Annotated in this window: 53 protein-coding genes (2 of these 53 running past the window's edge); 43 read left to right on the forward strand and 10 right to left on the reverse strand. The window is 43.8% G+C overall.

The genetic code is table 11. The features are described from left to right. Nucleotides 1-470: the 5' portion of a hypothetical protein gene (locus tag V6668_RS09465; protein ID WP_076252384.1), read on the reverse strand. 103 nt of this gene lie to the left of the window's left edge; only the first 470 of its 573 coding nucleotides appear in the window; it begins with the start codon at nucleotides 468-470; its stop codon lies off the left edge, out of view. Nucleotides 471-739: 269 nt separating this feature from the next. On the opposite strand from V6668_RS09465, the gene V6668_RS09470 reads away from it, so the two are divergent. The 15 genes from V6668_RS09470 to V6668_RS09540 all read left to right on the forward strand — a co-directional run bounded on the left by V6668_RS09470 (nucleotide 740) and on the right by V6668_RS09540 (nucleotide 18,916). After that, on the forward strand, nucleotides 740-3,451 hold the full coding sequence (locus tag V6668_RS09470) for a hypothetical protein (RefSeq protein ID WP_338708246.1): 2,712 nt from the start codon (nucleotides 740-742) through the stop codon (nucleotides 3,449-3,451). Between the two features lie 5 nt (nucleotides 3,452-3,456). Then, the gene (locus V6668_RS09475) at nucleotides 3,457-4,215 is read left to right on the forward strand and encodes a hypothetical protein (RefSeq protein WP_338708247.1); all 759 of its coding nucleotides are present in this window, start codon (nucleotides 3,457-3,459) and stop codon (nucleotides 4,213-4,215) included. A gap of 146 nt (nucleotides 4,216-4,361) precedes the next feature. After that, nucleotides 4,362-5,123 (forward strand): hypothetical protein, encoded by a 762-nt coding sequence (locus tag V6668_RS09480; RefSeq protein WP_338708248.1) that lies wholly within the window; start codon nucleotides 4,362-4,364, stop codon nucleotides 5,121-5,123. 18 nt (nucleotides 5,124-5,141) lie between these two features. Further along, nucleotides 5,142-5,684 carry a hypothetical protein gene (locus V6668_RS09485; RefSeq protein WP_338708249.1) on the forward strand — a complete coding sequence of 181 codons (543 nt, stop codon included), beginning with the start codon at nucleotides 5,142-5,144 and terminating at the stop codon, nucleotides 5,682-5,684. Nucleotides 5,685-5,749: 65 nt separating this feature from the next. Continuing rightward, entirely contained in the window at nucleotides 5,750-6,370 is a 621-nt protein-coding gene (locus V6668_RS09490; RefSeq protein WP_101313314.1) for a hypothetical protein, read from the forward strand. Nucleotides 6,371-6,403: 33 nt separating this feature from the next. Next, nucleotides 6,404-6,976, forward strand: coding sequence for a hypothetical protein (locus tag V6668_RS09495; protein ID WP_338708251.1), 573 nt, complete (start codon nucleotides 6,404-6,406; stop codon nucleotides 6,974-6,976). 4 nt (nucleotides 6,977-6,980) lie between these two features. Beyond that, nucleotides 6,981-7,667, forward strand: a complete 687-nt coding sequence (locus V6668_RS09500; RefSeq protein ID WP_338708252.1) for a hypothetical protein — start codon at nucleotides 6,981-6,983, stop codon at nucleotides 7,665-7,667. A 3-nt stretch (nucleotides 7,668-7,670) separates the two neighbouring features. Further along, nucleotides 7,671-9,842: a hypothetical protein gene (locus V6668_RS09505; RefSeq protein WP_338708253.1), complete on the forward strand. Its 2,172-nt coding sequence runs from the start codon at nucleotides 7,671-7,673 to the stop codon at nucleotides 9,840-9,842. Nucleotides 9,843-9,907: 65 nt separating this feature from the next. After that, nucleotides 9,908-11,080, forward strand: a complete 1,173-nt coding sequence (locus V6668_RS09510) for a hypothetical protein (RefSeq protein ID WP_338708254.1) — start codon at nucleotides 9,908-9,910, stop codon at nucleotides 11,078-11,080. Nucleotides 11,081-11,139: 59 nt separating this feature from the next. Then, nucleotides 11,140-12,573, forward strand: coding sequence for a hypothetical protein (locus V6668_RS09515; protein WP_338708255.1), 1,434 nt, complete (start codon nucleotides 11,140-11,142; stop codon nucleotides 12,571-12,573). A gap of 57 nt (nucleotides 12,574-12,630) precedes the next feature. Beyond that, nucleotides 12,631-13,896, forward strand: coding sequence for an SPRY domain-containing protein (locus tag V6668_RS09520; RefSeq protein WP_338708256.1), 1,266 nt, complete (start codon nucleotides 12,631-12,633; stop codon nucleotides 13,894-13,896). A 48-nt stretch (nucleotides 13,897-13,944) separates the two neighbouring features. Further along, nucleotides 13,945-16,023, forward strand: coding sequence for a hypothetical protein (locus tag V6668_RS09525; protein WP_338708257.1), 2,079 nt, complete (start codon nucleotides 13,945-13,947; stop codon nucleotides 16,021-16,023). A 23-nt stretch (nucleotides 16,024-16,046) separates the two neighbouring features. Next, nucleotides 16,047-17,993, forward strand: a complete 1,947-nt coding sequence (locus V6668_RS09530) for a DUF7594 domain-containing protein (protein ID WP_338708259.1) — start codon at nucleotides 16,047-16,049, stop codon at nucleotides 17,991-17,993. Nucleotides 17,994-18,128: 135 nt separating this feature from the next. Then, nucleotides 18,129-18,398 (forward strand): hypothetical protein, encoded by a 270-nt coding sequence (locus V6668_RS09535; protein ID WP_338708260.1) that lies wholly within the window; start codon nucleotides 18,129-18,131, stop codon nucleotides 18,396-18,398. Between the two features lie 215 nt (nucleotides 18,399-18,613). Continuing rightward, on the forward strand, nucleotides 18,614-18,916 hold the full coding sequence (locus V6668_RS09540; RefSeq protein WP_017689545.1) for a YunC family protein: 303 nt from the start codon (nucleotides 18,614-18,616) through the stop codon (nucleotides 18,914-18,916). A 106-nt stretch (nucleotides 18,917-19,022) separates the two neighbouring features. On the opposite strand, the gene mtnA is transcribed toward V6668_RS09540, so the two are convergent. Both mtnA and mtnK read right to left on the reverse strand, forming a co-directional pair. Beyond that, on the reverse strand, nucleotides 19,023-20,096 hold the full coding sequence (mtnA, locus tag V6668_RS09545; protein WP_338708264.1) for an S-methyl-5-thioribose-1-phosphate isomerase: 1,074 nt from the start codon (nucleotides 20,094-20,096) through the stop codon (nucleotides 19,023-19,025). A gap of 23 nt (nucleotides 20,097-20,119) precedes the next feature. Further along, nucleotides 20,120-21,337, reverse strand: a complete 1,218-nt coding sequence (gene mtnK, locus V6668_RS09550) for an S-methyl-5-thioribose kinase (protein ID WP_338708920.1) — start codon at nucleotides 21,335-21,337, stop codon at nucleotides 20,120-20,122. A 296-nt stretch (nucleotides 21,338-21,633) separates the two neighbouring features. Here mtnK and V6668_RS09555 point away from each other — a divergent pair, with 296 nt between their 5' ends. The 11 genes from V6668_RS09555 to V6668_RS09605 all read left to right on the forward strand — a co-directional run bounded on the left by V6668_RS09555 (nucleotide 21,634) and on the right by V6668_RS09605 (nucleotide 31,209). Next, nucleotides 21,634-22,095 (forward strand): Dps family protein, encoded by a 462-nt coding sequence (locus tag V6668_RS09555; RefSeq protein ID WP_017689542.1) that lies wholly within the window; start codon nucleotides 21,634-21,636, stop codon nucleotides 22,093-22,095. 124 nt (nucleotides 22,096-22,219) lie between these two features. Further along, a complete protein-coding gene (locus V6668_RS09560) occupies nucleotides 22,220-22,795 on the forward strand; it encodes a DUF1802 family protein (protein WP_338708266.1) in 576 nt (191 codons plus the stop codon). Between the two features lie 378 nt (nucleotides 22,796-23,173). Beyond that, complete coding sequence (gene sufC / locus V6668_RS09565; protein ID WP_036609931.1) at nucleotides 23,174-23,956, forward strand: Fe-S cluster assembly ATPase SufC; 783 nt, start codon at nucleotides 23,174-23,176, stop codon at nucleotides 23,954-23,956. 25 nt (nucleotides 23,957-23,981) lie between these two features. Next, entirely contained in the window at nucleotides 23,982-25,286 is a 1,305-nt protein-coding gene (gene sufD / locus V6668_RS09570; RefSeq protein ID WP_237176150.1) for a Fe-S cluster assembly protein SufD, read from the forward strand. Then, a complete protein-coding gene (locus V6668_RS09575; protein WP_017689538.1) occupies nucleotides 25,283-26,503 on the forward strand; it encodes a cysteine desulfurase in 1,221 nt (406 codons plus the stop codon). The genes sufD and V6668_RS09575 overlap by 4 nt, the downstream gene beginning before the upstream one ends. After that, nucleotides 26,493-26,924, forward strand: coding sequence for a Fe-S cluster assembly sulfur transfer protein SufU (gene sufU / locus V6668_RS09580; protein ID WP_017689537.1), 432 nt, complete (start codon nucleotides 26,493-26,495; stop codon nucleotides 26,922-26,924). The genes V6668_RS09575 and sufU overlap by 11 nt, the downstream gene beginning before the upstream one ends. Nucleotides 26,925-26,944: 20 nt before the next feature. Beyond that, nucleotides 26,945-28,342: a Fe-S cluster assembly protein SufB gene (gene sufB / locus V6668_RS09585; RefSeq protein ID WP_036669904.1), complete on the forward strand. Its 1,398-nt coding sequence runs from the start codon at nucleotides 26,945-26,947 to the stop codon at nucleotides 28,340-28,342. 297 nt (nucleotides 28,343-28,639) lie between these two features. Continuing rightward, nucleotides 28,640-29,458: a hypothetical protein gene (locus V6668_RS09590; protein ID WP_338708269.1), complete on the forward strand. Its 819-nt coding sequence runs from the start codon at nucleotides 28,640-28,642 to the stop codon at nucleotides 29,456-29,458. After that, nucleotides 29,449-29,991 (forward strand): jacalin-like lectin, encoded by a 543-nt coding sequence (locus tag V6668_RS09595; protein ID WP_338708270.1) that lies wholly within the window; start codon nucleotides 29,449-29,451, stop codon nucleotides 29,989-29,991. The genes V6668_RS09590 and V6668_RS09595 overlap by 10 nt, the downstream gene beginning before the upstream one ends. A gap of 207 nt (nucleotides 29,992-30,198) precedes the next feature. Next, entirely contained in the window at nucleotides 30,199-30,918 is a 720-nt protein-coding gene (locus V6668_RS09600) for a M23 family metallopeptidase (RefSeq protein WP_338708271.1), read from the forward strand. A 150-nt stretch (nucleotides 30,919-31,068) separates the two neighbouring features. After that, the gene (locus V6668_RS09605) at nucleotides 31,069-31,209 is read left to right on the forward strand and encodes a hypothetical protein (RefSeq protein WP_017689533.1); all 141 of its coding nucleotides are present in this window, start codon (nucleotides 31,069-31,071) and stop codon (nucleotides 31,207-31,209) included. Nucleotides 31,210-31,341: 132 nt separating this feature from the next. Here the strand turns inward: V6668_RS09605 and V6668_RS09610 are convergent, their stop codons facing one another. Together V6668_RS09610 and V6668_RS09615 are read right to left on the reverse strand one after the other, a co-directional pair. Continuing rightward, nucleotides 31,342-32,391, reverse strand: coding sequence for an HD-GYP domain-containing protein (locus V6668_RS09610; protein ID WP_036609925.1), 1,050 nt, complete (start codon nucleotides 32,389-32,391; stop codon nucleotides 31,342-31,344). Between the two features lie 124 nt (nucleotides 32,392-32,515). Beyond that, complete coding sequence (locus V6668_RS09615) at nucleotides 32,516-33,262, reverse strand: molybdenum cofactor biosynthesis protein (protein WP_036609923.1); 747 nt, start codon at nucleotides 33,260-33,262, stop codon at nucleotides 32,516-32,518. Nucleotides 33,263-33,382: 120 nt separating this feature from the next. On the opposite strand from V6668_RS09615, the gene V6668_RS09620 reads away from it, so the two are divergent. The 8 genes from V6668_RS09620 (at nucleotide 33,383) to V6668_RS09655 (ending at nucleotide 40,715) form a co-directional block, all read left to right on the forward strand. Continuing rightward, nucleotides 33,383-34,813, forward strand: coding sequence for a bifunctional metallophosphatase/5'-nucleotidase (locus tag V6668_RS09620; protein WP_338708273.1), 1,431 nt, complete (start codon nucleotides 33,383-33,385; stop codon nucleotides 34,811-34,813). 73 nt (nucleotides 34,814-34,886) lie between these two features. Next, nucleotides 34,887-36,008 carry an HD-GYP domain-containing protein gene (locus V6668_RS09625; RefSeq protein WP_338708275.1) on the forward strand — a complete coding sequence of 374 codons (1,122 nt, stop codon included), beginning with the start codon at nucleotides 34,887-34,889 and terminating at the stop codon, nucleotides 36,006-36,008. Between the two features lie 219 nt (nucleotides 36,009-36,227). Further along, nucleotides 36,228-37,364, forward strand: coding sequence for a radical SAM/CxCxxxxC motif protein YfkAB (yfkAB, locus tag V6668_RS09630; protein WP_155985059.1), 1,137 nt, complete (start codon nucleotides 36,228-36,230; stop codon nucleotides 37,362-37,364). A gap of 46 nt (nucleotides 37,365-37,410) precedes the next feature. Continuing rightward, nucleotides 37,411-38,763, forward strand: coding sequence for a hemolysin family protein (locus V6668_RS09635; protein ID WP_338708276.1), 1,353 nt, complete (start codon nucleotides 37,411-37,413; stop codon nucleotides 38,761-38,763). Nucleotides 38,764-39,040: 277 nt separating this feature from the next. Then, the gene (locus V6668_RS09640; RefSeq protein WP_338708277.1) at nucleotides 39,041-39,280 is read left to right on the forward strand and encodes a spore coat associated protein CotJA; all 240 of its coding nucleotides are present in this window, start codon (nucleotides 39,041-39,043) and stop codon (nucleotides 39,278-39,280) included. After that, complete coding sequence (locus V6668_RS09645; protein WP_036609910.1) at nucleotides 39,270-39,545, forward strand: spore coat protein CotJB; 276 nt, start codon at nucleotides 39,270-39,272, stop codon at nucleotides 39,543-39,545. Before V6668_RS09640 ends, V6668_RS09645 begins: the two co-directional genes overlap by 11 nt. Before the next feature lie 98 nt (nucleotides 39,546-39,643). Beyond that, nucleotides 39,644-40,213: a manganese catalase family protein gene (locus tag V6668_RS09650; RefSeq protein WP_101313332.1), complete on the forward strand. Its 570-nt coding sequence runs from the start codon at nucleotides 39,644-39,646 to the stop codon at nucleotides 40,211-40,213. A gap of 193 nt (nucleotides 40,214-40,406) precedes the next feature. Then, nucleotides 40,407-40,715, forward strand: coding sequence for a hypothetical protein (locus V6668_RS09655; RefSeq protein ID WP_076327012.1), 309 nt, complete (start codon nucleotides 40,407-40,409; stop codon nucleotides 40,713-40,715). Nucleotides 40,716-40,978: 263 nt separating this feature from the next. Here V6668_RS09655 and V6668_RS09660 read toward each other — a convergent pair whose 3' ends face one another. From V6668_RS09660 to V6668_RS09675, 4 genes are all read right to left on the reverse strand, one after another. After that, nucleotides 40,979-41,971, reverse strand: coding sequence for a 3-oxoacyl-[acyl-carrier-protein] synthase III C-terminal domain-containing protein (locus tag V6668_RS09660; RefSeq protein ID WP_076252338.1), 993 nt, complete (start codon nucleotides 41,969-41,971; stop codon nucleotides 40,979-40,981). Nucleotides 41,972-42,025: 54 nt separating this feature from the next. Beyond that, nucleotides 42,026-42,376, reverse strand: a complete 351-nt coding sequence (locus V6668_RS09665; RefSeq protein WP_338708278.1) for a hypothetical protein — start codon at nucleotides 42,374-42,376, stop codon at nucleotides 42,026-42,028. A gap of 187 nt (nucleotides 42,377-42,563) precedes the next feature. After that, a complete protein-coding gene (locus V6668_RS09670) occupies nucleotides 42,564-42,932 on the reverse strand; it encodes a carboxymuconolactone decarboxylase family protein (RefSeq protein WP_017689521.1) in 369 nt (122 codons plus the stop codon). Nucleotides 42,933-42,944: 12 nt separating this feature from the next. Then, nucleotides 42,945-44,576, reverse strand: coding sequence for a thiamine pyrophosphate-binding protein (locus V6668_RS09675; RefSeq protein ID WP_338708279.1), 1,632 nt, complete (start codon nucleotides 44,574-44,576; stop codon nucleotides 42,945-42,947). A 411-nt stretch (nucleotides 44,577-44,987) separates the two neighbouring features. On the opposite strand from V6668_RS09675, the gene V6668_RS09680 reads away from it, so the two are divergent. Next, a complete protein-coding gene (locus tag V6668_RS09680; protein ID WP_338708280.1) occupies nucleotides 44,988-45,959 on the forward strand; it encodes a Gfo/Idh/MocA family oxidoreductase in 972 nt (323 codons plus the stop codon). 179 nt (nucleotides 45,960-46,138) lie between these two features. On the opposite strand, the gene V6668_RS09685 is transcribed toward V6668_RS09680, so the two are convergent. Next, nucleotides 46,139-47,857 (reverse strand): methyl-accepting chemotaxis protein, encoded by a 1,719-nt coding sequence (locus V6668_RS09685; RefSeq protein ID WP_338708281.1) that lies wholly within the window; start codon nucleotides 47,855-47,857, stop codon nucleotides 46,139-46,141. Between the two features lie 294 nt (nucleotides 47,858-48,151). On the opposite strand from V6668_RS09685, the gene V6668_RS09690 reads away from it, so the two are divergent. The 8 genes from V6668_RS09690 to V6668_RS09725 form a co-directional block, all read left to right on the forward strand. Further along, entirely contained in the window at nucleotides 48,152-48,838 is a 687-nt protein-coding gene (locus tag V6668_RS09690) for an HAD family hydrolase (protein WP_076252725.1), read from the forward strand. A gap of 205 nt (nucleotides 48,839-49,043) precedes the next feature. Further along, on the forward strand, nucleotides 49,044-49,934 hold the full coding sequence (locus V6668_RS09695; RefSeq protein ID WP_017689516.1) for a carbohydrate ABC transporter permease: 891 nt from the start codon (nucleotides 49,044-49,046) through the stop codon (nucleotides 49,932-49,934). 22 nt (nucleotides 49,935-49,956) lie between these two features. Further along, nucleotides 49,957-50,826: a carbohydrate ABC transporter permease gene (locus V6668_RS09700; protein ID WP_338708921.1), complete on the forward strand. Its 870-nt coding sequence runs from the start codon at nucleotides 49,957-49,959 to the stop codon at nucleotides 50,824-50,826. A gap of 104 nt (nucleotides 50,827-50,930) precedes the next feature. Next, nucleotides 50,931-52,682, forward strand: coding sequence for a sensor histidine kinase (locus tag V6668_RS09705; protein ID WP_338708282.1), 1,752 nt, complete (start codon nucleotides 50,931-50,933; stop codon nucleotides 52,680-52,682). A gap of 11 nt (nucleotides 52,683-52,693) precedes the next feature. Beyond that, nucleotides 52,694-54,298, forward strand: coding sequence for a helix-turn-helix domain-containing protein (locus V6668_RS09710; RefSeq protein ID WP_338708283.1), 1,605 nt, complete (start codon nucleotides 52,694-52,696; stop codon nucleotides 54,296-54,298). A 133-nt stretch (nucleotides 54,299-54,431) separates the two neighbouring features. Continuing rightward, complete coding sequence (locus tag V6668_RS09715; RefSeq protein ID WP_338708284.1) at nucleotides 54,432-55,829, forward strand: sugar ABC transporter substrate-binding protein; 1,398 nt, start codon at nucleotides 54,432-54,434, stop codon at nucleotides 55,827-55,829. Nucleotides 55,830-55,897: 68 nt separating this feature from the next. Continuing rightward, nucleotides 55,898-56,233 (forward strand): cupin domain-containing protein, encoded by a 336-nt coding sequence (locus V6668_RS09720; RefSeq protein WP_036669940.1) that lies wholly within the window; start codon nucleotides 55,898-55,900, stop codon nucleotides 56,231-56,233. Further along, nucleotides 56,230-57,671, forward strand: the 5' portion of a protein-coding gene (locus tag V6668_RS09725) for an alginate lyase family protein (protein WP_338708285.1). The gene runs 481 nt beyond the window's last position; only the first 1,442 of its 1,923 coding nucleotides appear in the window; it begins with the start codon at nucleotides 56,230-56,232; its stop codon lies beyond the right edge, outside the window. Before V6668_RS09720 ends, V6668_RS09725 begins: the two co-directional genes overlap by 4 nt.

Here is a 57,671-nt window from a genome sequence, read left to right on the forward strand (position 1 = left end):
CGGCAAGGAATGCTCTGATGTTTACCGTTCTTGTTATTGACAACAATACGGGTGAGTTTATTCTCTTTAATGAGTGTGTCAATCCACGCATCAAACGAGTTTCCATCGGATACATTGGATGTTTGGGTGGCAGGCTTTATCTCGCTAACCGGTTGTTCTTGTAGATTCTGTGTTTTGACTGGAGCAGGTGAGGCAGGTGTCTGAGCTGCAGTGGACGCCTTCTGTGCTGCGTTGGCTTTTTTGCGTTCGTTGTGAAGTGTGACGAAAGAGTCCTTCTTGGACTGGAGTGTCGCTTCAATAATTTTGCCTAGCTCTATGCCGGATTGAATCCGAAAGTCCGCAATTTGTTCTTCATTGTTTATGAACTCCAACAGGGACTGCAGTGCCAATGCATTTGAGCGGCTCTTAATAAGTATATCGACATTAAATAAAAAGCCGATGTCCTCTTGATTGGATAAGGTTTCTTTCATTCATCCCAGCCCCGTTAAAAATTATGTCAGCTCAAAAAAACGCTTCAATTCACTATATCATTAAAAAGGAAATTATCATAGTGCTAGAGACGCAGAAATATGCCGATTCGAGATGAATCTAGTCCCGGAGTGCCCCTTAAATTCTCTCCAGAATAGAACAAATATTCTTCTTTTTTCATCCCCTGATCGTCCTGTTTGCCTGCGCCAGTCGTGCGGGTCTCCTCTATAATTTATTTAATCAGGACAGGAAGCAACAGGGGGAATCGGGAATGGGCAATGCATATCAGGATCGATTGAGATACGTTTATAAAATTACATCTTCCAGAATTAGAAAAGCGGATTATGATCTGCATCTTACTTATCAAGAAGCGACAGTAAATGGAGAAGTAGCATCTATTGGGAGTCATCAGGTGTTTCGTTTTATAGATCGTATTCGAGGCTACAAGGATAGAGAGGCAGATCTGGCTAGAATCAAGTTGGAAATGCAGCAGTTAAAAACCTTGAAAACCAATGCTGAACATAAAAGAACAATGAAGAAATTGCATGAAGAACTGAAAAATCTGAAGTTTGCCGATGATTACCTGCTGGTAGTCATTGAAAATAATAAAGACTATGATCGGCTGAATTCATCGAAAGCTTTCTCCATCAACGGCAAGAAATACAAGCGGTTATTGGCTACGACAGGTGGAGCCAAAAGTTCGACGGTCATTTATGTGAGTGAGGATATTCATCCGCTGTTAGAGAAAAGATTGAACAACGGCAGAGATCCCAATAAAGAGCTGGTTCCTGCCAAACTGGAGGCGTATAAGGCCTTGGCTTGCAGTACAAGCACGCCTGTGTCACATCCCGAGCGGGTATTGGTTGTTCATGATTGTATAACTGAATTTGGCGCAGACATAATTCAGATTGATGATACCGAGACAGAATACCCTCGCATAGAGAGTAGGAAAAATGAGCCTATTCAGATGAACATGAGTGATGGGTTCGGTCTTATCTCTCCTGCACTTAGTGAACGATGGGCAATCGAGCTGGGACATAAATATATCCCGAGTGGATTTTGTATTCGCAATAGCTTCTGTAAAGGTATGGTCTTTACATTTGATTATCACGAATTTGCTGATCGAGTTGCAGGTAATTATATGGTGGACGATGCCTGGGGTAATCCTGTGGATATTCGAGAGATAGACCTGATCATCACAACGTCTATGCTCAAACTATGGAGCTCATACAACAGTATCGACGATTACCTGTTATGTTGCGGTTATTATGGCTACACGTTTAGCGTAACGAAGGTTACACCTGAAGAGCTCGAGGACGAGCGTCATTTAAACTACCAGTTTATTCAGTCGCTCCAATTGGATGATAATGAGATTGGTGAACTTATTCGGCCTACGGTAGACTCGATTAAAAATGTGCTAGGTGAAGACTATCGCAAGGCACTGTTATTTCTCAAAGGAATTCACATCCATGAGAACGATTATAGAAATAGTCCAGATGATTATATTAAAGGGCTGATGGTAGACCCGCGACTTATAGATGATCCTTTTGTGCGCAACAAAATTCATACCTTATTACGTAAGCGAATGAATGAAGCCAAGATCGGAGTTCTAAGAGTGAAAGGCAATTTCAGCATTATATCTGGCGATCCCTATACATTGTGTCAGAGCATTTTTGGCTTGCCTTTAACAGGATTGCTGAGCTCGGGTGAGTTCTACTCCAGCTATTGGAATGAACGCCATGTGGACCGCGTAGCTTGCTTCAGAGCTCCGATGACTTGTCATAACAATATTAAGGTGCTTCGTTTTCAAAATACAGATGAGATGCAGCATTGGTATCGCTATATGAACACGGTCACGATCTTAAATTCATGGGATACGACGACACATTCCTTAAATGGTGCAGATATGGATAGTGATCAGGTCTTAACTACAGACAACCACACAATTCTTGGGGCAATTCAGGAGCTTGATGCGATTGTATGTGTACAGAAAACCTCAGCCCATAAAATTCCGGATGAGAAGGATCTGATTCAGGCTAACAAAGACAGCTTTGGTGATCTGATCGGTTTTACAACGAACAAAATCACGTCGATGTTTGATGTATTAGCCAATTATGAGGAGCATAGTGCAGGATATCAGGAAATGATGTACCGAATTCAATGTGGTCAGCATTATCAACAAAATGCCATTGATCAGGCTAAAGGTATTGAATGTAAAAAAATGCCGAAGCACTGGTATGATATTCGCGCTACGGTAACCGACGAGTCTGCCTTGAAAATGGTAGCACACAAGAAACCTTATTTTTTCATATACAATGACCCGGAACAGAAAAAAGAATATACCACCTATGTAGAAAAAACGAGTCAGAAGTGCTTGCAGTTATTTGGCATGACTGTGGATGAGTTGTATTCGAATAAGGAGCTATCTCCGGATCAGGAACAGTTCCTGGCACAGTATGAACAGAGAATGCCTGTATCCACAGCACCATCTGTGATGAACCGGTTATGTCATCAAGTGGAAGACGAGTTCAACAAGTTAAAGTTAAAACAGACCGCAAGTTCGTTTGATCATACGATATTGATGAGTACCAAAAAATACTCACAAGCTCGTTATAAAGAGATTCAACGTTTATATCAGATGCATAACGAAGAGCTACGTAGCTATATGACTAACTTGCGCAAGAGTAAGGTGAAAAAGGAAGAAAGATCTGCCCGATGGCAGTTGTTTGTTTCACGCTTTAAGGAGCAGGCGCTGGAGATCTGTAATAACGAAGAAGATCTGTGCAATATGATTGTGGACATGTGTTATCGAAATGCGGAGAAATCAAAGCAATTTGTATGGGATGTGTCAGGAGATCAGATTATTCGCAATCTATTGGTTAGCAATGATCACATCATTCATTATCCGGTTAGAGACCGGGACGGCGATATTGAGTACGCGGGAAAAACCTTTAAAATGACCCAAATGCATGTGAAGGAGTAGCGCCCTTGAAAATCATTCTGAATGAACGTCATCATGCCGAGCAAGCAATTGCACATGGGAAAATGGATAAGAAGCCAACCAAAACGTTGATTTGTTTAGCTAAATACGGGCTTCAACAAGGGAAGAACGCCGAAGATGCATATGCGTTGTTAAATCAGTTTATGACCAAGTATTATCCAGACTACAATGCTGTCCAGTGGGATACATTTCTCAATCGTATCATTAAGCAGTCTCAGAAGTATATCAAGATAAGGGAGGAGGCAAGCAAGAGCACGCTAATCGAGATTGATCATGTACTTGTAACGCACGAAGAACTTCAAAAGATCAAACAACTTAAAAGTAAACGACTCGAGAAATTGGCCTTTGTTTTACTGGTCTACAGCAAGATTAATAATCGAATCAATGAAAATGATACGTACTGGATTAATAATGAATGGAAAGAAATCTACGGTGATAGTCAAATGGCCGTAAGCAAAAAAGATCAGGGGTTATTGGTGCACAAACTTATTCAGTTAGGGTATCTCAAAGAAAGTCAACGTGTCGATTCGACTAACGTACAGGTTTTGTTCGCTGCGGAGCATGGTGAGGTTGCCTTCCAGTTAGTTCGCTTCGATGACTTTGTGTTGGAGTATTCTCGCTGGAAAGGAGAAAACATCAAAAATTGTACCGTATGCGGAAAACGAATGCTGGCAAAATCGAATCGAATGAAATACTGCAAGGAGTGCAAAAAAGCTGGCATTAGTCTCATTAGAAAACCTCTCTAAAGCCAGACACAGCAATGCTGTGCATGGTTGTTCAAGAATTTCTTTAATGATAAGCCAGGGACAGGTTTCCTAGTTAAGGGGGAGGTATCAACTTGGAAGCCGTCTTATAAAGAAAATACGCTACATAACGCTTAGGTAGGTGAATTATGTCAAATGGGATAACTTTAGCACATGTAGAGTCTTTAATTAGAGAAGCGGTGAAACATAGCGGTCCGGGGCAGCCAGGAGATCCTGGCGAAACTGAACTCGCTATCAAGCGGGCACTGGAGGCTGCTGGCGAAGCCTTACAGGCTGCCGGAAAAGCAAAAGAGGCTTATCAGACGACTCGACTTGTGTACCAGAGTCCGGTTGCTGATTTTGAGGAGTTAAGTATGCAATACCCTTCTCCTGAAATAGGCTGGACGGTGCAGACGTATAAGGATGGTAAAAGATATCGTTTTGATGGACAGACATGGGTAGAGATTGATGTATTTGGTCAAAACCTTCAGGTGGTTAATTCCGATATGGATGGGCTCATGAGTACAGCTGAACACCTGAAATTAAATGAGATTCCGTTGGAAGTACAGGATCGGGTTATAGTCTTTTGCAAAGAATCACGGGTGTACCCGGAAGTACTGGGGATTTTAGCCCCCTTTCCATTCGATGGCGAGATTTTACATGTAAAGGGCTACTGTGGAGTTTCTGGAGATACCGCGACTGAAATAAGAATTGAACGATCCAAGGATCTCATTCACTGGCAGGATGTGATGGGGAGTCCACTGAAATTTGAAGCATTTCAACATCAAGATGATGGTGAGGCTACATTTGAGGTGAGAAAAGTGGAGGCTGGAGATATCTTCAGAATCAACATCATCGAAGCCGGTTCAAACACTCAACATCTTACGATTCAATTAACGATCAGAACATAAAAAAGGAGATGGATTATAATGACACAACCAATTATTACATGGATGGACGCAACACATAGTAAGGAGATTGTAGCACCGTTTGATTATGGTGTTATTGATGCAGATACCAAAAGTGAAATTCGTATTTTTAATGTGTGGAACAACAAAGGTGGTGCGACGGATGTGTCAAAAATGGAGGATTGCACTTTTACAACGCGGGATATGGACGGGGGCACTGGTGATACGGAGGCTCATGATGTAGAAGTGGTGAAGAATAACTGGTTCCACGTTCAGGTTGATTCCTTGGGGGAGACAGACCTGGAAGAAGAAAGTTCACGTATTGGTAAGGATTTTTCCAAACCCATCGGAACAACAGGCAAGACAACCAAAGATCATACGGGAACCGCTTATGCAACACCATTTGCACCGGGACCGAAAGAAATCCTGGGCGTTAGTAACAATGGAAATCCTCAAGATGCGGCTGGTAACTATGTAACGCTATCCATTCAATGTGTAGTACCGCTGAACGCGAAAAGTGGCAAGCAACAGTTCAAGAAACGTATCTCTTATCGTTACGTGTAAAAAAAGAAACAGTTATGGGACAGGCTATTGCAGCCTGTCCTTTTTATTAAAAGGGGGGAAGTTCTGTGATTCTAGGTAATACACAATTTACGCGCTCACCTGTATCTCAAGCTTATGTATGGATTGCTGATTACTATGATGGTACTTATTTAAGCGAATTCGATTTGCAGACACAACAATCAAACAGTTTTTATAAAATTAACAAGGAAAAGTTGGTCTCTTTTGGATTGATTGGGCAAGGATCTCACGTGTATCACAACGTTGCCAACGGTGTATTTCATATTAATGCGGATCGGTACTCTATATCATACGTATGTGAAGAACAAGAATACCCGCTAACGGGTAGGACCTTTCTATACAGTGACATCATTCAATTTAAGAATGTTTCTTCAGATGTGAATATGAGTGGACATTCAGGTAATGGGAGTTCGGGGGCTTTCCATAATACGATTGAATGTTTTAACTTCGGTTACAAAAAAATGATGAATTTGAACGATGTGCAGATTAACTTTCAATGTGTGTGTTCCCTGCCGTTGAAAGAAACTGCGTTTCTCCAAATTAAAATTACCTCAGATCAGGACCTGCCTGGGCAATTAGTTATTCGTAAAAATGGCTTTGTCATAGATCAAATCGTAGCCCCTCTGAAGGCAAATCATGCAGGGATCATAAACTGGGACATTCGTTGAGTTGGATTTTGAGATGAGATAGGTGGTGAGAGTATGGCGATTCAAGAAATAGCACTGGATATAGATCTATCTATAGGTGTTTTCAAAGATACGATATATCAGGCCCAGAAGTTGAAATTAAGAGAGTTGAGCCAGGATGCGGACGGGAATTCAATCTATCCAGCTAATGGGTCTTGGGAGTCCACTCCCATTCGGATTCAGGATAAGATTGCTTCATTTAAAGGTGTGGCTGCAAAGGTAGATGTAGTAGGGGGAGCATCATACAAGATCTATTGGAGTACATCTGAGGATGGCTTTGAGTGGGGGGCGTATGAGGAAATTTTAGCAGATGTGACTGCTACTAAAGCTCCTGCAAAGTATATGAAGGTGAAAATTGAGATTGTTGCTGAGAAAGAATATTCGAATTTCTACATAGACGAATTTAATCAGAAGGGGAAATACAGTAATCCCTTTATTGAAAGTGAATCTGGTTCACTAGGCTTAAAGAAAATATATCAATTGAACATGGAACGAGCATCGGACACTCCAGCAGGGATAGTGCTACGTCAGAAGGTTGAAAATACGAAATTTCAAAAAGTAGATGGAATCAGAGTGAGTAAGGGGTGATTTTATGGCAGTTCCAGCGACTATAGGCGTATTGAGATCAAATATAAGTGATATGGAGATTGGCGACTATATTGTATGGAGATATGATTCTTCTGGAGAGCAATTTATAGATGGCACTCTAGGAATAAACGAAATACCTGTAAATGGGTTGGTTGGTACTACAAGTTTAAACAACTACTACTGGTACGCTATTAAAGTAGACAAAGGTCTTTTAATCTCTGATCGCATTAGACATCATACTGTCACTTGGGATTCAATGAATGCAAATAAGATTATTGAAGGTTTGCCTAAAACCTTTGGTGGTGTCTCAGGAATTGTCCGTAGTATATCTGGTGGAGTAGGATATGCAGACAAAGATGGCAAACTGAGTATGAAGGACTTAGGATTGGGGGCATTTCCAAGTAATAATGAATATGACAAATATATTATGAAGTCCAACTTGGGTGGCAAGGCTAGACCCAATGTTGATAATGTTTGGCATCACCATAACATGTTTTGTTGGGCAAAGGAAACACCTGTTCTCGGCTCATGGACTACGAATAAAGGAACAGTCTTATCTGCACCCTCTTCAAGCAGAATAGTACGAGGATATGAACAGCGCGACGATAATAGAGGTGTTGCTTTTACAGGAAGTGCTTCGTCGCAGAATTATATTGGGTTTCGCCCAGTATTTGAATATAAGGAGGTGTAATGAATGGCAGTATTAGGAGATCAATTAGTTGCACCCGAATCAGGGTGGAGACGCTATGATGATACACATGTTGGCTTAAAGTATACAGGAACTTGGACCACCCCATCCCCATCCAATACAGTTTATTATGGTGGCAGTATAAGAGTAACTAGCCGAGCTGTCGACAATAACTATGTTAAATTTTCTTTTTTCGGAACAAAGCTTAGGATTATCTCTGACTTTTACTCAGATAGGCATTCTGATAACTCTATCACGATAGATGGTGTAACAGAGATGTATAGTGCGTTTCGTACAGTAGGTTCCCCTAGCCTTCAGCAATCCATAGTGTATGAAAAGACTGGATTACCTCTTGCATTTCACACGGTTACTATTGCAACAGGTCATAATCGTATAAATTTCACTTTAGATGCTATAGATATTGATGAAACGGGGTATCTGTATGGACACACTCTAACCTCCCCTGAAACAGGATGGAAGAGGTATGACGATACACACGATGCTTTTGTATATCATGGAGATAATTGGATATTTCAAACTCAAACAGGAACGCCAACTCTGTACAATGCAACCCATCACTATTCTGCAAAAGGGATGGGCGGCAACGAAATTAGATTTAAATTTTACGGAACCAAGTTAAGACTAATATCAAGTATAGGTTCGACTTTTGCAGATGATATTTCAGTGGTCATTGATGGAGCAACTGAAAAGTTTAATTCAAAAATGGCAACAACAATAGACGAAAGACAACGGTTAACCTATGAAAAAACTAATCTACCTTTAGGTGTCCATGAAGTTAAGCTTATCAGCGGAACTAACGGAGATTGGAGATTGGATATTGATGCTATCGACATTGATGATAATGGACAACTTTTAGCTAGTGTTGGTTCGCGATTAACCGCCCCCGAAGCAGGATGGAAGAGATATGATGATAGTGTATCTTCTATTAAATATGTTGGAAGGTTCACTAACGGTGTTGGTGCGGGTGCATACAATGGATACTCTAATTACACTTCGACAATAGGAGACAAGATTGTCTTTGACTTTGAAGGAACTAAGTTAAGATTAATTGGAGCACGATATACCAATCGAAGTGATTTAATCGAAGTTTACGTTGATGGAAAATTGCATGGGACTCATTCACAACTAGGATCAGAACTTGCACAAGTACTTCAGGTTGAAATTGTGGGATTACCGAAATCAAGACATCGAGTAGAAATGGTGAATAAATCCAGTGGATCAACGACTACTTTTATGGCTCTTGATGCCGTAGATATAGACTCAGATGGTCGGTTATTTCATCCAGACGAAGTGACAAGTATTACTGAACTTGAAGTTGGTAAGCGTATTAGATGTAACTATGTTTCGAATACCGCTGGTGTGGCAGGAGAGTTTAAAAATATAGGAAAACAAACATCTGACTTTATATCAACAACATCTGTTCCAAGTGTGCCTAATGGTGACTTCTATTTCATTGTTGCTGATGCATATAATGGAAAGAAAATTTTAATTGCAGACAGGAACATTCAATCCACAATTTCATGGGATGCATTGAACAGTAGTGGTCTTGTATTTGGCGTTCAAAAGGAATTGGGAGAGAAGAATTATACCTTTCTTTATCGATTACTCAGAGGCGGTATCAACGCAACGGATAAGGATAATGAGTGGGATAAATATATTGTTAGCTCTACGCTGAATGGAGCAATCATTGCTGGAAGCAATGGTGTATGGAATTGGAGTGGAACCACTAGAAGTTGGACTTCTACTACTTACCCTTCTTTTACTGACAGAAGAGTTCAAAGAGGTGGAACATCCGCAGATGCTTTCATAGCAAACAACAACGGAAGTATAGCAACAAACACAAGTTCAACCGCTATTGGATATAAACCATTAGTGGAACTAGAAACTTTGCCAATGTTTAAATCCTTCGTCAAACATGATGGAGCCTATAAAAGGCTTGATACTGTAACTTTAGAATGGAATACAATTTCAGCAACTTTACCATCAGAAGACACTTTTATTAATGACGGAATGGATGATCTCTCTGTATTAGATAGAAAAAACGAAAGTTTCGTTCAGACTATGACTGCCAATGGATCGCTAGGATCAGGCAAGTTGTTAAAAGAAAGAATCGATCTGAAAAAGTATTTCGAAATAACAAGTGTAAGTGTGAAGTAGGGCTTAGATGCTCTACTTCTTTTAGTTTGGGGAACAATGATTTTGATTAGAAAGGAGATGGTTAAATGGTACATGTATATTACAGTGAAAATTTAATCCCTAAAATGACATCATACACTGCACCATCTGGTCTTGTTAAAACCAGCAACAATCGAGATTCCACCTATGTAGCGTGGAGAGCATTTGACAGTGCGTATGAAATTGCCAACTCTTGGGCTACTTCCGATAATATTACATCAGCTTGGATAAGCTACACCTTCCCAACGAGTAAACAGGTTCAAATGTATTCGATTCGATCTTACGATCAGTCTTTTTCTCCAAAAAGCTGGACATTTGAAGGCTCTAATGATGGAGTTACATGGGACATTTTAGACACTAAAATCAATGAATCAGTGTGGGGAACTGGAATGAGCATAAGAAGAGTCTTCACATTGTCGAATAATAAATCATACACAAGCTATAGAGTCAACATTTCTAGTGTGGTTAGTCAGAAATATATAATAGTTGAAGAAATTGAAATGTTTGAAGTTATTTATTCAAATAAAATCTTACTTTCGTCAGGCGGTAAGTATTATTCCGTTCTAAACGATGGAATTCAAGAAACAACCTCTATACCTAAAATGACTAGCAATACAACTCCAGAAGGTGAGGTGCTTGTTAGTAACACGCCTAATGGAAGTTTTACTATCGGATGGGAATCATTCGATGGAGGTTTAACTAATGGATGGGGGAACAACACTCTACCTACTACTATGCCAAAGTGGATAGGATATAAATTCATAAAACCAAAATTGATAGTAAAGTACAGGCTTTATGTTACAAACACAACTTATTATCCTCGTAACTATGAATTTCAAGGAAGTAATGATGGTGTTAACTATGACACTCTTCACTCAATTGTTGGAGGAGCTAGTGGTGTATTAGATTATGTTATTCCGAATAGAAAATCTTATATTTATTATAGGCTCTATATTACTGTGCTCAGCAATGGTGTAACTTTACCATGTATCTATGAACTTCAAATGTTTGAAATGAAACCATCTTATCTAGTTCAAATGGAGTCCGAAACCGAAACAGATTTTTTGAATCGTGGTGTAGGAGATTTAAATGATTTCAATCAAATTTTAAAAACAAAGAAAAATTTAAAAAAAGGAAATACTGTGCTTGGCTCAGGCAAAACCTTTGAACACACAGTTGATATGTCAAAACGCCGAGTAGATAAAATTACACTTGGCTAAATTCATGAGGAACACATCTATAGGGTGTGTTCTATTTTATTTTGAAAGGAGATGGTTTAATGACAGAGATAGTTGCTTTAGGTGATGCTATTGATGCAGTAAGTTCTACTGGATTCATTCCTTGGGGAATTACCGTTATTGGAAATGAAATATTTGTATCACAATACAATGTAACTACCTATAGAATTAGAGTTTTTGATGCAGATGCCTATACCGTTAAAAGGGAGTTTAATGTTAGTGGTGTAACAGCAAATCAGTATGGGTCAATAGGTACAGATGGAACAAATTTAATGGTTTCCAATAGCAGTGAGTGCATCGTAACTATAGACAAGGAAACTGGGGCTGTAATTAAGATAGGAACTATAAGTTATGGATTTAGTCTAACCGCAACATTTGATGTTGACCTTGAGAGAGACTTAATTGTGTTTCAAACATATTCTGGTGGTATGGTGTATATCACTAGATATTCCACAGGTGTAGTGTTAAACACATATAGAATGCCTATAACTACTTCTGGTAGTGGTGCAATTATTTATAGGAAAAAGGGGATTTCTAAAGCGCATATTGTTGTGTCTCAGTATTTCAATAATATGATTTTTGTTTCTAGCGATATAAGTAAATCTACAGAAAATCTAACATTTACTCAAATATATACGTATAACACTGCTAGATTAACAGGTTTAGGAGCGAGAGATAATCAGTTGTTTGTCGGTGTATATAGCCCCGGAAGCAAGATTTTTCGTTTGGATATTAGCAAACTGACAGCCAATCAATTCTTGATTTCAGCAGAAGATAAATATTATTCTGTAAGATCGGAGTCGTACAGCCAAGATACAGTGATACCTGCCATGACTAGCAATGTCACACCACTAGGAAAAGCTTTTTCAAGTAGTGAATATTCAACAGATAGGGGCGCTTGGAGATCGTTCGACAAAACTCAAACAACCTATGCAAGTAGAGATGGAGCAGGAATGACAGGGCATTTAGGATATGAATTTAACATAGCAATAACTATCGGAAAATACTCTGTACAAAGTGCGACCGGTGATAGCTCAACTCTACAAGCGTTATCAAAGGATTGGACATTTGAAGGATCGGATGATGGGGTAAATTGGAATGTTCTAGACACTCAAACCAATCAAGCGTGGACAACTGCATACACAGATAAAGAGTATTATATTGATAAAAGCAAGATTGGAAAACATAAAATGTATAGACTGAATTGGAGTGCTACCAATGGATGGAGATATGCAATAGTGGGAGAACTAAAAATGTACCAATACACTTCAAGTTTGGTTCGGGAATTTCCACATGCCTCGGATGTTAATTTTATAAAGTATGGAATGAATAAAAATGATGCAATTGACTTGAATTCTTCCATATCTCACATACAAAATGTAGTTGAAGATGTTCAGTCTCTTGGTTCAGGAAAACTCTTCAGACAACCAATCGACAGGTCGAAGCATCAAGCAAACAAGATTATATTAGGCTAAATTTATGAGGACACATCTATATGGTGTGTTCTATTTGTTTTGAAAGGAGATGGCTGAATGGGAGATATTTTAGATGTAACACTAAGTCCCACTGATAAGAATGGTACAACTACCTTATCTAATGGGAACTTAACTGTTACTATGACCACTGCAACTACGGGGAATATTCGTGCCACACATGGTAAAACTACTGGAAAATGGTATTGGGAGATTAAGTACACTGGGCATGATTGGTTTTTTGTTGGGATCGCAAATATGAATTATCCCATCGCGAGTCCTGACTACTATGGAACAAGCGGAAATGCGTTAAATATTAGGACTATTTATGCAGCAACTGGAGCTAAATTTCCTGAAAATGTAGCATATAGTTCAAGACCAGCGGCTGGGGATGTAATCGGTATTGCCCTTAATCTGGATGAAGGAAAATTGGAATTTTATATAAATGGGAAAAGTCAAGGAGTATCTCACACAAACATATTATCAATGGGAGAAGTTTATCCGTTTATTAAGAGTCAATCTACAACCAGTAAAGTTATCACAGTTAATTTTGGTGCAACTCCATTTGATTACGATATACCATATGGTTTTTATTCTTACGATGGTAGACAAAGCAAATGGCATAATAAATTCTTGATTTCATCAGAAGATAAGTATTATTCAGTTTCAACCTTAAAATATAGCGACAATACTGTCATTCCAAAGATGACATCTAATACTGCTCCTTCTGGTATCTCAAGTGCAAGTAACACGAATAGCCCATCATTTCCTTATAGAGCATTTGACGGAGATATTGGTGGGACATGGTATGCAACAGCATCTTTTCCAATAACTTTACAGTATGAGTTTACTCAGTCTAGAGTTATTGGGAAGTATTCATTGCTTGGATATACCGCTGAGAACAATTCTAAAGACTGGACATTCGAAGGATCTAATGATGGAGTTAATTGGACTGTTTTAGATGAGCAAGAAAATCAGACGAATTGGACAGTTGGAGAGGTTAGAAACTTCTCATTCAAAAATACAGCCAGTTTTAAGATATATAGAATTAATATAACTAGTAATAATGGCGGTAGTTTAATACAGGTTGCAGAATTGTTAATGTACGAAATATTAGAACAACCAAAAATGAAGTTTTTAGATACTATGTCAGAATCAAATTTCTTGAGTTATGGGCATAACGTGAGAGATGAAATTGATATGCATTTCGAGTTAAGTGAACGTTCTTTTCAGAACAGCAACACCAGCATATTAGGTTCGGGAAAAGTCTTCAAGCAAAAAATAGATACATCAAAAACACCAATCAAGAAAGCATCAATCACATAGTTATGTAAAATGATTGTTTGATTTAGAATTTAGAAAGGAGATGAAGTAATGGCTTTTTACATTAAGACTGAAGCTTTAAACAAAGGCGGTATAGGATTGGTTTGGAATGTAAAACTCAAATCTAAATCTTCTGGTCAATATCTCCCATTAGATTTGAGTAATATATATAGTCATAATATGGATCAAAGGGTAGCAAATATGGGCTTGTTATTTACGAGTACCTCCGAACCTCCATACTATAATGGAGGTGGAAAAGGATATTATATTTTCAAATTCGAATACAGTGGATCTTTCGCACTTGAATTAATTGACTGGTCTAATACTACTTTTGGTAAGTCGTATAACATTTATTTTAGTACTGATGATGTAGACTATAGACTTATTGCTTCCAACACAGCTAATGGAGCGTCAAAAGTGTTTTCTGTTGATATTGAACTAATCTTCAAAAGTACACTTGTAAAAGATAATCAAGGATATAAGTCATTTGATAATAATACTTGGAGTATAGTCAGTTTAGACTCACCTACAGAACAGCAGTATTTGAATAATGGCATTAAAGACATCTCTATCATACGTGAATCCGCATGGTCACAACTTCAAGGAGAAGTGGAACTATGCTACTATACGGATGACATCACAAAAACAGAAGCATTCTTCAACATCGAAACCAATCCTTTTACTCTTGAAGAGGAGTGGGAAGGCAAGGATATTGAAGTGCTTTATTATACTGATGATCCAAATCAAACTGAATTAGTAGTTTCAATCGAAACTGATCCATTCACCCTAGCGGGAGAATGGGAAGATAAAGAGATCAAAATCATCGAATACACTGATGACCCCAACCAAACCGAATCAACGATTACAATTGAAACCGAACCTTTTACCCTCTACGACGAGTTGGGTGATAGTGTAGACGTTTTATACTACACGGACGATCCAACCAAAACATCAGCGGAACTAAATATCACGGCTAACTACTCCCTATTGGATGAACTTGAGGGAGATTTTGACGTGGTTACGTGGACGAATGATGAAGAGGTTATTGCCGGTAATCGGGACATGATGCTGACGTATAACGCGCTACCGTTTGAGCAATTAATTGTGCAACCAACAGACATAGCGTTATATGGAGACGTGAAAAAGGTTGTCGCTACGAAAGTAACGGAGAACAGTCCGGAAGGTATATTAAGAATGGCTGCTTCGTTCGACTCAGGGCTCACATGGAAGACATACCGTTTCAACAAGTGGCTTGATCTGGATATCCAGGATACAACGTTATTCAAAAGAAAAGGAATGAACCTGGACACACTCAACGCCATCCCTGAAAAGGATCTAATAGCTTTAACTCGAATTGCCTACTACTTCGATAGCAGTAAGCACTATGAAAACAGCTATTCGCTTGACGAAGTGAAAATGGTCGTTGATGCACCGCGACATGCAGTGGAGTTTAGAGATATGTCACTGCAACTGTTAAACACCACAGCCACAATCGACCTGACCTTCTCTGGTAACAAACTTACAGGTGTGCTGGATGATGCAGATCAGGGCAAGGTTAAATACCGCGTCTTGTTGAACGGTAAAACGTATTATCCGGCGGATGGCAATTTTACACGACTAGCAGCATCTCCATTCAATATTGAACTCAATATTGACGAGAGAAATGTTAATTTTGGCGAAGAGAATACATTGAAGGTTGAATTTCAGGATTATTGGGGTGCCGTAGACTCACGGGAAATCAAGTTTATCGGATCGTATTCAGGATTAATGTTTATGGACGAGTCTGGAGATTTTCTTTCAGATACCTTTGGTGGTATTTTGAAAAAACTTGATTATGGGGTGATCATTGCCGGACAGACGACGTTAACAAAGAAAGTCAGAATCAAAAACTTGCTTGGTTATGCTGTGGATCATGTTTACCTGGAGATGGATAAGAAATTCGAAACGGATGGTGTTGAAGTCCAATTATCCAGACAGGCCGACCCGTTTCTTCCGATCGATTATCTGACCTATGGTCTGATTCAACCGGAGGATAGCATCGATTTTTATATTCGTATCGCAACGGATATTCATGCCAAGCCGAATCCTAATGGCAATTTTGAAATGAAAGTCACAGCAGACCGGGTGTAGCTCTCAATACAATGAGACAGGAAGTGAGTGGAATTAATAACGGGGAGACTCTATTAGATAGTTATATACATATTAAAAGTCCGGAAAATCGTTTTGCAGCAAAGTATATCCTGTACAATCAGGTGGATGAAGAACTGTCTTCAACCCTAATAGCTGCTACAAGAAAAGTGTCCGAGATCGTCTCTAGTGTATCCGTACGTGTCAGACGGTCACAGGAATTGAGCAATTCGCTATCGGTGATGTACAGGTCGCAAGGAGATCTGGGCGCAACCATTCAAGCGGCATCCAAAGTTGATCTTGAAGGCATGTTGTACGTTCGCCCACATAACCGTGCACACGGCAAATATGAATTACTGGAAGCACCGCGTGTAACTGTTAATCTTAAGCCTGTTGCTGATGCGACCACACGAAGCCAAACTCACCTGCAGACGCTCAACTTTGGTGATACACAGCGTATGATGATCGGTAGAGACGAGATAGAGCAATTCGAATCGTTTATACATTTCGGTGATTTGGATACTAGAATACCTGATCTGTTATATCTGGAAGACGCTAAATTGAGGTTATATTACACAGGAACCCTGGCACCTGGAGCACACATTGAGCTGCATCAGCCTGATACGTTGTGGCGTGAGTACGGGATTACGTATGCGAACAGACCTCAGTCCATTCAGCTCTTATCGTCCAGTTATATCCTGGATACGACTGAACGTTATGTTGAGTTTGATATGATGGCATTGCTTCGAATGTGGAGAGAAGGTATTCTTTCGAATGTTGGACTGATTATTCAGTCTAGCGGTAACACGCCGATTTATTTCAACACTCGAGAGTCTTCCAAACCACCTGTTTTGCAGATCAAATATATCACTTCTCAAATCTATTCTATCGGTCGAACCGAAATCGAAAGTGAAATTTTTATTTATGGTGCAGGTCACAAGGACATAGCTTCAACGTTAGTTGTACACAGTGATATTGGGCTGGACTGGCTCAAATCTCAGTTGTACGTCCACCGTTATCAGGATCACATGCATCATGATATACCTCAAGTAATCGCGGTCAGCCGTCCGGACGTGGATGTAGATCTGATAGTAGCTAAACGTATAGATGCAGAACTGGATTCGAACATTTCTATTGCTGAAAGTAGGACAGAAGAGAAGGAAACATGGGTTTCTATTTCTAAGCCCGAGCTTCATTCGCAGTTCATTACTGCTATACGAACAACTAAGGATACAGACGGTAATCTTGCCGTTAGAACAGGTCTGGACGACGAAAAAACTGTAGAAATCGCAGTGTCTCATCCTGACTTACCTTCAGTTATTACGGTAGATAGACAAATGTCTCTAGTCAGTACGTTAACGATATCACAGCTGCTCGATGATGGACGGGATACGAGTTTAATTGTATCCGTACCAGATCTTCATGCTTCATTGGAAGTCTCCAATTATATAAAAGCAACTTCAACGTTGGGGTCTTTGCTTACGGTCATGTACGACGGTGATTCGATTGTGATTTCGGAGATTACGGTTAATAAGCCTGATCTGAATAGTGTTCTTCAAGTCAGAGCATTAAATCATGATGAGAGGGCAGGCAGTCTTGAGATTCCTTATTTGGCAGAACAGCTTGGGCAATTATATATTTCCAGACCTGATGTGCTTTCCAGCATTGAGGTCAAGTATATGGATGTTTTGGATGCACATATTAGTATCAAGGAAAGAGAATACTTGGATAGCTATCTTCAGGTGCGAGAGTGGAAGGATATGCGGTCTACAGTAGATGTGAGACAGATTGTCGATATGGCTACTGAAGTGACAATTTCCAAGCCTGATCTGGCCGCGTATGTCTTACCAAGAGTTATTGCGAATGTAGAGTTAGATTCGATCACAAGTATCCGTAAACGGGATGCCGGTGATTTAGTGACCACAGTAATTGTGAAGAGTCCAGGAAATCAAGCGTATTTTTACATTTTATAAAATGAGTTAATTATCAAAGGGGGCATTGGCCCTCTTTTTTTGCGTTTAGGCTTTGCCCAACTCTATGCATCTGTACTTTATTGTGTAACAGTCATCTTCTCGTTATGATACAATGTGTTCATCATACATTAAGGAATGAAGACCATGCAACAAGGGGACAGTGTATTTGAACAGATTATGAAGCAGAAAAGATTGAAGCCTATCAAGCCTGAAACTACAAAAATTCAAGTTAAACCAATACATAAAAAGAAACTAGCTCAGGAGCAATTAAGTGATTTGGATGTCCAGTTCAAAAAGTCGGTAGCTGAATCAATAGACCGCAGTGTACTTCATAGACGTGTACTAGGAATTAGAAGAGAGTTAACGGAGATAAGGCGATTAAAGAATGATGAGCATACGTTTTAAGTTAGCGCCACTTTGACCATCCTTGGGTGAGGGTGGCTTTTTATATTTCAACTAAAGCATATCCCTCCTATCTAAGTCTGCGAAGAGAATTACCAACATTGTATTTGAACTGTAAGTACCTACATTTTCTCAAACACGGCAGGTGTCCACACGACAATCCAGAATGAGGCATACAATTATCGTGACCTGTGGAAGAGGAGGTGGATCGGGAAATTATGGTGACGATGGAGCCTATTGTAGTTGGAGAACATGTATTAGTTGGGGTAGAAGTCAAACTGCCCAAAACAACTTTGCTGACTATTAACACATCCAAAGGATATATCATGTGCGGAGCACTCGACGTGGGATTACTTAATGAGAAGCTCGGGGATCGCAAAATTATTGCAGCTCGGGCGGTTGGTGTGCGTACACTGGAGCAATTGTTGCATGCACCTATGGAGTCGGTGACAACAGAAGCCGAGGCCATGGGCATTACGGTTGGCATGACGGGTGTAGAGGCTTTGTTGAAAATGATCTAAGCACTAACAAAAGGGCTCCCTATGGGAAGCCCTTATTTAACGCCGTAATACAGAGCCTGGCACATCGTAGCTCCCACCTCTATACACACGAACGCTTTCTATTAAATTAAGCTTCTTCCTTCGCGAACAAGGCAGCCAGATTTTCTTGGAAAGGTGCGCGAACAACGCCTTTTTCCGTGATAATAGCTGTTACATATTCGTTAGGCGTTACATCAAATGCTGGATTGTATACTTTAACACCTTGCGGTGCTGTACGTTTGCCAAATCCTTCAGTGACTTCTTCCGCAGCACGTTCCTCAATTGGAATGAGGTCCCCGGATGGAGTGGACAAGTCGATAGTCGACAATGGGCTGGCTACATAGAACGGAATATTGTGAGCCTTGGCAAGCACGGCCACACTGTAGGTTCCGATTTTGTTAGCTACATCGCCATTGGCAGCAACACGATCTGTTCCGACGATAACGGCTTGAATCCAGCCTTTGGACATCACCATGCCTGCCATGTTATCACAGAGCAGCGTAACGTCTATGCCGGCTTGCTGTAACTCAAATGCAGTCAGGCGTGCACCCTGAAGTACAGGACGAGTTTCGTCTGCAAATACCTTCAGGTGAATGCCACGTTCCTGTGCGAGATACATTGGAGCAGTTGCCGTACCATATTTCGCAGTAGCCAGTCCACCTGCATTACAGTGAGTGAGTACACCCATACCATCTTCGAACAATGGCAGTGCATTCTCACCGATCATGCGGCATACTTCTTCGTCTTCTTTCTGAATCAACAGAGCTTCTACTTCAAGAGCATCATTGCCCTCTTCCAGGCTGAGCCCGGATTCAACGACCACATTTGCTCTTTGCATCATGCGATCCAGTGCCCAGAAAAGGTTCACCGCTGTTGGACGGGAAGTAGCCAGATGAGCACATATGGATTTTACGTGATCCAGCCAACCTTGAATGGTCGATCCGTCATATGACTTGGCACCCAATACAACACCAAATGCAGCAGCAATACCAATCGCTGGAGCACCGCGTACTTTCATGGAGTGGATGGATTCCCATACTTCCTCGGGTGTATACAGTTTCAACATGAGGATCGTTTCGGGCAGCAGACGCTGGTCAAGCATTTCAAGCTTGTCCTTTTTCCAGATGAGAGAGGACAGAGGCTGATATTCAGGGGTTGTCATGGGTGGTTCCTCCGTTCCTTATGTTAAGCCTTAGTAGTAGAGATAGCTGTAGATACAATATCCAGTACTTCGCCGATGGTATTCAAGCGACGATTGTTCTTGATCAATGCTTTACCAATCGACAACGCTTTACGCTGAGCATGTTCACGTTCAGTCGCATTTGGAATGGTATCTATATCCGCCACGTGAGCAAGTCCCACGATACGACGAACCATTTTGGCACCTGCAAAGCCGATCGAATCTCTGAACAATTGTTGCACATACAGATCCTGATACCCTGGCGTTTTTGCCATCGGATCAACGAGGTCATTAACCCAGAGGGCACGGAAACGAGATTCGAATTCAGTCCATACATCACGAACCATATTCAGCAAAAGCGTCTCACGCTCACGCAAAGCAGTCTCATCCTGAATCCATCCTGGCAGGGAGGCGTAATTCAAGAGCAGGTTCGCAAGGACTGCACCGACATCAAATCCCATGGGGCCGTAATATGCAAATTCGGGATCGATGACCTTGGTTGATTCAGGTGTAACAAAAATACTGCCTGTATGCAGATCTCCATGAAGCAGTGCCTGCCCATGTGTCAGGAATTTTTCCCGCAGCAAGGCCACTTCAAGGTGAAGCTCTCCATCTGTACGAAGCGCTTCAGCCTCGTCTTCAATGAAAACATCATAATTATTTTTCTCAGCGATCCGGTAGGGTTCATCAAAGATCAGATCCTCCGTTATTTTGCATTGGTCCGGATTAATGAATCTGCCTTGTTGTTCCTTCTTCAATTGCTGATCCATGCCCAAGTCTGATGTAAAGAACAGCGTTCTTGCCATGAATTCCCCGATATGCTGTGCAAAAAGAGGATAGGAAACACCTTCGATCAGGCCTTTGCGCATGATCACATGATCACTCAGATCTTCCATAACCGTTAACGCAAGGTCATCATCGTAATGATACACTTCGGGTACCATCCCTGGACACAGACGATACTCTTCCTGCAGAATCTCACGTTCAATGCGGGCACGTACCAGAGAGAGCGGCCATGATTCTCCAACCACTTTCGCATAAGGAAGCGCCTGTTTGATAATGATACTTTTATCGGAGTTCTGATCCGTGATGTGGAATACCAAATTCAGATTGCCGTCGCCGATCTCGTGACAATCCAGATTCGCATCTGCCGCAAATGGACCCGGTAATGTTTTGGCCAGTTCAATTGCATCCTGGGGGGTAAACGGGCGATATTGGGACAAAGGTGCCACCTCCATATATATGAAGAAACAGGAAAACCCACTTCTTTGCTTGGTATATGTCAGTATATCGGAAATAACGCGGTTTTTGAACTTTTTTTTGAGACAAGTCAAGTCGATCCTGATTCGAACTTCCGGTTCAAGGGTAAAAACAAATAGGCCGGACGGTTGAGAGAAACGCCGTTAACAAGCCTCTCCACTACATGTGGTGACACATTATTAACTCTCTGTTATGCATTGCGGGACAACCTGCTTATCATGGCATGACAGACTAATTTTAAATAAAGGATGGGATTAATATGGCTACAAAAAACAAAACAGATCAAGCAAAATCGGTGGAACAAGTACTTAATCGTCAGGTAGCTAACCTGAACGTATTGTATGTTAAAATCCATAACTATCACTGGTACGTTAAAGGACCTAACTTCTTCACGTTGCATGTGAAATTCGAAGAGTTCTACAACGAAGTTACAGTACAAATGGATGAAATCGCAGAGCGTATCCTTACGCTGAAAGGTAGCCCGGCGGCTACAATGAAAGAGTATCTGGAGCTTTCCTCTATCCAGGAGGCAGCAGGCGGAGAAGACGCAAAAACAATGGTGCAAAACCTGATCGAGGACTTCGCTACACTTTCGAATGAATATCAGGAAGGTATCGAAGTTGCAGATGCAGCTGAAGATCAACCAACATCCGATATGCTGACAGGCTTTAAGGCTGACCTGGAGAAACACATGTGGATGCTTCGCTCTTTCCTAGGTTAATACAGGTAAGATTTTGCCTAATACAAATGGTCTCTTACGTAAGCTTTCTGAGCCCGGATCATGTTGTCAGAAACGCCCTGAGCGTCTATACTGCTGACAAGAACGATAGGGGAGGGGACCGCTTATGTTAGAACCAACGATACCGGCTTTAAAAGAATGGGCTTCTGCAATCAAAGCACTGGAAACGGGTCGCCAGATTATGGTGATGCGCAAAGGTGGGATTGTAGAGGAAACCCGACATTTTGAGCTGAAAAGTCCGGCGTTTTACCTGTATCCGACTTATGAACATCAGCGTAAAGAACTGATTAAGTCCTCGGATCAATCCTATGTTGAAGAATCACTGGCCGAATGGGTGCCCGAAGCTTCAACAATCCGTATTACTGCATATGCCGAAGTAACGCAGGACCTGGAGATACGAGATCAGGAGATGCTGGATCGACTTCTTGACTTTCATATGTGGACAGCGGATTTTGCCGAAGATCGTTTGAAATGGAAACGCAAAGATCCGCTCCATGTATTGATTTTACGTGTGTACCTTTTGAAAGAACCGATGGAAATCCCCGTACTGCCTGAATATAATGGTTGCCGTTCATGGATTTCTATTCCGAATGGTCCGGTGCTGCGCGAAATGACGCCGGTGGTGGACGTTGCGGATTTTGACGAACAGGTACAGAAGATTAACGAGATGCTCAAATTGTAAATGGTAACGTTATTTAACGGAGGGACTTGTCCATAATATGGATGAGTCCTTTTTTTAGATTAGTGTACAGCAGATGACATAAAAGCTTGAATTGCTGTGATTTTTCTCACTGTGCATTTGTGCTTAAGATGTTTTCTGATTTGATTCAATTTGTCTTTTACTATAGAATCAGAAAGAATAAGGTTTCATGCAAGGGACAAAGGTTCTTAGGAAATGACTTGATTATCATTGAGAATCAGTTTAGAATTATTCTAAAGTGCTCTTGCTTGAAGATTCGAGTACAGGAGAAATTCAGGGGAAGCCCTGTTCAGATATAATAGGCGCTTTTTCTTTTTCGACAGTAAACATCAATTTAATCAATGGAGGGAAACAATACACATGGCTACGAATTTCGTCATTGAAGGTCTGAAAGCGACGATCGAAGGTAAGGAAATCCTGAAAGGCATCAACCTGGAAATGAAAGGTGGAGAAATCCACGCAATCATGGGACCAAACGGAACAGGTAAATCCACTCTGGCTTCTGCCTTGATGGGTCACCCTAAATATGAAGTAACAGACGGTAAAATTACACTTGATGGTGAAGATGTATTGGATATGGCTGTAGATGAGCGCGCACGTGCAGGTCTCTTCCTGGCTATGCAATACCCAAGTGAAATTGCAGGTGTTACAAACTCCGACTTCTTGCGTAGTGCAATTAACGCACGTCGTGGCGAAGGTAACGAGATCTCCCTGATCAAGTTCATTCGTCAAATGGAAGGTAAAATGAAAGAACTCGACATGAACCCTGAGTTCGCTCACCGTTACCTGAATGAAGGTTTCTCCGGTGGTGAGAAAAAACGTAACGAGATTCTGCAAATGATGTTGCTTGATCCGAAAATCGTAGTACTTGATGAAATTGACTCCGGTCTGGACATCGATGCTTTGAAAATCGTGGCTGACGGTGTGAACGCTATGAAGAGCGAAGACCGTGGCTTCCTGATCATCACTCACTACCAACGTCTGTTGAACTACATTACGCCTGACTATGTTCACGTAATGATGCAAGGTCGTATCGTGAAATCCGGCGGACCTGAATTGGCTCACCGTTTGGAAGCGGAAGGGTATGACTGGGTAAAGGCAGAGCTGGGAATTACAGACGAAACTGTAGGCCAAGAAGCGTAAAGACAAAACGGAGGAGGATTAATTAATGACTACACAAACAATTCTTCCGGTTGAATCTGAAGCGCTTCGCGCCTTGTCGGAAAGCAACAATGAACCCGGCTGGTTGACCGAACAGCGGCTTGAAGCTTTAAAGCTTGCGAGCGGGCTTGCGCTTCCTAAACTGGAAAAACAAAAAATCGAACGCTGGAATGTCAGCGAGTACGGAACATATAAAACAAGTGAAGCTATTTCTTCTTTGACAGAAGTACCTGCTTCTATCAAAGATCTGGTTCAGGATCAAGCTGAAGGCAGTCTGGTTATCCAGCGCAATTCCGGTACGGTATACTCCAAGGTGTCTGCTGATCTGGCAGCAAAAGGAGTTATCTTCACGGATCTGGCTACAGCGGTTCGCGAACATGGCGATCTGGTAAAACAATATCTGAACACAGCAGTGAAAGCGGATGAGCATTCCCTCGCTGCATTACATGCGGCACTTTGGAATGGCGGGGTCTTCCTGTATGTTCCGAAAAATGTCGAAATCGAAGTACCACTGCAAGCAGTGTTGCTTACGGATGACGCATCTGCAACGTTTGCACCTCACGTGCTTGTGGTTGTAGAAGCAAACAGTTCAGTAACTTATGTTGATAACTATGTATCTGGCGAATTGTCCGCACCTGTTTTCCATAATGGTGTTGTGGAAGTATTCGCAAAATCCGGTGCTAAAGTACGTTTCGCATCGGTTCATCAACTGAGTGTAAATGTAACTGATGTTTCATTCCGTCGTGCAGTGTTGGAGAATGATGCTTCCATCGAGTGGATTGTAGGCGAAATGAACAATGGCGACACAGCGAGCAACACGATGACCGTGCTGAAAGGCAATGGATCAAGTTCTGATTCCAAAGTCATCGCTGTAGGTTCCGGTTCGCAGAAAATCAACTACACCACAGAAGCTCGTCACTTCGGCAAGAATACACCAAGTCAGATGATTACACGTGCAGTTATGCGTGAAGAAGCTTCTGCAATCATCAACGGCATCACGAAGATTGAGAAAGGCGCTACCAAAGCTGATGGACAGCAGACAGAGAAAGTATTGATGCTGAGCCCTAAAGCACGTGGAGACGCCAACCCAATCCTTCTTATTGACGAGGATGATGTAACAGCAGGTCACGCGGCTTCTGTTGGTCAAGTCAATGCCGAGCAGATTCATTACTTGATGTCGCGCGGAATTAACCGTACGGATGCCGAACGCCTGATCATCTATGGCTTCCTGGCTCCGGTGGTGGCGGATATTCCTCTGGAAGCACTGCGCACCCAATTGCAGTCCCTGATTGAGAAGAAGCTGGGACAATGAACCCGTCCATTCGCGAGCAGTTCCCGATCCTCCACCAGGAAATTAACGGACACCCGCTCGTATATTTAGATAGTGCTGCAACTTCACAGAAGCCTCATGCTGTGATTGAAGCAGTCAAACATTATTATGAGTATGAGAACTCCAACGTACACCGAGGTGTTCATACCCTTGGAAGCCGTGCAACGGACGCTTACGAAGGCGCACGTGAGAAGGTAGCCAAGTTTATCAATGCCCGCCGTACACAGGAGATTATCTTTACTCGCGGTACAACGACAGCCCTCAATCTGGTGGCTTCATCGTACGCCCGCGCCAATTGCAAAGAAGGCGATGAAATTGTTATCACGCAAATGGAGCACCATAGTAATCTGATTCCTTGGCAGCAAGTTGCCAAGGAGACAGGTGCAACATTGAAATACATTCCGCTTCAGCCTGACGGTCATATTGAATTGGCTGATGTTGAGAAGACGATTACGAACAATACTAAAATTGTAGCAATCGCTTATGTATCCAATGTTATGGGTCTGATCCATCCAGTGAAACAAATTGCTGAAATTGCACACCGCAATGGTGCTGTCATCGTTGTTGATGGCGCACAAAGCACACCTCACATGAAGGTGGACGTTCAGGATCTGGACTGTGATTTCTATGCATTATCCGGTCATAAAATGTGCGGACCAACCGGAATCGGTGCACTCTACGGCAAAAAGGCGCTGCTGGAGTCCATGGAACCCATTGAGTTCGGTGGTGAAATGATTGATGATGTGGGTCTGTACGAATCCAACTGGAAAGAGCTTCCCTGGAAGTTCGAAGGTGGAACCCCGATTATCGCAGGTGCGGTAGGGTTGGGAGCTGCCATTGATTTTCTGGAGCAGATTGGTATGGATGAGATCGCACATCATGAAAGTGTGCTGGCAGCTTATGCAACAGAACGACTGGCCGAGATCGATGGGTTAACCATCTATGGCCCAGCCAAGCGGCATGTGGGTGTTGTTACCTTTAATCTGGGGGATGTTCATCCGCATGATGTGGCAACCGTGCTGGATGCGAGTGGCGTAGCCATTCGTGCCGGACACCATTGCTGTCAACCGCTAATGCGCTGGCTTGAAGTTAGCTCAACAGCTCGTGCCAGCTTCTATCTATACAATAACGAACAAGATGTAGATCGGCTTGTCAGCGCCTTAATCCAGACAAAGGAGTATTTTGGCGATGCAACTTGATGATCTGTACAGACGTGTTATAATGGACCACTACAAAAACCCGCGTAACCGCGGAACATTTGATAATGACGCTGTCACGGTGAATTTGAACAATCCAACGTGCGGCGACCGGATTTCACTGCAAATTTTGCTGAAAGACGGAATCGTCCAGGAAGCCAAATATACGGGTGAAGGCTGCTCCATCAGCATGTCCTCTGCATCGATGATGACAGAGGCCGTCAAAGGCAAAACGATGGAACAAGCACTCGATATCGCTAACCGTTTTTCCTCACTGATGAAAGGTGAAGAAGTCGATTTCGACGATTATGAAGATCTCGAAGCCCTATCCGGTGTGAACAAGTTCCCTGCACGCATCAAATGTGCCACTCTGGCCTGGAATGCATTACGCAAAGGGATTGACGAAGAGAACAAAGTACAATAACGATAGGGAGGTAGAGCAAGATGGCTAAAAAAGCACCAGAAATGGAAGAGTACAAATATGGTTTTCGCGATGAGCACAAATCCATCTTTCAAACCGGTAAAGGTCTGACTGCAGAAGTGGTTACCGAAATTTCCAAGATTAAGAATGAACCGGAATGGATGTTGGAATTCCGTTTGAAATCTTTGAAACAATTCGAAAAGATGCCAATGCCAAAATGGGGCGGAGATCTAGACGGATTGGATTTCAATGAAATTCAGTATTATGTGCGTGCTTCGGAGAAACAAGGTAAAACATGGGAGGAAGTTCCTTCCGAAATCAAGGAAACTTTTGATAAATTGGGTATCCCTGAAGCAGAGCAAAAGTTCCTTGCAGGTGTATCGGCTCAGTATGAGTCCGAGGTTGTATACCACAACATGCAAAAGGAATTGGAAGACCAAGGTGTAATCTTCATGGATACGGACACGGCTCTGAGAGAGCATCCCGAAATCCTGCGTGAATATTTTGCAACGGTTATTCCACCAGCAGATAATAAATTTGCTGCTTTGAATAGTGCGGTATGGTCCGGAGGAAGCTTTATCTACGTGCCTAAGGGCGTTAAATGTGAAGTACCTCTGCAAGCCTACTTCCGGATTAACTCCGAGAATATGGGACAATTCGAGCGTACACTCATCATTGCGGACGAAGATAGCTTCGTTCACTATGTAGAGGGATGTACAGCTCCAATCTACAGCACGAACTCACTGCACAGTGCGGTTGTTGAGATCATCTGTAAGAAAAATGCTCGTGTTCGTTACACAACGATTCAAAACTGGGCACCAAACATCTACAACCTCGTTACGAAACGTGCGGTTGCTGAAGAAAATGCAACGATGGAATGGGTCGATGGTAACATCGGTTCCAAACTGACGATGAAATATCCAGCGGTTGTACTGAAAGGCCGTGGAGCTAAAGGTTCCGTACTCTCCATCGCTGTAGCTGGTAAAAACCAGCATCAGGATGCAGGTGCGAAAATGATCCACTTGGCTCCGGATACAACATCTACGATTGTTTCCAAATCCATCAGTAAACATGGTGGTAAAGTAACGTACCGTGGTTTGGCTTCCTTTGGGCGTCAAGCTGAGGGCGCGAAATCCAACATCAAGTGTGATACACTCATTCTCGATAATGAGTCCACATCAGATACAATTCCTTACAATGAAATCATGAATGATAACATCATGCTGGAGCATGAAGCTACAGTATCCAAAGTGTCTGAAGATCAACTCTTCTACCTGATGAGCCGTGGTCTGACTGATGCAGAAGCAACACAGATGATTATCATGGGCTTCATTGAGCCATTCACGAAGGAATTGCCAATGGAATACGCCGTTGAGATGAATAGATTGATTAAATTCGAAATGGAAGGTTCCATTGGTTAATCCAATGCAGCGCCTTTCGAAGCCGTAAAGCTGAAGCTAGTTGCTGATGTTAAGCGGTAGATATCGTTTTATGTGATCGAATACCCTCTAGAACAGACTTTCTAAAAAGTCTCTCTAGGGGGTATTTTTATTCAAAAAATCTGGGGATAACAGTGATCAGAAGGTTATTCTGTTATCGGAGTGGCAAGCGGAAATATTCTTTAGTCAATTTGTATATTTACAAATGAATAGACCAGCGTTATTCTTCCATTAACGAATATTACATATATTTGAATAGATTCTAATATGAGGAGGGTTATGATGCGAAGAAGTATAGTTCAAAAAGGAGCAGCCTTGGTATTGTCTGCTGTTGTTGCCTTTACGAGCTCTCCGTTATTTTTATCAACGGCGAGTGCTGCAGAAGGTGGATCGGTATCGGGTTCATTCAACGTACTTAGTTACAATGTAGGTGGTCTTCCGGACCTGGTATCCAGTTCCAACCCCAAGGAGTACACCGTTCAGATTTCCCCCAAATTAAATGACTATGACATCATTAATGTGCAAGAGGATTTTAATTATCATAATGAGCTGATATCTCAGGTCACTCTGCCGTATTTGACGACAACCAGCGGAATTGCGGGTTTTGGTAGTGGGTTGAACAGTCTGTCCAAATATCCATTCCGTGACTTGAAACGTATTACCTGGGATAAGCGATCTGGTCTTTTTGACAATGGAAGTGATGAATTGACTCCAAAAGGATTTACAGCAGCTACATATGAGATCACACCTCCGGTAAAATTGGACGTGTACAACTTGCATGCGGACGCGGGTAGCGATGATAAATCGCTTGAGGCCAGACGAGATAATATCAGACAACTCTCCAATTACATAAAGGAGCACTCGGACGGGAACGCAGTTATCGTATTTGGGGATACCAATACACGGTACACCCGTGCTGCTGACAATATAGAGTTGCTCATGTCTGAGAATGGTTTAAGAGATCCGTGGATCGATTTGATCCGAGGTGGGAGTATTCCCGCTGATGGAGACGCCCTTATGGATGCAAGCAATTTAAATGGACCCAACTATGAGATCGTGACAAAATTTTGTATCGCGGAAGTAAAGCGTTGTCTCTGAATGCACAGAGCTATCGGTTAGAAAATCAAACATTTGTTGACCCGAGTGGGAAGCAACTCTCCGATCATTATCCGATTACAGCGGAATTTGTGTACAGCACATCTTCTCAGTACCAACTAAGTTCAACAATCGGAGGATCTGGAGGAAGTGGGTTTAATGATCTAAATCATATTCCGGAGTCCAGACCTAGTTCAGTGGTACTTAACTCGGGCAACCGTGTAGACGGCATTTCAATGCTGTACAGGGATGGAACGGACCTGGCACATGGTGGTCAATCCAACATTGCCACACTGAACTTGGCAGACGGAGAGTACTTAACCGAGGCAACAATTGGTCAGGGGACACGTAATGGAGATAAACGGATCTTTTACGTGGAGTTGTCCACCAATCTTGGAAATAAAGTTGAAGGCGGACAAAAGACCTCGGATCAAATCAAACTTGAGGCACCAGCGGGGTGGTACATTGCCGGATTTTATGGAAGAGCAGGACAGGAATTGGATCTGCTAGGCGTCATATACAGACCTCTGAATTAGAAGTGAGCAGTGGTTAAAATGAAATAATAATATATACATCTCATAGAGTGTTCATATTAGCACAGCGCCGCTTGGAATATACGTTGGAGAGACCATAAGGTTTCCCTAATGATATTCTGAGCGGTATTTTTGTGGAATAAAATAAGACCAATAGCACAAGCCATTTCATAGATTTAAGCATTTAATGATAGAAAAGGATGTGAGTGTATGAGCGTGAACCCTTTCGAGGGATATCGGATTACAAGTTCATTCGGCTATCGAATTCATCCTATTCATGGTGGACAGACATTTCACCGCGGAATTGATCTCGTGACAGAGCCTTGGAATGGCCCCGTCTATGCCTTTATGGAAGGTAGGGTACGTTTTGCTTCCGAAGGAGTTACAGGCTCCGGATTCGGCGGTTACGGGCTTACAGTTGCCCTTCAAGATCATCGTGGCTACTTGCATTGTTATGCTCACCTTTCGCGGATTGCCGTAACCGTTGGGCAGCGGGTGAAGAGAGGCCAGCTTATCGGTAATCAGGGAAGCACGGGTCAGAGTACCGGCCCGCATGTACATTATGAGATTCGTAAAACAAGTGCACCATCGTACGGGTACACAGCTAGCGAAGATGGTGTGATGGAACCGGGTGCGTATCTACAGGCTGAATACGGAACTGCATCTCAGGAACAGGAGGCACCGCCGATGACCACTGAGCAGAAGAAAATGTTTGAAGCTATGCAGAAAACGCTAGAGATTCAAGGGGGATGGATTCAGCAACAGGAGCAACTTTCCAATATGGATTGTCCCGCATGGGCGAAGCAAGCATTTGATTATTATCGACCCTTTATTATGAACGACAAAGGCAGTTATGAATTTTGGAGATTACTTGTTATCATGTACCGCAAGGAAAAAGGCATCCAGGTTCATTCGGAGTCCGACATATAGATCCCTGCATAGGACAGGGAGTAACAAAAGGCTGATGCACTCAGGTAGATGCAGACAGATAACCATTTATCGAATGTTGCCTGTTCGCCCGGTTCATTCCACCGGAAACGTCATATGTTAGGGTATACCTGATGAAGAGGAGGCAATCACATGAGCGAAGTAGGATATGGCTGTGGTGGCAATGTAGGCGGAGTAGGCGGCGTTGGTGGATACAATATGTTCACAAACACTGGTGCAATCTTGGTACTGTTCATTCTGTTGGTTATCATCACAAAAGCATTCTGTGTCTAATCCAACATGATTGAATCGGAATAGACAAAAGGGAAGCCGATTACGGCTTCCCTTTTGTCATACGCCAACCTATAAGTTGGTTATTTCAGTTACTATGGGGTTCTTCGTATACATGCTGTGTACAATGAATAGTTACTGTACATAAATCTCAACGATAGCAATATCTCTTTCTTTCGCTAAATCGATAAAGGCCGTAGAGGTCTGAACGAGTGGTCGGAAATAATCCGCAGGATTATTCATGACAATGAGTCCCGTCTGACCCGTGGTGAGCAGAACCCTTTTACCGATAAAATTAGGCAGCATGTGCTTGATCAGTTCCTGTGTTGCTTCAGCATTTAACTGACCAAAGCTGAGGCTGTACAGCTCACACAGAACAGAGATCAGTTCCTGTTTGGTCTGGTATACCCGATTCGTCGTCATGGCGCTGTAAACGTCTGCTACAGCAGTTATACGGGCATATGGGTGGATCTCGTCTCCTCGCAGTCCATGAGGATAACCACTTCCATCCTCGCGCTCATGATGTTGAAGTGCAACCATTGCCAGAATTTCATCCTGCGTGGATTCTTTAATGATATCGTACCCATAGAATGTGTGTTTCTTCATTTCGTCAAATTCTTCCGTGGTCAATTTACCAGGTTTATGTAAAATCTCAGAAGGAATCTTGGACTTGCCGATATCATGAAGATATCCTGCTTTGGCTACAGTTAGACATTCCTCGGGGTTGTAACCCATCCAGCCGGCGATATAAAAAGCGAGCATTCCGACTTGCAATGAATGGTTGTACGTATAATCGCTATCCCCGTCCAGCATAAGCAACAAGGAGACAACATCTTTTTGTTTTTCCAACTGTTCTGTTAGGGTAAACAAAATCTCATCGACCTGTGTCTCATCAATAAAACCCTTCTCCATCGCTTGTTGAAATAGAGATTCAGTACCTTTGATCGTATCGTTAAACAAATTAGTTAACAGACGGGTTTGATCGGAAGGTAAGGTTTGTGCATCAGAGTGTAGGTCGGATGGTGTGTGTTCTACATCTGCGTACTCGATTCCATGTTGCAACAGTTTGGATAGGTCATCTTCACTGAGGGTGGAACCTTTCATCAGCATGTGGAGACCCGAACTGTTGTATACATCATTTTGTAACAGGTCACCCGGTTTAAGATCAGTAACATGCACTCTCACGTATAAACCACCTTTTCTCGACTAATATCGACACATATAATTATAATAACAAGAAAAAAATGGGTTGACAACGACTTATTTACTATTAACCCACTCTGTCTAAAAAGGTGTAAAGGCTCATTGTTTAGTTCTCCATGGGGTTCCATGGTCCTAATTGATGCCCCTTCCATTCAGATCCATCTTCCCAAATTTCCTTTTTCCAGATCGGAACGGTCTGTTTCAGTCTCTCTATGGCGTAACGGCTTGCATCATAACAGTCGTTGCGATGAGGCGAGGAAACAGCAATGACTACACTAATCTCTGCCACATCTACTTTGCCGATTCGGTGACTGATTGCACATAACACACCAGGCCAGCGATCGGAGATTTCCACACCAATGGCTGCCATCTGAGAAAGAGCCATCGGCACATAGGCCTCGTATTCAAGATGAACGGTGCGCTGTTCACCGGTCATTTCACGAGTTGTACCTACAAAAGTAAGAGCTGCCCCGTGATTCGGGGTAATCACTAGCGCCGTTGTTGCTTCCACGGACAAAGTGGATTCTGTAATTAGAAATAAGCCATCTTCAGTCCGATGCTCTGGAACGGTAGAGCGAAGTTGTTCATCGGATATATCCGTACCATCGCCTCCAGAGACGGGAGGGATCAACGCAAGTTCATCTTCTGAGCTAAGTATAGTATCGGCAGGAGCGTACTGCTGGTTAACTGCCAAAAAGGATGTCCTTATCTGAGAAGCTGCCTCTGGGTAGGCCAGACTCAGTTTTTCTTTTAAATCGGCAGCGGTTGGAATATCTCCAATGTACTCAAACTCCAGAAGGGATGTATTTAAACGTTCTGCAATGCCTGCAAATAGTTGAATTGTCAATTTCATAGATATGACTCACCTCTTTTTGATCTCTAAACCCTATAAATATATCATAACGACGCGGAAAATGTTATGCTTATCCATTAGAAGAATGAACGTTTATTGAAGAGCAGGGGAGGCGGTGTGATGAGCACCAGGGAGAAGCAAACGTTAACGATTCTGCACACCAACGACATTCATAGCCACTTCGGCTCCATGAGCACCATCGCCGCTATGATCAATGAGGAACGTGACCAAGGTGGCAACTTCCTTGTATTAGATATCGGCGATCATATGGACCGGATGGCCGTTGAAACAGAGGGAACACTGGGTACGGCTAATGTTGATGTTATTAACCTGACGGGCTACGATGCCATTACAATCGGTAACAACGAAGGACTAACCTTTACGCCAGATCAGCTCTCGCAGTCCTACGCTGGACTTCTGTGTCCTGTGGTATGCAGCAATGTTGTGGAGCAAGATACTGGACTTGCGCCAGTGTGGATGAAACCTTCTCTGATTGTGGAGAAAGGTCCATTTCGCGTTGGTCTGCTGGGGGCAACGGCCCCTTTTACCACGTTTTACGAATTGCTCGGGTGGGATGTTCTGGACCCTGTGGAGTCATTAAGAGCTCAAGTGGAAGCATTACGTGATGAAGTAGATGTTGTGGTTATTCTTTCTCATCTGGGGCTTTCGACAGATCGGAGACTGGCGGAGCAGATTACGGGAATTGATGTTATTCTCGGTGGACATACCCATCATGTTCTCGAAGAACCCTTAGTCATTGGTCAGACCGTGCTGGGTGCAGCTGGAAAATTTGGCCAATGGCTTGGGAAAGTGGTTCTGGAACGAACAAGTGTGGGAGAACCTCTCCAACTGGTAAGTAGCGGTTGTATGGCTGCCAAGAGTATATTACTGGATGATCAGGTCGCGCTGGCAATCGCTACGAATCGTACGGAGGCTGAAAGGACACTCAATCAGACGGCAGTGATAACGGATCGGGTGCTGCCCATCACGTACGACCGGGAATCCCCGTTTGCTACCTTGCTTGCACAAGCTGTTCGTCATTTCACGGGGGCACAGCTGTCTCTGGTGAATGCAGGTCAGCTTCTCGGAGATCTTCCACAAGGTAATATTACAAAAGGAATGTTGCATTCCCTATGTCCATCTCCTATAAATGCTTGTACAATATGCTTGAGTGGAAGTCATATTCGTGAAGCACTTGAGCAGTCCTTGTTGGACGAGTTTTCAGGTAAGCCCATTGTGGGATTTGGTTTTCGTGGTTATATTCTAGGCACGTTATGTATGGACGGAATGGAAGTTCAATACAATCCAGATGCGCCAGCCTATCAGAAGATCCAGACCATATCCATCAATGGAGAGCCTATGGACGAACAATGTGAGTATATCGTTGGAACACTGGACATGTTTACGTTCAATGTGGGGTATCCTCCTCTTGCTCATGGAACCCGTACGCTCTATCATCTTCCGGAATTCATACGCGATTTGCTGGAAACGGAAATAAAACGACCAGGGGCTCTGGACGACAGCCTGCGAGCCCGCTGGCATCAAAGCTAAATTTAAAGTGCTCGCCTTCTGCTGAAGCGGCGGCTAGTGGTAATTACATCTACGGAGCGGGAGAGGATAGGCTGTGCGTTTAGTACATATAAACTTATTGCAGCCTGGCATGAAGCTGGGGAAACGTATTTATAGTGAAGAAGGCCTTGTATTACTTAGTGAGGATGTAGAGCTAACCAGTCGATTGATTGGACGCCTTAAGGATCTCGGAGTCGGTTATGTGTATATTAAAGATGCTGCGACAGAGGACATCATTGTTCCTGAAATGTTGCAGGAAGAGACCCGAAGGAAGGCACTGGTAGAGATCAAGCAGCAATTTCAGAGCATGTCGGGAATGAAAACGAAGAATCGGATTCCTCATTTCGGTAAAGCGCTTAGTGGTGTGATGAATGCGATTCTGGAAGACATCGGCAGTCAGAAGGAAGCCATGATTATGCTGATGGACATGAACTCCAGTGATTTTGACCTGTATAATCATTCGCTGAATGTATGTGTGTATACACTGGTTCTTGGTGTCGCTTCGGGTTACACACGCCAGCAATTAATGGAGATTGGTCTGGGTGCCTTATTGCATGATATTGGCAAGACACAGATTGCACCAGAAATTCTGCATAAGCCTTCCAGATTAAGTGACGAGGAATTTAAAATCATTCAGCAGCACACTACATATGGACATCGTATTCTCAAAGACGAACCAGGTATACCGCTTCTATCTGCACATTGTGCATTGCAGCACCATGAGCGAATTGATGGCAGCGGATATCCCTTTGGGCTGAAGGATAAAGAGATTCATGAGTATGCCAAGTGGATTGCGCTTGCTGATTCGTATGATGCCATGACAACGAATCGAGTCTACAAGCAAGCCTTGCTGCCACATCAGGCCGTAGAGGTGCTGTATACGGGCTCAGGAACACTTTATGAACAACGAATGCTGGAGAGATTCAGGGATTGTGTAGCGATCTACCCCGTGGGTCTATCGGTCACGCTCAGTACGGGAGAGGTTGGGGTGGTCGCAGCGATTCATCCACGTGTTCCTCAACGTCCACTTATCCGGGTGCTCAAGGATGCCGACGGCCAGACCTTATCTTCGCCCTACGAAATTAACCTGTCTACAGCACTGTCTGTTATGATCACAGGTGTAGAGGGTCTGGAGGATACACCTTCATCTGCCCAAAGGGAACGGTTGGAAAGCTGAACAAGCTTAGAAATGATTAGCGCTCATGTCGTAATATCGGGGCCGTTTCGTGATTCGGCCCGGAGTTACCTGAGTGTTTTTTGTCATGTAATGGACAGGGTCTACGTATGCCGGAGCATTCAAAATTGTGCTATGATAAAAGATAACTCCAAAAAGAGAAACACAAGTATGATGTAAATAAAACTTTTTAGGTTAATAAAAGGAATAAGGTGAAGAACAATGACCATGCTAAACTCAGGATCGGTACAACCGATGCCTTTATCTCCGACGAATGATCCGTGGGATCCGATTGGCTCTCTGCGTACATATGGACGCCATGTGTTGACCAGTGTAGAAATGACTGTGACACATCTGTGCAACATGCGGTGTGAGCACTGTGCCGTAGGAGATATGCTTACGATGCGTGAAGCGCCGGCTCTTCCATTACCGCTGATGCTGAAACGATTGGATGAAGTGGAGCATCTGCAGACGATTAGTCTGACGGGTGGCGAGCCAAGCTTTAGCCAGAAAACAGTGGATGAGATGATTATCCCACTGCTCAAATATGCCAAGGAACGTGGAATCCGTTCTCAGATCAATTCCAACTTAACGCTGGATATCAGCCGATATGAGCAACTTTTGCCGTATCTGGACGTTATGCATATCTCATTCAACTACCTGAATGCTGACGATTTCCATCAAGTCGGATTTGCGAATAGTGGCAGACCTGTGAAACGTGAAGTCGCGGTGAAGATGTATGAGAAAATGATTGAAAATTCCCGCAAATTAAGTGAAGCAGGCATGTTTATCTCTGCCGAGTCCATGATTAACTTCCGTACACACGACAAGCTGGATGGTATTCATCAATTGATTCGTGAGATGGGCTGTGTTCGTCACGAAGTGCATCCAATGTATAATTCGAACTTTGCTTCGTCGTTGCCCGTGTTATCACTGGACCATATGAGAGCAGCGATACATCGTTTGCTTGATGCACGTGACAAAGATATGTGGATGCTCTTTGGTACTCTTCCATTCTTCGCGTGCAGTGCTGCAGAGCAGGATCGAGAACTGATCAATCGACTATACAGCGAACCAAATGTGACGGTGCGTAATGATCCGGACGGACGCAACCGCGTTAACGTGAACATGTTTACGGGCAATGTATATGTGACGGATTTTGCGGACATCCCGGCGTTTGGCAACATTCGTGATCGTAAACTGGATGATGTGTTCCATGAATGGTCAGCTGAACATCCGTTGAATCAAACGGTCAATTGCCATTGCGATATCGCATCCTGTTGCGGACCAAACCTGCTGGTGGCAGATATGTATTACAAGGGTGTGGATTTCAAATCGAGAAAGGCAATCACACGTTGATATTCCAGGTGTATTCCTGAAATAGATAGAAAAGGGGAGTTTCAACTTGGATATTCATACCGAATTTCATCTTGGGCAGCTGGTATTTAATCTGGTCTGTGTCTTTTTGCTCGTATTTTTGAATGGCGTATTTGTCGCAGCGGAATTTTCGCTTGTGAAAGTAAGGCAGACACGCTTAACTCAATTGCAGAGTGAAGGAAATCGTATGGCGGGTTATGCACTGAAGGTGAATAGTAAACTGGATTCCTATCTATCGGCAACTCAGTTCGGGATTACGCTGACATCGCTTGGACTCGGGTGGCTGGGAGAACCGGCCATCTCCGAATTGCTCGTTGAGCCACTCATGTTTAAACTTGGTGTAGGAGATACAGGGCTTATTTCGACCGTGTCGGTCATTATCGGTTTTTGTATCATTACGTTTCTGCATATTGTGCTGGGTGAGCTTGCACCTAAATCGTTGGCAATTCAAAAAACAGACGGAGTGGCATTGTTTTTATCTGCGCCCTTGCTGTTGTTCTACAAAATCTTCTTCCCGTTCATCTGGGTACTGAATGTATCGGCCAATGCATTGCTGCGTCTGGCGGGTATCGAACCTGCCAGTGAAGGCGAAGCTCACTCGGAAGATGAACTTCGTATTTTGATGAAGCAGAGTGCCAAAAGTGGTGTCATCGATAAAGATGAGATCAAACTGATGGACAACATCTTTGATTTCTCCGATATGTTGGCACGTGAAGTGATGCTGCCACGCACAGACATGGATTGTCTGTACACACATATGTCTTTGGAAGAGAACCTGGAGATCATTAATGCAACCAAACATTCCCGTTATCCCGTAGCAGTAGAAGACAAGGATGAGATCATTGGATTTATACACATCACCGATCTGTTGCTGGCTAAACCGGAGCAACAACATGATCTGGCTTCACTTGTCCGTCCAATCTTAAACGTTCCTGAATCGATGGAAATCAGCCATGTGCTGCGTCTCATGCAGAAGAAACATTCACAGATGACGCTGGTTGTGGATGAATATGGCGGCACAGCTGGATTGCTGACCGCGGAAGAAATTCTGGAAGAGATCGTTGGAGACTTGTATGACGAGTTTGAGGATGAGCGTCCGCATATGGAACGGAGTGGAGATTCATTTTCCGTTGATGGTCGTTCGCTTATTGAAGAAGTTCATAAGTGGACTGGAGCCATCATTGAGGATGAAGAAGTGGATACAATCGGCGGATGGTTGTTTAAAGAGCTTGGGGGCAATCCAACTAAGGGGAAAACGCAGGAGCTGAATGGGTACGTTTTTGAAGTGGAAGAATCGACTCGTTTGCGAATTACCCGTGTTCGAGTGTACAAGCAATCTGTCCCTCAAGACATGAATGCGGAAGAAAAACCAGCAGAATAGAACTCGTTGCAGGAGTAAGATAAGACGAGTAAAAGTATGAAATGATGCAGATTACGAAGATCTGCCAGGATGTAAGACCTTTGGACGTTACCTGAAAGGGGAACGAACCGAAGGTCTTTTTTTATTTTAGAGAAAATTTGGAGAAATTCTGCACATAGTTGAAACGAATTTCGGATTAACTTCGGGGACAGCGTCATATGGATATAGAGACGGGAAGCGGGAAAGAACTCAGTGTTATTCAATATGCACCAACGATGTAATAAGGAGGCGTTGTTTTGTGAAAGATCCGCAGCTTCGTGCTTACGCCCCTTTTGTGGGGCCGTTTGATCCTTGTCCGCCGGTAGCGATTCGGACGTATCTGGTACCTCCGCAGTTATTTATTCCATTTCAGCCCATGGGCTGGCCGCAGTACAGCCCGGCGGAAGCGTTGAGATTGGGAACCTTATGGCCTGCATTATACAGCCCTTATACACCAGCTAGATCGAAGGGAAGGAAGGTGCAAGTGGATGGAACCTGAAGTGCCGAAACCCTGTGACGCTAAATACTACGAATTGCTTGAAGAACTTCAGGCGCTGGATTTCGTGTTGGTGGAACTGAATCTGTACCTGGACACCCATCCGGGAGACTTCCAAAGCATTGAGCAGTACAACAAGTTCAGCCAGGAGCGAATGAGGGTAGCCCATGAATTTCAGCAGTTGTACGGACCGTTGATGAACTTTGGGCATGCTTTCTCCAAGTATCCTTGGGAATGGTCTCAGACACCCTGGCCATGGCAAGTGTGACACATCAGCCTCAGGCTTCCTTGCAGGACTTTAGGGACAGGAAGCCCGAGGGTTAGAAGAAGGGCTGTATTTTAATAACGTAGAGGGAGGCGTCTTACATGTGGGTGTATGAGAAAAAACTGCAATATCCCGTAAGGGTTAGTAAATGTGATCCTCGTATGGCGAAATTGCTGATGGAACAATATGGCGGTGCCGATGGAGAGTTGGCCGCTGCCCTTCGATATCTGAATCAGCGTTATACGATTCCAGACAAGATTATCGGTCTGCTGACGGATATTGCTACAGAGGAATTTTCTCATCTGGAGATGATTGCCACCATGATCTACAAGTTGACCAAGGACGCGTCGGTGGATCAATTGGAAGAAGCGGGACTTGGGCCGAACTATGCTCAACGCGATTCTGCCTTGTTTTATACCAATTCCTCCGGTGTACCCTTTACAGCTGCCTACATTGCTGCGAAGGGTGATCCAATTGCGGATCTGTACGAGGACATTGCAGCAGAAGAGAAAGCCCGGGCTACATATCAATGGTTGATCGACCTGACCGATGACGTGGATCTGCAGGATAGTCTGAAGTTTCTGCGGGAACGGGAGATTGTGCATTCTCTAAGATTCCGCGAAGCCGTGGAGATTCTGAAAGACGATCGGGATACGAAGAAAATTTTCTGAATATTTGATATCGAGGCAGAAGTTCAGCAGTCCAGTAGGGCTGCTTTTTTGTATGAAAAGATAGTATTACTAAATAATTCATTTTAAAATAAAATTACATATAATTATATAATTTACAAATATTGTTGTTAAATGTACTCGCATACTATACAATGAAATTGTAGTTAAAAACTCTATTTAGGAGATGATCATTTTGAGACTTAGTAAAGTTCTTATGTTGACTGCATGTTCCTTTATTCTGACCACTTCCATTTCAAGTGGAGGCGTGTCTGCGGCAAAAGTTCAACCGAATACCAGTACAAATGTATCAGACGTAGTATCTCCTATGCTTGAAAGTAAATTTTTTTCTGTAGTGCATTATTACCCTGTAGGTTTTGGAGTACCGAAATATCTTACGGACTATATTACGCCAGATGGCTATGTAGGAACCTTGGTGTTGGTTAGTTATCATACTGTGGATGGAATTGTTGCTGCAAGATACGAAGGGACCGTTTACAGATAATCAGAAATGGTAGATTAAACCTTCTAGTATTTAAATTCTTATAACAACGCATTTATAATAGAATTGAAAGTAGCAGTTCCAAGATAAAATAATTTGGACTGCTACTTTTCATTTTTAAATCATATTTATTGTGTAATAATATGTAAGTGGTGCTTTTCACAATTATAGATGTTTAATCTCCAATGATAGGGGAGAAAAAGGAAAAAATAAAACCATCCCCGGTATACTACTGGGATGGTTTTATTGGATTTTGAAGTGTATACCTAATATTCAACTACCATGGCAACATTTTGCCACCCGGCTCCAACGGTCCAGAACAGAACTTTGTCACCACGCTGAATCTGACCGGTTGTAACCGCTCGATGTAATGCGATAAATGGACTGCTGGTTGAGGTGTATCCGAACTCATCTCCGATATAGACGGCAATATCATCACCAATGCCGACGTTCGCGGATACAGCCCGAATGTTACTAATGGATAGCTGGGAGAAGCAGGCGGCTCTGATCTCGTCTGGTCCAATCTCGTTACGTATCAGCAAGGTACGAATGGACTCTGAAGCAGCATCCACACAGATGGAATCATCAAATGGGATGAATTTCACATGAAAAGCACCCGCATCTACACCCGTTTTGCCCAGCTTTGCCAAGCCTTGTGCAGGAAAAAGAGAATTACCATACACACAGGTATCCGTCTGATAGATTGAATCTATGAAACCGACAGCATGTTCATCCCGCTCTACAATAACCGCCGCTGCTGCATCACCGAAATTGGCGAAGTACACAGGATCATCGGGACTGGCGTGAGGAGCTACGTAATCCGAGCCGATGATTAATGCCCGGCGAATTCGAGGATTGCCCAGCATCTGCCGGCTAACCTGTTCGAAAGCAGCGGTCATGCCTGCACAGTTCGCGTTACTGTCAATACAGATCGTGTGAGAAGCTCCGTTAATCAGGCGATGGATCATCAGGGAATTCGTAGGAAAGATGTATTCTGGCGTTTGGCTTGCATAAGCAATCAGATCAATATCTGCACCGGTGAGTCCGGTTTTCTCCAGTAGGTTACTGGCTGCCTCATAGGCCATGCTTAGTGAATTTTCGTCATCGTTGTCAATTTTATAACGTGTATCACGACCAAGTGCCTGTAACAATCCACGAATATCTACACCTCTTGCGTCAAAATGTTCAATATAAAAATCATTGTGCACCTTGGTTGCTGGATGATAGATATCGATATCTACAATACGAATTCCGGCCATCTTCATTCTCCTCTTGAGCGGAAGGGTGAATTCACAGCTTGTCCGCCTGGTTTATTAAGTGGTAACGGTAGATATGATTTCGAGATTGTCCAGACCGACTGATCGGCCGAGCCGGGACAATTGCATTTTTAGAATCGCGTTGTTCTCGAGGGTCAACACGACTTTTTTATATTCATCTTTTTTGAACAATTGAAGGCAGCCTTCCAGAAGAGGAACAATCTCCGGAGCAGTAACATTCAACTTTTTGCAATCGATGTTCAGGTCATACTCCTTGGTGTTAATAGAAGCGATCGTATCCTGATAGGCCGAGATGGAACGCAAACCGTCTTCTTGAGAGAAAGAACCCTCCAGTTCAATGTTTAACACCTTGTTTGGAACGTCAGACTTCAGAATGAAATTTCCCATGTTTGATCTCTCTCCTTTAAATGAGTTAAGGCTATCCTGTTAGTGGATACACAGCCCCATAGGGCCTCTGCTGAAAGCTTCTAAGATGAGAGCTGGTTCGAAGGATAATTTAACCATATTATAAAGGTAGGAATGTAAAAAGATCAATAAAAAAGTCGAATCATGTATAAAAATGTAGAAAAGTGAATTACTGTATTTCGTCCAAAGTGGCAAGCAAAATATTAAATGCACTTATAATGCGTGGGGCACCCACACATGGCGCCAGATGTAGCAATATTCCCTTGAGTTGATCTACCGTCACTCCCACGCTCAGAGCCATCGTGTAATGTACCCCCAATTGTTCATACTGTCCTTGGGTGATCAACGAAGAGATGATAGCAACTTCTTTCCATTGATCCGTAATCGTGGTGCGCTGAAAGATATCCCCGTACGCCGTCCCCATAATAAATTCCGACAATTCGGGAAAATGTTCTTTGATGGGTGCGAGAGCTCTTGCGCCGTACTCACCAGATAGTTTCGCGAAACGGTCTAGTCCCTGAGCTACATGTTCACTCATGATATGCTCCTCCTAATTCAAATTTACGGTGCGGTGAGCTGTGGGTGGAATTTCATCTCGATCGGTCAGAAGCTCAATAACAGTTACCTGATTCAACGTCTGGGCTGTGTTCAGCGCAGATGAGAATTCAGCAAGAGTTTCTGCTCGAAACGCAACCGCACCGAGAGATTCGGCAAATTTGGCAGCATCCATAGGAACTTCATATAATGTGCCATCAATTCTGCCTGTTGTTTTTTCCATTCCTTTGAGTGCCATGTCCAGTTGTTTGTTGTTAACGACAATGAAAATGACGTTCAGATTGTTGCATACCGCGGTATTGATCTCCGTCCCCAGCATCATGAAACATCCATCCCCGGTGATACATATAACGGTCTCTTCAGGTGAAGCTGCCTTTGCACCTATCGCCATACCAATGGCGTTCCCCATGCAGGCAAAGTAAGCGTCAAACACAAAGCTGCCTGGTTTCTTGACTTTATATCGCTGAACTGCATGAAATCCATGGCTGCCATCATCAACAAACAGCTTATGATCGTACGGAAGCAGATCGCTCATTCCATCTAGCACAGAAGCCAGAGACAGTTGGGGGATATCTGGTAAAGGGACAGTGTAATCCATGGGTGCCGTGGTTCTCACAGGAGTAGGGAGGTCTTCTAATGTGCCCAGCCAATATTGCAGGTTGTCCTTCAAATCACCGGTGATATGTAAGGTTTGAGCGCTCAGAATCTTGCCTACAAATGTAGGATCAGCGTCAAATTGAATGAGGTGTGCCGGGTGATGTTCAGGCTTCAGATTGCAGAGGGTCATGTCACTTAGACGTGAACCGAGTACGATATAAAGGTCACTTTGGTTCAACATGTCGTCTGCATGCGGGAAACCTCCAACACCACAAGGTCCATGGTACAAGGGATGGTCCCACGCAATCGCTCCTTTTCCACCAGGAGTAGTAATGACGGGAATGTTGAACGATTCGGCCAATTGAAGCAATTCATCATGGGCTCTGGCGCGACTTACACCTTTACCAGCAATAATTAAAGGGCGGTTGGATTGTTGAATGAGAGGAAAAATGCGATTCAGATTAGATACGCTAAGCAGAGGTTCCGGTTCGGGAATGACAATCCGGCATTGGGATAACAATTCGGTCTGTACGTCAAAAGGAATACAGAGGTGAACAGGGCCTTTATTAGGGCCGAGTGCAATGGAAAGGGCATGATTCAGCAGTGTGCCGAAGTGATCTCCACGCTCAACCAGTTTGCTGAATAGCGTAGCAGGCCTGAACATTTCGGCCAGATCAGCCAGATAAGAAGTAGAATCCTGACACTGGGGGAGCCCCAGTTCCTGAATGGATTGATGACCCGTAATAAACAGTACAGGCAGATTGTTGGCCTTTGCATGAGCTGCTGCAGTAAGCAGATTGGTTCCGCCTGGGCCGGATGTGGCAAAGGCAACGCCGAGTTTACCTGTCTGTAATGCATAACCGGATGCGGCAAAACCTGAGCTGGATTCATGACGGCCTGGAATGAACTCTAATCCGTAATCCACCATTTTCAGTACAGCAGGACAGATGGATTTACCAATAATACCAAAGACATGAGTAACGCCTAGATTACGCAGAGTTTCTGCCAAATAGTCCGCAACTGTTCTCATGCGGGACACCTCGCTTCATGAAATAGGTTATTAGAACCATACGCATATTCCATTTATTGAATGCAAGTTACTGTCTAAGGTTGTAATAGGAAATATTCATTGTTATTAGGAAGAGTATCTTTTTTTGTGGTTTTTTGTCAACCTGTTTTTGTGAGTCTAAATTCCTGATTCTTAAGTTGGTAACGCTTTAAGTATTGCTGGATAAAGTAAAAATAATTGGTTATATATCCCTGCAACAAATTACCCAATCACAACGAAGTTACAAATAATGTAAAAAAATGACTGTAAATGATGAATTTCAGCCTCTAATAGCGACTTGAAAGCTAGAGGTTTATTTTTTTTCGTATCAATGCATCGCATTCGCAATTCTTTGCTTTCTGCTATACTGGAAAGGAATTGGGAGGGGATGGAATGACAGTCATCAAGATGGCTCTGATTGGGCTGGGTAAAATGGGATTACATATGGTTCATCTAATCGAGAATACCAAGATGGACACGGAGATTGAGATTGTAGCGGTGTGTGATGCGAATGAGGACGGTTTGTCGTCTTTTGCAGCTTCTCATCGGGGAGTTAGGACGTATACGGATTACAAGCAATTGATGAATGAACATCAGATTGATCTGTTGTATATTGCAGTTCCGCCGAAATTTCATTATCCGGTTGTCATGGAAGCACTGGAGCGCAAAATTCATGTGTTCTGTGAGAAACCGCTTGCCAATAGTGTAGAAGAAGCCAAAAAGATGCTGGAGGCAGCAGAGCAGGCGGGCGTTGTTCATGCCATCCACTTCTCTATGCCGCATGAACCTTCCGTGCTGAAGTTGCAAGAGATGATTGAGCAGGGTAATGTGGGGGCCATTCGCAAAATAGATCTCATTTTGCAATTCCCGCAGTGGCCACGATCATGGCAACAGAATGCATGGATTACGAGTCGGGAACAGGGTGGATTTATTCTTGAAGTGGGGATTCACTGGATTCATATGATTCAAAAGGTGTTTGGTGCCATCCGGGTTGTTAGCACTCAGGTTCAATATCCTGAGAATGGTGACTGTGAACTAGAAGTACAGGCTGCAATGGAACTGGAAGACGGAACCCAAATTCAGCTAAACGGCATCTCTCAATTTGCGGGGGAAGAACGTGTATCCATGGTGGTGTACGGTACAGAAGGCACGATTGCTCTGGAAAATTGGGAAGATTTGAAGACGGGTCTGGTGGGGCAGCCACTTTCTCCAGTGGAAGTGCTTGAATCCGCCAGTGAATTGCCGGTGCTTAAACATGTCATTGCCCGTATACAGGGTAAACCAGCTAAGATATATGATTTTAACGATGGGTATCAGGCGCAATTGATACTTGAAGCGCTACGGAACACGGAACAATCGAGATAAGAAAAGGAGTGCTTAGGTTTTTTCATATGAGGTGCCCGGTGTACCTTTTCCTGATTCAGCTCTCCTTAACACAAAGAAGCATCGCAGAGGCTCGGGTGAGTCTGTCTGCGATGCTTCTTTCCTTTGATATATGTTCATGATACAGCTATTTAGATACTCGATCAGTATGTTGATTCAGTTCAAGCCAGCTTGAATCGCTTAACCAGCTGATCAAGTGCATCGGACATTTCATTCAACTGCTTGGACGTGTCAGACATTTCCTGCAGAGAAGCAAGTTGTTCCTCCGTCATCGCAGATACTTCTTCTGTGGCTGATGCCGTATCTTCCACAACAGCCGATACTTCATTAATGGACTTCATCACAGCCTCACTACCGGAAGTTAACTCCTCGACAACAGCAGATACCTCCAGAACTTCACCACTGAGATTATGAATATGCTGAGTAATGGTTGAAAAAGCATTACCTGCATCCTCAATGGTCCGCAACCCTTCATTCACATGTAGCGTGCTCTCATCAACCACCTGCACCGTACTTTGAACACCTGCTACCACGGTTTCCAATATACTTGTAATCTCTTTCGCTGATGTTGCACTTTGGTCTGCAAGATTACGGATTTCCGCGGCAACGACAGCGAAGCCACGTCCATTATCCCCAGCGCGGGCAGCTTCAATTCCGGCGTTAAGTGCAAGCAGATTGGTTTGTCTTGCAATACCCGACATTGAATCTGCAATGTTGATCACTTGATCAGACATCTTCGAAATTTCATTAATGGCTTCCTGTACAGAGAGGAAGGATTGCTCAATGGAACTCATTTTACCTACAGCATTATCAATGCGCTGTTGCCCATCCACAGCAATGGATTCGGTACGAACTGCACGGCCTGCCACATCACTTGCCGAGGAGGCGACACGATTAAGCCCGTTGAGGGATTGCTGCATCGCAGCTACCATGGTTTGCGTAAGAGCAACCTGTTCATCAGCGCCTTCAGCGACACGTTCCATGGCAGTGGCAACTTCTTTTCCTGCAAGATGGCTATCAGCAACCCCTTTATCCAATCGATCCGAAGCTGTGCTCAGAATCATGGCATTGCTCTGAACGTCCAGCATCATTTGCTGCAAACCAGTGAGCATTGTATTGGCTGCCTCCGCGAGTTCACGGGTTTCGTCTTTCATTGGCGTAGCGATTCTCAGTGTCAGGTCACCATTGGAAGAACCGATGTCATTTAATGCCTGCTTTACGGTACGAATGTTTCTAACAATGGCACGTGACAGGACCAAAGCAGTGATGAACGAGATAAGTGCCACAACGATAAGTGCCCCATACAGTTCCAAGTTCAGTAGTGTGTTTTTTTGCTTCAGCGCTTCTGTACGGTTATCGGTTAACGTATGCTCGTTGGTTCGAAACGTATCGAGAGCAGTCCGAATCTGGTCCATGTCTCTTTTACCTGGATCATCTGCAAAAAAATCCCGAATGGCCTGTGTATTATTGGCTTGGCGAAGGGCGACCATAGGTTCACCAGCGACCTGGACCCAGTTCTCCATATTAGTATGTATGTCTTCCAAAAGTGCAAGTTGAGCCGGATTATCCGAAATTAAAGCAGCAAGTTCATCTCTGAGTGTAATAAGTTGCTCTTTTCCTTGGGTGTAGGGATCGAGATAATTGTCCTGACCCGTGATGATGTAACCGCGTTGACCTGTTTCCATATCTACCATGTTTCTTTCGAGTTCATAGGTGAGGGCGTGTACCCTCATATCGTGATCGACCAGAAAATCCAGTTCCCGTTGGAGCTGACTTGTGCTGTTCTGAATCAGCAGGATGCAACCAGTCAGTACAGCCAGTACGAGTAAATATCCTAATCCGATCTTATAAAAAATCTTAAAGGTCTTTCGCTTTTTCATGTTTGTTATTCCTCTCTATGGGGTATATGTAGTTGTCGAAAAAAACGGAAATGTGATAATTGTAGGTCTTTAGATTAGGTGTCTAAAGAACTATTTTTTAGTATTATACGTAAAGGAACTTCTTTTGTATATAGTTTGTTTAACTACAATATAACGTTTGGTTGATGTTGTATAAGGTTGGGGTTGATGATGTTTTACAATCGTTGGTTTACACGTTCAAACGTTATGTTTATCATGGGAAGGGAACGATTCCAATTACATATACAATATCCCAATCCGAAAGGAACATTGGACATGAATAAAGAGAAGGTATTGCTCAAACCGGAAGCGATGATTTTTGACATGGATGGTACGCTGTTCCAGACAGAGACCCTGTTGTTGCCAGCTTACCAGCAACTATTTGATACATTGCGTGCCGAAGGGCACTTTGAAGGAGAAACTCCACCCGAGGAACGGATGCTGGGAAGTTTGGGCATGTTGCTCGAAGATATATGGAAAGTGGTTATGCCTGAGGCGTCGGAAGCGGCACATCGCCGTGCAGACGAACTGTTGCTTCAACTGGAGATTGAGGGGCTTGATCAAGGAAGTTCTCAATTGTATCCTGGGGTGAAAGAAACACTGCAATCATTAAAACAACAAGGAGTGCGTCTTTTTGTCGCAAGTAACGGGCTGGAGGACTATGTGAAGGGTGTGGCGTTTGCACACGAGATTATGCCTTTCTTTGAAGGGGTATACAGTGCAGGCCAGTACAAGACTCCTTCCAAGATTAATCTGGTGCAGATCCTGCTTGAGAAACATCGTATTCAGGACGCATGGATGGTAGGGGATCGCTCTTCTGATGTGGAAGCGGGTAAAATGAACGGTCAGGCAGTCATCGGCTGTGCCTATGCCGGGTTCGGTCGTGATGAGGAGCTTGCAGGTTCAGATGTGCTCATCTCTGATTTTACAGAACTGCTACGTCTGTATGATGAAGCAGAGTAGCCTCTACGCTGTATACGTATCCTGAGATTTAAGATTACGAACCACATGATATGAACCTGTAGACTCAACGGAAATTCGTTGAATACAGGTTTTTTTGTATGATCATGCAGTCACATTCTCCCCTGTAGAAAGTTGATTTCCCTATCCCGCTTTCCTCCATATTCCCTCTATACTTCATTCAAAAGCTATAGGGGGTCCGATTCTGGTGAAACCATCCAAAATACATGCCTATATGTTCATCTTTCCAAGTCTTTTTTTAACTGTTGTATTCGGGATTTATCCGCTGTTATGGGCGCTGCGTTACATGTTCTATGATTATCAAGGCATCGGGACGCCTGTCTTCATCGGACTTGATAATTTTGGACGCATTTTGCGTGACGGCCAATTCTGGGATTCTGTAGGCAATACGGGTGTGTATGCCCTGGGCAAACTCGTCGTTACAATTCCACTATCGTTAACTCTGGCGATTATTCTGAATCGCAAATGGAGAGGGCGATCCCTCTTTAGGGCGATCTATTATCTTCCCACTATTTTTAGCGCTTCGGTCATGGCGATTGTATTTTTTATTATTTTCAACTCCTATAACGGAATATTGAACCAATTACTGCTTAAGTATCATGTGATCTCCGAACCGATCGGCTGGCTGGGAGCTGAACATGCCATGTTAACAACCATCATCATTGCCATCTGGGGGGCTGTGGGCAACTATATGTTGTTGTTCATTGCGGGTCTTCAGAGCATTCCTGAAGAGCTATATGAGGCGGCATCGCTGGATGGAGCAAGTGAGTTTCAGAAACTGCGGAATGTAACGATTCCGTTGCTGGGTCCTGTCTTGCAGATGATCATCATGCTGGCAATTACCACGGCGCTGAAAGGTTACGAGAGTATTATGGTGCTGACCGAAGGGGGGCCGTATGGCAAAACAGAGGTGATGTATCTGTATTTGTTCAAACTGTTGTTTCCCGTGTCGGCTGACACACAATCACTCCAGCAGCTCGGTTATGGCAGTGCAGTTGGTTTCACAACGGCTCTCATCGTAGGGGCTGTGACGCTCATTTATTTCCGTATATCCAAAAAGCTCAATGATGTCTATTAATCCCTATCAGGAGGAAACGATGATGACTCAAAACGTACTTGCGCCCTCAGGGTCTCTCCAACTCATTCGCTGGACCAAACGAACGGTACTTTGGTTGTTTTTGATCGCAATCGCTCTGCTGTCGCTGTTCCCCATCATACTTGTATTGCTCGGTTCCTTCAAAACAAACCAGGAATTGACCGGAGGAGCTACCATCTGGCCGAAGATTTGGCAGTTCTCCAACTATGCTCAGGCTTGGAAAACCGCCAATTTTTCGGGTTTTACCATTAACAGCGTGTTTGTTAGCATCAGTACAACAGTTGGCACACTGCTGGTAGCTTCGATGTCAGCCTACGCTGTGGATCGAGTGAATTTCAAAGGGAAAAAGGGGTACACCCTGCTCATGGCATCTACTCTGTTTATTTCCATAGGCGCGGTTGTGCTGCGTCCGCAATTTGACCTCATGGTCAAGCTGGGGCTGAATACCACGTTGTGGGGCGTTATTATTATATTGATCAGCGCACACGCTGCCACATACTTTATTCTGATTGGTTTCTTCAAGAGCATCCCGCGCGAACTGGATGAAGCGGCGATGATTGATGGCTGTAATTTCTTCACCACCTACTGGCGAATTATTCTTCCGCTCCTGCGGCCTGGACTCGCCGTTGCAGGTCTGGGTGTATTCCAGAGTTCATGGAATGAATATATTCTTCCTTTTGTGTTCACCATGAGCAATCCGGACTTGCAGACTTTGCCGGTTGGGTTGGCTAATCTGCGATATGGCATCGGAGCTGCTGCTGAGGTCCAACTGATGATGGCCGGAGCCTGTCTGTCCATTTTGCCGCTGCTCATCGTTTATATTTTTGCCAACAAATCATTCATGCAGGTGACCTTGGGAGCTGTGAAAGGATAGGCGTGAGCACAATCATGGAAACGGTTTTACGGGTTATTCCACTGTGCTATACTCATTTTAATTCACAGCGGATGGGCCAAGCCGTGTTCAAGGAGCGAGCGCCGATGATATTCAACTTTTATAAAATGTCCCTGAAAAAAAGAATACAGCTGCTGTACATTTTTCTCGTTGTCTTGTGCATCAGTGTGACCGGGATATGCTCTTATCTCTTTGCTGCACGAAGCATTGAGCAGAATGCACTTGAACTGAAACAAAGCATTCTGAACAAATCAGTGCAGGTTATGGATGAACATCTGAGGCACATTGTTGTATCCTCTTTTTCTTTTATGCTCAATGAAACGTTCACCCAGGTCATGAAGGACGTGGGAAAAAATAACACATCTCATTATTATCAGAATCTCTCGCTGCTGCAAACATCGTTTGCTCAATTGAAGCTCGTAGAGCCACTGATTGATACCGCATATCTGACAACACCCATCGGTGATTTTTTCTCGACCAAAGATTTTCCGAATCACAATAACTCATTCAACAAGGAATACGGACGCTACGTGAAGCTGCAAGGCTGGAATACGATGTGGTTTGGTTCACATCAGAGTGAATTGTTCCAATCCCAAGGAAATGTGTTATCTCTGTTGCTCAAACCTATTGTGATCGATAATCATACCTATTCGAATGTATATATGGTCGTCAATATGAAGGAAGAGGCGATGCGAGACATTCTCACGCAGGATCTCATGAATAACCAGATTCAACTGTTTTTGCTGCACAAAAACGGAAATGAAGTCATTCGGCCCAGGTCCCGAAATTACGATTTCATTATGGAGCCTGACTTTACCCAACAGTTTAGCCGTGGCGATGCTGGGGATTTTACCTACAGGAACGCTCAGGGGGAGGACATGCTTGTTAACTATTCGGCATTGTCGATGAACGAGGATTGGGTCATGGTAAGTGTACAGTCCAAGGCTGACTTGTTGTCCCCCCTCCAAAAGATACGCTGGCTGATCATCCTGATCATGTTGTTTTGCATTTTGCTCGCACTCGGGTTGTCCAAGCTGCTGGCCTCCGCTCTGTTGAAGCCACTGAACAAACTGCGACGCTTGATGGTTGAGGTGGAGTCCAATGATCTGGATGTACGGTTTCGCAGCAAGTATGACGATGAAGTCAGCGCTGTAGGGCATCGTTTCAATCGGATGTTGGACCAGATTCAGATTCTGTTTGGAGAAGTACGGACAACGGAGCAAGACAAACGGCGGTTTGAAGTCAAGGCGCTTCAGGCGCAGGTTGATCCTCATTTCCTCTACAATACGCTTAATACGATGTTCTGGAAAAGTGAGAGCGGAGAGAAGAAGGATGTAAGTGAGATGATCGTCTCCTTATCCTTGTTATTCCGTCTGGGCCTGAATGATGGGAAAGACATCACCAGTGTGGAGCAGGAGATCAAACATGTCGAACAATACATGCAGCTTCAGCAAAAATGTTACGAGGATCTGTTCGTTTATCGGATTGAAGTGGGGGACCCGTCTTGTTACGCTGTTGATATTTTAAAAATATTGCTCCAGCCCTTGGTCGAGAATTCCATCCTGCATGGATTCAATGACAAAGAAGATTTGGGTGTTATCCTGATCCGCATTGATCGTCAGGGTGACACACTACGGCTGGAGGTGGCTGACAATGGATGTGGTATGGATGTAGCCAGCATCTATGCTGAGGATGTTCCTGACGGGGGACGCAAAGGTTATGCCCTATCCAATCTCCATGGCAGATTAAGCCTGCACTATGGGGATGTGGCCTCAATTGTATTTCATAGCAGTACAGATGTGGGAACAACGGTTGTTATCACGATTCCGATCACCTGAGGAGGGGCAGTATGGGCCAATTGACGATGTGTGTTATGGATGATATCCAGGCAGTTGTAAAGGGCATATCTTCGACTATTCCGTGGGAAGATCATCAGGTTCGGATTGTAGGCACGGCGGGCAATGGAGAGCGCGGTTGGTCCTTGTTGCTGGAGCAGCAACCCGACATCGTGATTAGTGATATCAGGATGCCCAAGCTGAGCGGGCTGGAGCTAATGAAGCGGGCATTGGATGCCGGACTGCGAGCCAAATTTATTTTCATCAGTGGTTATTCGGATTTCCAATATGCACAGGAGGCCATTAAGCTTGGTGCATCCGATTATTTACTCAAACCGTTTACCCCTGAAGAAATACTCGGTGCGGTGTTGAAGGTAAGACAGGTAATTACGGAAGAGCAGGCACAGTGCAAGCAGTTGGAACAGTTGGAGCAGAAGGTGGAGAGCAGCAGCCAGTATGAGCGTCACAGCTATCTACTGGGCTTGTTGCGTCATGAAATCGGGGGTTTCCTGAATGAAAGTCGCTGGAACGAACTGCATATTGATCTCGATTCCTCCAATCTTCTCGTCATGGTTATCGAGGTGGATGGTTATACGCGATATGGATACACGATGCATCTGGATGCCGAAATCGTTCCTTTTGCGGTTCAAAATATTGTTGGAGAAACCATAAACCGCTATACCAAAGGCGTTGTTTTACGGGAAAACCGATACCGGCTCGCAGCCATATTGAACACACCAAGCCAGATCGACGTCTCCGAGCTACTGGAGCAATGCCGCCAAAATGTGGAGCGATTCAGCAAAAAAACAGTCTCGATTGGTGTCGGTACGATTGCACGCAGACCACAGGAAATCTGGACGTCCTACGCACATGCAGATCAGGCGATTTCCTATCGCTTTTACAGTGAAGGCAATTGCATTCTCCAGTATGCTGAACTGGAGAATCAGGCATGTGTGGCTCCGATATATCCTCTGGAGAAGGAGAAAGAGCTTTTTTATGCCCTGAAATGTGGTAATGAGAGCACCTGTCACCGCATCATTGATGAAATTCTCGAAGAATGGCAGGTCTCCGAAGGTTTTCCCGAGCCACTCACGATGATTCGTTTACTGTCTGGACTGGCTTTTGCCATCTACCGTGCCTTTTGTGATGAGATTACAGCAGAGGAACGCTTGCGTCTGGAGGCCGACCTGACAGTGCTTGAGGCGATGCGTTCCTTGACGTTTGAGGGCTGGAGGGGATATATCAAACATTTTAGCAGTATGGGTTGCGAGATTATGGACAAAAAACGACTCACTGATGTCAAACAGGCGATTAGCAAAGCGCAGGAATATATCAGTCTGAATCTTGCAGAAAATCTCACGCTGCATGCCTGTGCCCAATCCGTGCATTTAAGTCCGAGTTACTTTGCCAATGCCTTCAAAAAGGAAACGGGCATAACGCCGATTCAATATATTACTAAGATGAGGATGGAAAAAGCCAAAGAGTTGCTGGTTGCAGGTGTACAGGTGCAAGAGATCTGCCAGAGGCTGGGTTATGAGGACAGGCCTTATTTCAGCGGTTTGTTCAAGAAATATTGCGGCATGACGCCAACCTGCTTCAGGCAAATGTATGAGAATTGAAACCGATACGGATCGTCATTTTTCCCACCATGCAAAGTCAGAATGTCCCTCACCTCCATGAAAGCGTAGCGATTATCATTACGTTAACGGATAACCAAACGGGTTGTCCAGACAAGCATAAGGGGGCATATCAATGGTTAAAAAGTGGATGGTGACTACGCTAAGTGCATTGCTGGCGCTAAGTTTAGCAGGTTGTTCTGCTGACAGTGGTACTTCGGCAAATAGCGAATCGGGGACCAGCGGGGAGAATGCCGGAGGGAAAACCAAAATCATATATTGGACACCGGACCGCCATGATGCTGATTTTATGAAATCCAAGATCGATGAGTTCAACCGGACGAACAAGGACAACATTGAAGTGGAGATGACCGTGATGGGGGACAACTATCCACAGGCGGTCGATATTGCTTTTGCCAGCAAGCAGGCACCCGATGTGCTGCAAGTTAATGATTTTCAGACGTATTATCAGAAGGGGTATCTCGCCCCGATCGATGGATACATGAGTGATGAGATGAAGGCCGTATTTAAAGACAGCTTGATTGAAAATAAAAACACGATTGATGGAAAAATATATTCCCTCCCCAATACAGGGCAGGTCTGGCGGCTTGTGTATAACAAAGATATTTTCAAAAAGGCAGGGATCGAGAGTCCGCCAAAAACGTTGGCTGAGATGGTTGCGGATGCCAAAAAAATTACCGAAGTTGGTAAAAGTGAAGGCATCTATGGCTTTGCCAGCCCATTCAAGAGCAGCAGCGGCTTCTGGAGAGCAGCCAATACGATTGCAGGTGCAAGCAATAATGTGGGTATTGATGGTTACAACTACAAGACTGGTCAATTTGATTTTGGGATGTACAAGGATATCGCAATGGCGCTTCGTCAGATGAATCAGGATGGCAGCATGCTGCCAGGGGTTGAAAGTCTGGACATCGATCCACTCAGAGCCCAGTTTGCTCAAGGCAAAATCGGAATGTACATTAACCACTCCGGTGAACCAGGTGTATATAAAGATCAGTTTCCTACAAAAGAAAATTGGGCAGCCGCTCCTGTACCAACTAATGATGGAACGATCAAGGGCGCTTCACAAGTCATCGGGGGCTCCTACATCGGCATCAATGCAGATTCTGCCAACAAGGAAGCGGCATGGAAGTTTATGGAGTATGTGTACAGCACAGATCTTCAGAGTGAGTATTACGAAAAAGGATACGGAATCTCACTGATTCCTGCTGTACTAAGCTCTGACAAAAAACCAAGCATTCCGGGCATTGAAGGTTTCCTGCCCAAACGATATGATGCCATTTTCCCGGCAAATCCAAGTGTGGTGACCGAGAGTTCACTGGAAGGCACCAAATGGGGTGAGGCTTTTTCAATCTTTGTATTCACGGGTGGCGATCTCGATGCTGTGATCAAGGATCTGGATACAAGGTATAATGCAGCTCTGGAGAAAACCAAAGCGGCAGGGCTGACCAACATAACTGCTGATCCTTCGTTTGATTCTTCCAAACTTCAGGGTAAATTGTCCACAGAAGACTAATAAACGTTCATAGCGGCCGTGGTTTAACTACTTCGGTCGCTTATTCACAAGGAAAGGGGAAAAGCAAAATGATTATTAATCATGCGTCTATCGATGCACATATCGTGAACGAAACGAGTTCCCGGAAGATCTTGGGTATGGGCGGTACATTAATGATGGTGGAGGTTACCTTTGCTAAAGGTGGTATTGGAGAAGTTCACTCCCATGATGCGCACGAGCAGGTCAGCTATATCGTCAAAGGCAGCTTTGAGGTACAGGTCGGTGAAGAAACTCGCATCTTAAAAGCAGGGGACAGCTTTTATGCCGGTTTTAACGTCCCGCATGGGGTCAAGGCACTGGAGGACTCCGTCATTCTGGATGTGTTTACCCCGTTCCGTCAGGATTTTCTTGAGGCATCCCAATGAGCGATTTTTACCTTTCGGCAACGGATATGCAACGGGCTGCCCAATATTATGAAAAACATTTTCCGGAAGAAGCCCGAAATTCGCTCGCGATTGCCAATCGTGCCATCCTGAATGAATTTATCGTTCCTTATACCAACGATCTGAATCGCTGGATTCCGATGGGGACACCTGTGGACTGGCTTCACAACCCGACAAATGATCTGGAGTTCACATGGGGCATCAATCGACACTGGCATATGCTCGATCTGGGCAAGGCGTATCTGATGAAGGGCAATCCGCTATATGTAACAGCATTTATTGACCACTTCCGTAGCTGGAGACAGCAAAACCCGGTACCTGTAAATCTGGTTTACGACGAGGCTGTGTTCTTTCAAAAACCCGGTCCGTGGCGCCTGCTGGAGACGGGACTACGTGTGCAGTCCTGGATATCGGCATATAAATATATGGAAGCGAGTTCACTGATAGACGAAGGCTTTCAGGCGGAGTTTCGACAAGGTCTGGACGAGCACGCCGAGTTTTTGACCCGTTACCTCGGCAGCACGGAAATCAATCATGCCATTATGCATATGCAAGGGTTGTTCATGATTGCTACGTTCTACCACCAGCACCCGCGAAGTCCACACTGGCGTCAAGTGGCGATGGAACGTCTTGAGCTGTGTTTGCTGCATCAGTTGGGTGAAGAGGGAATACAGGTTGAACTGACAACACATTACCACAATGCCAGCATCGAAATGTTTGGCACCCCTTATCGGTTGGGTGAGATTTCAGGACATCCTTTCTCGGCATGGTATGCCCGCTGTCTACGCCAAATGGCCGCATTTACTGAGGCGCTGATCCGACCAGATCATCAGTCTACCGGTATTGGTGATTCGGATTGGGTTGGAGATGGACGACAACGACTGACCCTGCTTGGTGCGATCCTGGACGATGATGATTTGATGGCTCGCGGAACGGATAGCTCGGAGTGTCTCTGGTTGCTGGGTGTGGAAAAATATGAGCGCTGCCTCAGACTACAGGCTTCTTCTTCTCCGGTGTTGTCGAGCCGAGCCTTTCCGCAGACAGGATATTATGTCATGAGGGACAAGTATCAATATCTTTTTTTTGATGCGGCTGCCATGGGCGGAGCACACGGACATGCGGATGCGCTGAATGTGGAGTGGATGTGGAAGAACCAGCTTTTCTTCACGGACACCGGACGTTATACGTATGAAGAAGGGAAATGGCGTCGGTATTTCAAAAGTACGCGGGCGCACAATACCGTCACGGTGGATGGTCTGGATCAGACACCTTATCTCTCCACACAGCAATGGGGTGAACCGGAGGCTCAGGCCACAACGCTACGTTGGGAGAGCAATGACAGCTATCACTTCATTGATGCTTCACAGGATGGATATACACATTTGCCAGATCCAGTTACACATCGTCGGTGGATGCTGGC

Origin of the sequence: Paenibacillus amylolyticus, assembly GCF_036894225.1 — a bacterium.
GTDB lineage: Bacteria > Bacillota > Bacilli > Paenibacillales > Paenibacillaceae > Paenibacillus > Paenibacillus amylolyticus.

Coding starts and splice junctions, on each gene's coding strand:
- V6668_RS09470 (WP_338708246.1), top strand. CDS start 740: ATGGGCAATGCATATCAGGATCGATTGAGATACGTTTATAAAATTACA.
- V6668_RS09480 (WP_338708248.1), top strand. CDS start 4,362: ATGTCAAATGGGATAACTTTAGCACATGTAGAGTCTTTAATTAGAGAA.
- V6668_RS09485 (WP_338708249.1), top strand. CDS start 5,142: ATGACACAACCAATTATTACATGGATGGACGCAACACATAGTAAGGAG.
- V6668_RS09495 (WP_338708251.1), top strand. CDS start 6,404: ATGGCGATTCAAGAAATAGCACTGGATATAGATCTATCTATAGGTGTT.
- V6668_RS09500 (WP_338708252.1), top strand. CDS start 6,981: ATGGCAGTTCCAGCGACTATAGGCGTATTGAGATCAAATATAAGTGAT.
- V6668_RS09505 (WP_338708253.1), top strand. CDS start 7,671: ATGGCAGTATTAGGAGATCAATTAGTTGCACCCGAATCAGGGTGGAGA.
- V6668_RS09510 (WP_338708254.1), top strand. CDS start 9,908: ATGGTACATGTATATTACAGTGAAAATTTAATCCCTAAAATGACATCA.
- V6668_RS09515 (WP_338708255.1), top strand. CDS start 11,140: ATGACAGAGATAGTTGCTTTAGGTGATGCTATTGATGCAGTAAGTTCT.
- V6668_RS09520 (WP_338708256.1), top strand. CDS start 12,631: ATGGGAGATATTTTAGATGTAACACTAAGTCCCACTGATAAGAATGGT.
- V6668_RS09525 (WP_338708257.1), top strand. CDS start 13,945: ATGGCTTTTTACATTAAGACTGAAGCTTTAAACAAAGGCGGTATAGGA.
- V6668_RS09535 (WP_338708260.1), top strand. CDS start 18,129: ATGAAGACCATGCAACAAGGGGACAGTGTATTTGAACAGATTATGAAG.
- V6668_RS09540 (WP_017689545.1), top strand. CDS start 18,614: ATGGTGACGATGGAGCCTATTGTAGTTGGAGAACATGTATTAGTTGGG.
- mtnA (WP_338708264.1), bottom strand. CDS start 20,096: ATGACAACCCCTGAATATCAGCCTCTGTCCTCTCTCATCTGGAAAAAG.
- V6668_RS09555 (WP_017689542.1), top strand. CDS start 21,634: ATGGCTACAAAAAACAAAACAGATCAAGCAAAATCGGTGGAACAAGTA.
- V6668_RS09560 (WP_338708266.1), top strand. CDS start 22,220: ATGTTAGAACCAACGATACCGGCTTTAAAAGAATGGGCTTCTGCAATC.
- sufC (WP_036609931.1), top strand. CDS start 23,174: ATGGCTACGAATTTCGTCATTGAAGGTCTGAAAGCGACGATCGAAGGT.
- sufD (WP_237176150.1), top strand. CDS start 23,982: ATGACTACACAAACAATTCTTCCGGTTGAATCTGAAGCGCTTCGCGCC.
- V6668_RS09575 (WP_017689538.1), top strand. CDS start 25,283: ATGAACCCGTCCATTCGCGAGCAGTTCCCGATCCTCCACCAGGAAATT.
- sufU (WP_017689537.1), top strand. CDS start 26,493: ATGCAACTTGATGATCTGTACAGACGTGTTATAATGGACCACTACAAA.
- sufB (WP_036669904.1), top strand. CDS start 26,945: ATGGCTAAAAAAGCACCAGAAATGGAAGAGTACAAATATGGTTTTCGC.
- V6668_RS09590 (WP_338708269.1), top strand. CDS start 28,640: ATGATGCGAAGAAGTATAGTTCAAAAAGGAGCAGCCTTGGTATTGTCT.
- V6668_RS09600 (WP_338708271.1), top strand. CDS start 30,199: ATGAGCGTGAACCCTTTCGAGGGATATCGGATTACAAGTTCATTCGGC.
- V6668_RS09605 (WP_017689533.1), top strand. CDS start 31,069: ATGAGCGAAGTAGGATATGGCTGTGGTGGCAATGTAGGCGGAGTAGGC.
- V6668_RS09615 (WP_036609923.1), bottom strand. CDS start 33,262: ATGAAATTGACAATTCAACTATTTGCAGGCATTGCAGAACGTTTAAAT.
- V6668_RS09620 (WP_338708273.1), top strand. CDS start 33,383: ATGAGCACCAGGGAGAAGCAAACGTTAACGATTCTGCACACCAACGAC.
- yfkAB (WP_155985059.1), top strand. CDS start 36,228: ATGACCATGCTAAACTCAGGATCGGTACAACCGATGCCTTTATCTCCG.
- V6668_RS09645 (WP_036609910.1), top strand. CDS start 39,270: ATGGAACCTGAAGTGCCGAAACCCTGTGACGCTAAATACTACGAATTG.
- V6668_RS09650 (WP_101313332.1), top strand. CDS start 39,644: ATGTGGGTGTATGAGAAAAAACTGCAATATCCCGTAAGGGTTAGTAAA.
- V6668_RS09660 (WP_076252338.1), bottom strand. CDS start 41,971: ATGGCCGGAATTCGTATTGTAGATATCGATATCTATCATCCAGCAACC.
- V6668_RS09665 (WP_338708278.1), bottom strand. CDS start 42,376: ATGGGAAATTTCATTCTGAAGTCTGACGTTCCAAACAAGGTGTTAAAC.
- V6668_RS09670 (WP_017689521.1), bottom strand. CDS start 42,932: ATGAGTGAACATGTAGCTCAGGGACTAGACCGTTTCGCGAAACTATCT.
- V6668_RS09675 (WP_338708279.1), bottom strand. CDS start 44,576: ATGAGAACAGTTGCGGACTATTTGGCAGAAACTCTGCGTAATCTAGGC.
- V6668_RS09680 (WP_338708280.1), top strand. CDS start 44,988: ATGACAGTCATCAAGATGGCTCTGATTGGGCTGGGTAAAATGGGATTA.
- V6668_RS09685 (WP_338708281.1), bottom strand. CDS start 47,857: ATGAAAAAGCGAAAGACCTTTAAGATTTTTTATAAGATCGGATTAGGA.
- V6668_RS09690 (WP_076252725.1), top strand. CDS start 48,152: ATGAATAAAGAGAAGGTATTGCTCAAACCGGAAGCGATGATTTTTGAC.
- V6668_RS09700 (WP_338708921.1), top strand. CDS start 49,957: ATGACTCAAAACGTACTTGCGCCCTCAGGGTCTCTCCAACTCATTCGC.
- V6668_RS09705 (WP_338708282.1), top strand. CDS start 50,931: ATGATATTCAACTTTTATAAAATGTCCCTGAAAAAAAGAATACAGCTG.
- V6668_RS09710 (WP_338708283.1), top strand. CDS start 52,694: ATGGGCCAATTGACGATGTGTGTTATGGATGATATCCAGGCAGTTGTA.
- V6668_RS09715 (WP_338708284.1), top strand. CDS start 54,432: ATGGTTAAAAAGTGGATGGTGACTACGCTAAGTGCATTGCTGGCGCTA.
- V6668_RS09720 (WP_036669940.1), top strand. CDS start 55,898: ATGATTATTAATCATGCGTCTATCGATGCACATATCGTGAACGAAACG.